58 protein-coding genes (2 of these 58 running past the window's edge) are annotated in these 54,543 nt (G+C 64.8%); 34 read left to right on the top strand and 24 right to left on the bottom strand.

What is annotated here, in order from left to right:
• A protein-coding gene (locus MESS4_RS33745; RefSeq protein ID WP_157385665.1) for a hypothetical protein crosses the window boundary here: on the bottom strand, positions 1-73 show its start. Its footprint begins 143 nt before the window's first position; only the first 73 of its 216 coding nucleotides appear in the window; the start codon lies at positions 71-73; the stop codon falls past the left edge of the window.
• Positions 74-230: 157 nt separating this feature from the next.
• Here MESS4_RS33745 and MESS4_RS24765 point away from each other — a divergent pair, with 157 nt between their 5' ends.
• From MESS4_RS24765 to MESS4_RS24750, 5 genes are all read left to right on the top strand, one after another.
• Positions 231-1,259, top strand: a complete 1,029-nt coding sequence (locus tag MESS4_RS24765; RefSeq protein ID WP_006336927.1) for an ATP-binding protein — start codon at positions 231-233, stop codon at positions 1,257-1,259.
• 93 nt (positions 1,260-1,352) lie between these two features.
• Complete coding sequence (locus tag MESS4_RS24760; protein WP_006336926.1) at positions 1,353-1,982, top strand: response regulator transcription factor; 630 nt, start codon at positions 1,353-1,355, stop codon at positions 1,980-1,982.
• Between the two features lie 334 nt (positions 1,983-2,316).
• Complete coding sequence (locus MESS4_RS33740; RefSeq protein WP_157385664.1) at positions 2,317-2,547, top strand: hypothetical protein; 231 nt, start codon at positions 2,317-2,319, stop codon at positions 2,545-2,547.
• Positions 2,548-2,622: 75 nt separating this feature from the next.
• Positions 2,623-4,374 (top strand): ABC transporter permease subunit, encoded by a 1,752-nt coding sequence (locus MESS4_RS24755; protein ID WP_006336921.1) that lies wholly within the window; start codon positions 2,623-2,625, stop codon positions 4,372-4,374.
• 40 nt (positions 4,375-4,414) lie between these two features.
• A complete protein-coding gene (locus MESS4_RS24750; RefSeq protein ID WP_006336919.1) occupies positions 4,415-5,728 on the top strand; it encodes a nitrate/sulfonate/bicarbonate ABC transporter ATP-binding protein in 1,314 nt (437 codons plus the stop codon).
• A gap of 16 nt (positions 5,729-5,744) precedes the next feature.
• On the opposite strand, the gene MESS4_RS24745 is transcribed toward MESS4_RS24750, so the two are convergent.
• A complete protein-coding gene (locus tag MESS4_RS24745) occupies positions 5,745-6,173 on the bottom strand; it encodes a VOC family protein (protein WP_006336916.1) in 429 nt (142 codons plus the stop codon).
• A gap of 214 nt (positions 6,174-6,387) precedes the next feature.
• Here MESS4_RS24745 and MESS4_RS24740 point away from each other — a divergent pair, with 214 nt between their 5' ends.
• From MESS4_RS24740 to MESS4_RS24725, 4 genes are all read left to right on the top strand, one after another.
• Entirely contained in the window at positions 6,388-7,590 is a 1,203-nt protein-coding gene (locus MESS4_RS24740; RefSeq protein ID WP_006336913.1) for an MFS transporter, read from the top strand.
• A gap of 233 nt (positions 7,591-7,823) precedes the next feature.
• On the top strand, positions 7,824-8,012 hold the full coding sequence (locus tag MESS4_RS24735) for a hypothetical protein (protein ID WP_036242064.1): 189 nt from the start codon (positions 7,824-7,826) through the stop codon (positions 8,010-8,012).
• Between the two features lie 180 nt (positions 8,013-8,192).
• On the top strand, positions 8,193-9,002 hold the full coding sequence (locus MESS4_RS24730) for a class I SAM-dependent methyltransferase (RefSeq protein WP_036242062.1): 810 nt from the start codon (positions 8,193-8,195) through the stop codon (positions 9,000-9,002).
• Between the two features lie 132 nt (positions 9,003-9,134).
• Positions 9,135-9,440, top strand: a complete 306-nt coding sequence (locus MESS4_RS24725) for a hypothetical protein (RefSeq protein ID WP_006336907.1) — start codon at positions 9,135-9,137, stop codon at positions 9,438-9,440.
• 55 nt (positions 9,441-9,495) lie between these two features.
• Here the strand turns inward: MESS4_RS24725 and MESS4_RS24720 are convergent, their stop codons facing one another.
• Together MESS4_RS24720 and MESS4_RS24715 are read right to left on the bottom strand one after the other, a co-directional pair.
• Positions 9,496-10,128 carry a PQQ-binding-like beta-propeller repeat protein gene (locus MESS4_RS24720; RefSeq protein WP_036242061.1) on the bottom strand — a complete coding sequence of 211 codons (633 nt, stop codon included), beginning with the start codon at positions 10,126-10,128 and terminating at the stop codon, positions 9,496-9,498.
• 37 nt (positions 10,129-10,165) lie between these two features.
• A complete protein-coding gene (locus MESS4_RS24715) occupies positions 10,166-11,386 on the bottom strand; it encodes a hypothetical protein (RefSeq protein WP_006336904.1) in 1,221 nt (406 codons plus the stop codon).
• Between the two features lie 127 nt (positions 11,387-11,513).
• Here MESS4_RS24715 and MESS4_RS24710 point away from each other — a divergent pair, with 127 nt between their 5' ends.
• The 3 genes from MESS4_RS24710 (at position 11,514) to MESS4_RS24700 (ending at position 13,183) form a co-directional block, all read left to right on the top strand.
• On the top strand, positions 11,514-12,260 hold the full coding sequence (locus tag MESS4_RS24710) for a DUF899 family protein (protein ID WP_006336903.1): 747 nt from the start codon (positions 11,514-11,516) through the stop codon (positions 12,258-12,260).
• Between the two features lie 109 nt (positions 12,261-12,369).
• Positions 12,370-12,672, top strand: coding sequence for a hypothetical protein (locus MESS4_RS24705; protein WP_006336902.1), 303 nt, complete (start codon positions 12,370-12,372; stop codon positions 12,670-12,672).
• 142 nt (positions 12,673-12,814) lie between these two features.
• Complete coding sequence (locus MESS4_RS24700; protein WP_081609846.1) at positions 12,815-13,183, top strand: DUF559 domain-containing protein; 369 nt, start codon at positions 12,815-12,817, stop codon at positions 13,181-13,183.
• Positions 13,184-13,279: 96 nt separating this feature from the next.
• Here MESS4_RS24700 and MESS4_RS24695 read toward each other — a convergent pair whose 3' ends face one another.
• Positions 13,280-14,134, bottom strand: a complete 855-nt coding sequence (locus tag MESS4_RS24695) for an aldo/keto reductase (RefSeq protein WP_006336900.1) — start codon at positions 14,132-14,134, stop codon at positions 13,280-13,282.
• A 237-nt stretch (positions 14,135-14,371) separates the two neighbouring features.
• On the opposite strand from MESS4_RS24695, the gene MESS4_RS24690 reads away from it, so the two are divergent.
• Positions 14,372-14,995 carry an ankyrin repeat domain-containing protein gene (locus tag MESS4_RS24690; RefSeq protein ID WP_244441210.1) on the top strand — a complete coding sequence of 208 codons (624 nt, stop codon included), beginning with the start codon at positions 14,372-14,374 and terminating at the stop codon, positions 14,993-14,995.
• 86 nt (positions 14,996-15,081) lie between these two features.
• Here MESS4_RS24690 and MESS4_RS31290 read toward each other — a convergent pair whose 3' ends face one another.
• Both MESS4_RS31290 and MESS4_RS31285 read right to left on the bottom strand, forming a co-directional pair.
• Positions 15,082-16,050, bottom strand: coding sequence for an autotransporter outer membrane beta-barrel domain-containing protein (locus MESS4_RS31290; protein ID WP_006336898.1), 969 nt, complete (start codon positions 16,048-16,050; stop codon positions 15,082-15,084).
• A gap of 14 nt (positions 16,051-16,064) precedes the next feature.
• Positions 16,065-18,236: a cadherin-like beta sandwich domain-containing protein gene (locus MESS4_RS31285; RefSeq protein ID WP_198292797.1), complete on the bottom strand. Its 2,172-nt coding sequence runs from the start codon at positions 18,234-18,236 to the stop codon at positions 16,065-16,067.
• A 610-nt stretch (positions 18,237-18,846) separates the two neighbouring features.
• On the opposite strand from MESS4_RS31285, the gene MESS4_RS24675 reads away from it, so the two are divergent.
• The gene (locus MESS4_RS24675) at positions 18,847-20,307 is read left to right on the top strand and encodes a hypothetical protein (protein WP_006336896.1); all 1,461 of its coding nucleotides are present in this window, start codon (positions 18,847-18,849) and stop codon (positions 20,305-20,307) included.
• Positions 20,308-20,323: 16 nt separating this feature from the next.
• On the opposite strand, the gene MESS4_RS24670 is transcribed toward MESS4_RS24675, so the two are convergent.
• Positions 20,324-21,874: a winged helix-turn-helix domain-containing protein gene (locus MESS4_RS24670; protein ID WP_006336895.1), complete on the bottom strand. Its 1,551-nt coding sequence runs from the start codon at positions 21,872-21,874 to the stop codon at positions 20,324-20,326.
• 20 nt (positions 21,875-21,894) lie between these two features.
• Between MESS4_RS24670 and MESS4_RS24665 the strand changes: the two genes are divergently transcribed.
• Positions 21,895-22,206 (top strand): hypothetical protein, encoded by a 312-nt coding sequence (locus MESS4_RS24665; RefSeq protein WP_244441209.1) that lies wholly within the window; start codon positions 21,895-21,897, stop codon positions 22,204-22,206.
• Positions 22,207-22,374: 168 nt separating this feature from the next.
• Here MESS4_RS24665 and MESS4_RS24660 read toward each other — a convergent pair whose 3' ends face one another.
• Complete coding sequence (locus MESS4_RS24660) at positions 22,375-22,992, bottom strand: TetR/AcrR family transcriptional regulator (protein WP_006336894.1); 618 nt, start codon at positions 22,990-22,992, stop codon at positions 22,375-22,377.
• A 454-nt stretch (positions 22,993-23,446) separates the two neighbouring features.
• Between MESS4_RS24660 and MESS4_RS24655 the strand changes: the two genes are divergently transcribed.
• From MESS4_RS24655 to MESS4_RS24645, 3 genes are read left to right on the top strand one after another with little or no spacing between them, the layout of a single operon-like run.
• Entirely contained in the window at positions 23,447-23,932 is a 486-nt protein-coding gene (locus MESS4_RS24655; RefSeq protein ID WP_081609845.1) for a (2Fe-2S)-binding protein, read from the top strand.
• Positions 23,929-24,912: a xanthine dehydrogenase family protein subunit M gene (locus tag MESS4_RS24650; RefSeq protein ID WP_006336891.1), complete on the top strand. Its 984-nt coding sequence runs from the start codon at positions 23,929-23,931 to the stop codon at positions 24,910-24,912. Before MESS4_RS24655 ends, MESS4_RS24650 begins: the two co-directional genes overlap by 4 nt.
• The gene (locus MESS4_RS24645; protein ID WP_006336890.1) at positions 24,909-27,200 is read left to right on the top strand and encodes a xanthine dehydrogenase family protein molybdopterin-binding subunit; all 2,292 of its coding nucleotides are present in this window, start codon (positions 24,909-24,911) and stop codon (positions 27,198-27,200) included. Before MESS4_RS24650 ends, MESS4_RS24645 begins: the two co-directional genes overlap by 4 nt.
• A gap of 257 nt (positions 27,201-27,457) precedes the next feature.
• Here the strand turns inward: MESS4_RS24645 and MESS4_RS34765 are convergent, their stop codons facing one another.
• Together MESS4_RS34765 and MESS4_RS24640 are read right to left on the bottom strand one after the other, a co-directional pair.
• A complete protein-coding gene (locus MESS4_RS34765; protein ID WP_006336889.1) occupies positions 27,458-27,646 on the bottom strand; it encodes a DUF4239 domain-containing protein in 189 nt (62 codons plus the stop codon).
• Positions 27,646-28,155 carry a hypothetical protein gene (locus MESS4_RS24640; RefSeq protein WP_244441208.1) on the bottom strand — a complete coding sequence of 170 codons (510 nt, stop codon included), beginning with the start codon at positions 28,153-28,155 and terminating at the stop codon, positions 27,646-27,648. The genes MESS4_RS34765 and MESS4_RS24640 overlap by 1 nt, the downstream gene beginning before the upstream one ends.
• A gap of 220 nt (positions 28,156-28,375) precedes the next feature.
• Between MESS4_RS24640 and MESS4_RS24635 the strand changes: the two genes are divergently transcribed.
• The gene (locus MESS4_RS24635; protein ID WP_006336887.1) at positions 28,376-29,296 is read left to right on the top strand and encodes a DMT family transporter; all 921 of its coding nucleotides are present in this window, start codon (positions 28,376-28,378) and stop codon (positions 29,294-29,296) included.
• 85 nt (positions 29,297-29,381) lie between these two features.
• Positions 29,382-30,125, top strand: a complete 744-nt coding sequence (locus MESS4_RS24630) for a 2OG-Fe(II) oxygenase (RefSeq protein WP_006336886.1) — start codon at positions 29,382-29,384, stop codon at positions 30,123-30,125.
• A gap of 43 nt (positions 30,126-30,168) precedes the next feature.
• Here the strand turns inward: MESS4_RS24630 and MESS4_RS24625 are convergent, their stop codons facing one another.
• A complete protein-coding gene (locus MESS4_RS24625; RefSeq protein WP_006336885.1) occupies positions 30,169-30,873 on the bottom strand; it encodes a pseudouridine synthase in 705 nt (234 codons plus the stop codon).
• 96 nt (positions 30,874-30,969) lie between these two features.
• Positions 30,970-31,656, bottom strand: coding sequence for a GntR family transcriptional regulator (locus MESS4_RS24620; RefSeq protein ID WP_006336884.1), 687 nt, complete (start codon positions 31,654-31,656; stop codon positions 30,970-30,972).
• A gap of 98 nt (positions 31,657-31,754) precedes the next feature.
• Here MESS4_RS24620 and MESS4_RS24615 point away from each other — a divergent pair, with 98 nt between their 5' ends.
• The 3 genes from MESS4_RS24615 (at position 31,755) to MESS4_RS24610 (ending at position 34,575) form a co-directional block, all read left to right on the top strand.
• Entirely contained in the window at positions 31,755-33,002 is a 1,248-nt protein-coding gene (locus MESS4_RS24615; protein ID WP_006336883.1) for an FAD-dependent oxidoreductase, read from the top strand.
• 149 nt (positions 33,003-33,151) lie between these two features.
• A complete protein-coding gene (locus MESS4_RS33735) occupies positions 33,152-33,319 on the top strand; it encodes a hypothetical protein (RefSeq protein WP_006336882.1) in 168 nt (55 codons plus the stop codon).
• Positions 33,320-33,669: 350 nt separating this feature from the next.
• Positions 33,670-34,575, top strand: coding sequence for a LysR family transcriptional regulator (locus tag MESS4_RS24610; RefSeq protein ID WP_036242021.1), 906 nt, complete (start codon positions 33,670-33,672; stop codon positions 34,573-34,575).
• Between the two features lie 20 nt (positions 34,576-34,595).
• On the opposite strand, the gene MESS4_RS24605 is transcribed toward MESS4_RS24610, so the two are convergent.
• A complete protein-coding gene (locus tag MESS4_RS24605; RefSeq protein WP_006336880.1) occupies positions 34,596-34,850 on the bottom strand; it encodes a Txe/YoeB family addiction module toxin in 255 nt (84 codons plus the stop codon).
• A complete protein-coding gene (locus tag MESS4_RS24600) occupies positions 34,847-35,101 on the bottom strand; it encodes a type II toxin-antitoxin system prevent-host-death family antitoxin (RefSeq protein ID WP_006336879.1) in 255 nt (84 codons plus the stop codon). The genes MESS4_RS24605 and MESS4_RS24600 overlap by 4 nt, the downstream gene beginning before the upstream one ends.
• 302 nt (positions 35,102-35,403) lie before the next feature.
• Between MESS4_RS24600 and MESS4_RS31280 the strand changes: the two genes are divergently transcribed.
• The 5 genes from MESS4_RS31280 to MESS4_RS24575 are packed head-to-tail and all read left to right on the top strand — an operon-like array spanning position 35,404 to position 39,891.
• Positions 35,404-36,180, top strand: a complete 777-nt coding sequence (locus tag MESS4_RS31280; RefSeq protein ID WP_006336877.1) for an ECF transporter S component — start codon at positions 35,404-35,406, stop codon at positions 36,178-36,180.
• Positions 36,180-37,985: an energy-coupling factor transporter ATPase gene (locus tag MESS4_RS24590; protein WP_006336875.1), complete on the top strand. Its 1,806-nt coding sequence runs from the start codon at positions 36,180-36,182 to the stop codon at positions 37,983-37,985. The genes MESS4_RS31280 and MESS4_RS24590 overlap by 1 nt, the downstream gene beginning before the upstream one ends.
• Entirely contained in the window at positions 37,986-38,813 is an 828-nt protein-coding gene (locus tag MESS4_RS24585) for an energy-coupling factor transporter transmembrane component T (RefSeq protein ID WP_006336873.1), read from the top strand.
• A 17-nt stretch (positions 38,814-38,830) separates the two neighbouring features.
• Positions 38,831-39,256 (top strand): nuclear transport factor 2 family protein, encoded by a 426-nt coding sequence (locus MESS4_RS24580; RefSeq protein WP_006336871.1) that lies wholly within the window; start codon positions 38,831-38,833, stop codon positions 39,254-39,256.
• Positions 39,253-39,891, top strand: coding sequence for an NAD(P)H-dependent oxidoreductase (locus MESS4_RS24575; protein ID WP_006336870.1), 639 nt, complete (start codon positions 39,253-39,255; stop codon positions 39,889-39,891). Before MESS4_RS24580 ends, MESS4_RS24575 begins: the two co-directional genes overlap by 4 nt.
• A gap of 95 nt (positions 39,892-39,986) precedes the next feature.
• Here the strand turns inward: MESS4_RS24575 and MESS4_RS24570 are convergent, their stop codons facing one another.
• The 5 genes from MESS4_RS24570 to MESS4_RS24550 form a co-directional block, all read right to left on the bottom strand.
• Positions 39,987-40,208, bottom strand: coding sequence for a hypothetical protein (locus MESS4_RS24570; protein WP_006336869.1), 222 nt, complete (start codon positions 40,206-40,208; stop codon positions 39,987-39,989).
• Between the two features lie 173 nt (positions 40,209-40,381).
• The gene (locus MESS4_RS24565; RefSeq protein ID WP_006336868.1) at positions 40,382-41,209 is read right to left on the bottom strand and encodes an ABC transporter permease; all 828 of its coding nucleotides are present in this window, start codon (positions 41,207-41,209) and stop codon (positions 40,382-40,384) included.
• Between the two features lie 11 nt (positions 41,210-41,220).
• Positions 41,221-42,501 (bottom strand): ABC transporter permease, encoded by a 1,281-nt coding sequence (locus tag MESS4_RS24560; protein WP_006336854.1) that lies wholly within the window; start codon positions 42,499-42,501, stop codon positions 41,221-41,223.
• 6 nt (positions 42,502-42,507) lie between these two features.
• Complete coding sequence (locus MESS4_RS24555) at positions 42,508-43,560, bottom strand: ABC transporter substrate-binding protein (RefSeq protein WP_036242019.1); 1,053 nt, start codon at positions 43,558-43,560, stop codon at positions 42,508-42,510.
• A gap of 4 nt (positions 43,561-43,564) precedes the next feature.
• Positions 43,565-44,719 (bottom strand): ABC transporter ATP-binding protein, encoded by a 1,155-nt coding sequence (locus MESS4_RS24550; protein ID WP_051070914.1) that lies wholly within the window; start codon positions 44,717-44,719, stop codon positions 43,565-43,567.
• Positions 44,720-45,034: 315 nt separating this feature from the next.
• Here MESS4_RS24550 and MESS4_RS24545 point away from each other — a divergent pair, with 315 nt between their 5' ends.
• Positions 45,035-46,423: a PLP-dependent aminotransferase family protein gene (locus tag MESS4_RS24545; RefSeq protein WP_006336851.1), complete on the top strand. Its 1,389-nt coding sequence runs from the start codon at positions 45,035-45,037 to the stop codon at positions 46,421-46,423.
• Positions 46,424-46,434: 11 nt separating this feature from the next.
• Entirely contained in the window at positions 46,435-47,685 is a 1,251-nt protein-coding gene (locus MESS4_RS24540) for an FAD-dependent oxidoreductase (protein ID WP_006336850.1), read from the top strand.
• Between the two features lie 31 nt (positions 47,686-47,716).
• Here the strand turns inward: MESS4_RS24540 and MESS4_RS24535 are convergent, their stop codons facing one another.
• Entirely contained in the window at positions 47,717-48,082 is a 366-nt protein-coding gene (locus MESS4_RS24535; protein WP_006336849.1) for a VOC family protein, read from the bottom strand.
• 148 nt (positions 48,083-48,230) lie between these two features.
• Between MESS4_RS24535 and MESS4_RS24530 the strand changes: the two genes are divergently transcribed.
• A complete protein-coding gene (locus MESS4_RS24530; RefSeq protein ID WP_006336848.1) occupies positions 48,231-48,542 on the top strand; it encodes a hypothetical protein in 312 nt (103 codons plus the stop codon).
• Between the two features lie 121 nt (positions 48,543-48,663).
• Entirely contained in the window at positions 48,664-49,470 is an 807-nt protein-coding gene (locus MESS4_RS24525) for a sigma factor (RefSeq protein ID WP_006336847.1), read from the top strand.
• 229 nt (positions 49,471-49,699) lie between these two features.
• Here MESS4_RS24525 and MESS4_RS24520 read toward each other — a convergent pair whose 3' ends face one another.
• The gene (locus MESS4_RS24520; protein ID WP_006336846.1) at positions 49,700-50,854 is read right to left on the bottom strand and encodes a sulfite oxidase; all 1,155 of its coding nucleotides are present in this window, start codon (positions 50,852-50,854) and stop codon (positions 49,700-49,702) included.
• Positions 50,855-51,197: 343 nt separating this feature from the next.
• On the opposite strand from MESS4_RS24520, the gene MESS4_RS24515 reads away from it, so the two are divergent.
• Positions 51,198-51,830 carry a DUF1326 domain-containing protein gene (locus MESS4_RS24515; RefSeq protein WP_006336845.1) on the top strand — a complete coding sequence of 211 codons (633 nt, stop codon included), beginning with the start codon at positions 51,198-51,200 and terminating at the stop codon, positions 51,828-51,830.
• An 8-nt stretch (positions 51,831-51,838) separates the two neighbouring features.
• Positions 51,839-52,747 (top strand): DUF2182 domain-containing protein, encoded by a 909-nt coding sequence (locus MESS4_RS24510; RefSeq protein ID WP_006336843.1) that lies wholly within the window; start codon positions 51,839-51,841, stop codon positions 52,745-52,747.
• 140 nt (positions 52,748-52,887) lie between these two features.
• On the opposite strand, the gene MESS4_RS24505 is transcribed toward MESS4_RS24510, so the two are convergent.
• Both MESS4_RS24505 and dinB read right to left on the bottom strand, forming a co-directional pair.
• Positions 52,888-53,781 (bottom strand): dihydrodipicolinate synthase family protein, encoded by an 894-nt coding sequence (locus tag MESS4_RS24505; RefSeq protein WP_006336842.1) that lies wholly within the window; start codon positions 53,779-53,781, stop codon positions 52,888-52,890.
• Between the two features lie 115 nt (positions 53,782-53,896).
• A protein-coding gene (dinB, locus tag MESS4_RS24500; RefSeq protein WP_006336841.1) for a DNA polymerase IV crosses the window boundary here: on the bottom strand, positions 53,897-54,543 show its 3' portion. The gene runs 595 nt beyond the window's last position; the window shows 647 of its 1,242 coding nt (coding positions 596-1,242); the start codon falls outside the window, past its right edge — the gene reads right to left on this strand; its stop codon occupies positions 53,897-53,899.

The raw sequence follows: 54,543 nt of genomic DNA, 5'->3' as shown, positions 1-54,543 counted from the left end.
GACCGGCGGGCGGTACCTCGCCGTGGCTTAGCGTGATCAGCCGGGGTTGCCACCAACGAATAAGGTCGGCCATCGGTCGGCCGTATCTCTAGATCACGCCGACGCGCATCCAGCGTCCTGGTGTCCGGCGCGATCTTGCCAGGCGGAGATTGCACGCCGTGCGATCGGTGGCATCTTGCTGGTCGGCAGTTTCGATTTCACGACAAGCGGTCAGCGGCAAGGGACCCCCAATGACACGATCGACGGCGTTACCCCTGGCGGCGATCGCCGTCATGGCGGTGATTTTCATCTTCGACACGGTGACCGACATGGAGATCGCCGTTGCGGTTTTCTATGTCGCGGTCGTGCTGTTCTCGGTCGGCTTCCTGCACAGGCGCGGCATCATGCTCCTGGCGTCCGCCTGCATCGCGCTGACGGTGCTGAGCTACTTCCTGACCCAGTCTGGCTCGCCACGGGCCGGTCTCATCAATTGCGTCATCAGCATCGCGGCGTTCGGGCTGACGACCTATCTGTGCCTGAGGACTGCTGCCGCGGAGGCCGCGGCGCGCAACGCCCAGGCGCAGCTTGCCCATGTCACGCGCGTCACCACGCTGGGCGAACTGACGGCATCGATCGCTCACGAGGTCAACCAGCCGCTTGCCGCGATCGTTACCAATGGCAATGCCTGCCAGCGCTGGCTGGCGGCGGAGCCGCCGAATCTCGGGCAGGCGACAAGCACGCTCGAGCGCATCGTCGAGGACGCCATGCGGGCAAGCGAAGTGGTCGCCCGCATCCGGGCGCTGGTCAAGCGGGCGCCCTTCGTGAAGACGCCGCTCGATCTCAACGAAACGGTGCTGGAAGCCATCGCCCTGGCACGAAACGAAATCGAGCAGAACGATGTTTCGGTGCGCATGGCGCTGGCCGATGGTCTGCCGCCGGTGCCGGCCGACAAGATCCAGTTGCAGCAGGTGATCCTCAATCTTGTCGCCAACGCCGTCGATGCGGTTCGCTCAACCGACGCAGGGCCGCGGGAGCTGAAGATCGAGACTAGGCTGCATGACGGCGACGGCGTGCTTGTCGGCGTGCACGATTCCGGCGCCGGGTTCGGCCGGCAAGACCCCGAGCGGCTGTTCGATCCCTTCCACACCACCAAGCCCGGAGGCATGGGAATGGGACTGGCGATCAGCCGCTCGATCGTCGAGGCGCATGGCGGGCGCATCTGGGCCGCGGCCGGCACCTCGCGCGGCACGGTCCTGCGCTTCACCTTGCCGCAAAGCTGACTGGAGCGCCTTGCAAACCGGCCGCTCCGTGCCCATACCGGAAGACAGCCGGAAGCTTTTCGTCCGGAGGAGCCACAGCCGCCGGATCCGCAGGTGAACGAAGCGCGACCCATCGTCTATGTCGTCGATGACGACGCCTCCGTCCGGCAGGCGCTCGGCAACCTTCTCGATTCGGTCGGGATCGATGTGCGCTCCTTTGGATCGGCGGGCGAGTTCGCGGCGGCTGAAAAATCCGACGCGCCCGCGTGCCTCGTGCTCGACATCAGGATGCCGGGCCAGAGCGGGCTCGATTTCCAGGGCGAACTGGTCAGGTCGGGCGAGGGGATGCCGATCGTCTTCATCACCGGCCATGGCGACGTGCCGATGGCGGTCAGGGCGATGAAGGCCGGCGCGATCGAATTCCTGACCAAGCCGTTTCGCGACCAGGATCTGCTTGACGCCATCCAGGCCGGCATCGAAAAGGACCGCAAGCGGCGACAGGAACTGGCGACGCTGACGCAGTTGCGGGAGCGCCTGGCCACTTTGAGCGCCGGCGAACGCGAGGTTCTGGCGCTGGTCGTCAAGGGCCGGCTGAACAAGCAGGCCGCCGGCGAGCTCGGCGTCAGCGAGATCACGGTCAAGGTTCGCCGGGGCCATGTCATGCGCAAGATGCAGGCCCGCTCGCTGGCGGAACTGATCAGGATGGCCGACATGATCGGCATTTTCACACGCGACCTGACGTAGCCTTGCATCGGATGGGGCCGCCCTTCGGCAACGGTATAGCCGGACTATACGTTGGTATCGTTGCGCTCCGCTTGGCGGCGCCGCGGTTGACAAGTCCCGGCGCCGGGCATAGCTGCGGCCACAGCGGACACTTCGGCGTTCGCCCAAAACCGATAGAGAGAACAATGGACGGCTACCCTAGTAGCGTTCCGGCGGCCGAAATGCGGTCCGCCGGGGCAGCGAAACCCAAAATCTGGATTGCGACCGGCAGAACCTGCCGGGTGAACGCCGTTCGGGCCTAGGCCTGTCCACGTCCACCTCCGGTTCGGTCGGCAGCGATCGAAGGAGGTGAATGATGACCAACACCCTCATCCTTCCCGGCATCCGTGTCAGCGGCATTGCCTTGCGCGGGCGACCGACTGTCGGCCGCCCCATAGCCGCAAGCGTCCGGCCGACCCCGGCACTCGTCGCGTGCTGGTCGAGGAACGCTTCGACCGGCCGCCTCGAATGCCGCTGGGCGCGGGAGCGGCAGGCTGCCCCGGAAGAAGGCGCCAGTCGTGGCACGCCCTTGCGTCTCGTCGCCTGATCGACGCCCGCCGTCCCGCCTGGGCGCGGCGGGCGCCGGCAAGCCAGCGTTCAAACCCTCGTCCGGACAGATGCCATGATCTTCCTGCCACACGACCGTACCTCGCAGCGCGAAGCCGCCCAGCTTGTGCGCAACCGCATCATGCCCAACAGCTACGATCTCGTCGCGCTGGCGATCCTGGCGGCGCTGATCGTGCTGCTGGCGCATGGCGCCAGCGCCATGCGGGCGCCGGCTGCGGTGCTCTCCGCCGCGCCGGTGACGCTCGACATCGCCAACCTGCCGGAATATGCGTTGCGCACGACGCTGCGCATGTTCGCGGCGATCATCGCATCGCTGCTGTTCACCTTCACGGTCGCGACGCTCGCCGCCAAGAGCCGCCGCGCCGAGATGGTCATCATTCCGGCGCTCGACATCCTTCAGTCGGTGCCGGTGCTGGGTTTCCTGACCTTCACCGTGACCTTCTTCGTGGGTCTGTTTCCCGGAAGTCAACTTGGTGCCGAATGCGCGTCGATCTTCGCCATCTTCACCGCCCAGGCCTGGAACATGGCCTTCTCGTTCTACCAGTCGCTGCGCACCGTGCCGCGCGACCTCGACGAGGTCAGCCGCGGCTTCGGCCTCTCGGCCTGGCAGCGCTTCTGGCGGCTGGAAGCGCCTTTCGCCGCGCCCGGCCTGGTCTGGAACACGATGATGTCGATGTCGGGCGGCTGGTTCTTCGTCGTCGCCTCGGAGGCGATCACCGTCGGCAACACCACGGTCCAGCTTCCCGGCATCGGTTCGTGGCTGGCGCTGGCCATCGACAAGCAGGATTTCCGCGCCGTCGGCTGGGCCGTGCTGGCGATGGGAATTCTCATCCTGCTCTACGATCAGCTGCTGTTCCGGCCGATCGTCGCCTGGGCCGACAAGTTCCGCTTCGAGCAGACCGCCAGCCAGCAAAAGCCGCGCTCCTGGGCATATGACGTGCTGCGCGGCGCGCGCCTCGTCAAAATCCTTGTCGCGCCCTTCGCCTGGGTGTGGCAGCGCCTGATGCTCGTCCGGCTGGGCCGCCGCCGGGCCGCGCCCGCTGCCGCCAATCCGACTGTATCGCGGCTCATCGACCGTTTGTGGCTGGGTTTCGTGCTGGTGATTGCCCTTTGGGGCGCCTGGACGGCCGTCTCCTACATGCACCGCACGCTCGGCTGGAGCGACGTCACGGAGGCTTTCGGCGGCGGCCTGGTGACGCTCGTGCGCGTCGTCGTGCTGATTGCCATCGCCAGCCTGATCTGGGTGCCGATCGGCGTCTGGATCGGATTGCGGCCGGCCGTCGCCGAGCGGGTCCAGCCACTGGCGCAGTTCCTGGCCGCCTTTCCGGCCAATGTGCTGTTTCCCTTCGCCGTCCTCGCCATCGTCGCCACCGGGGCGAACCCGTCGATCTGGCTGTCGCCGCTGATGGTGCTCGGTACGCAATGGTACATCCTGTTCAACGTGATCGCGGGCGCCAGCGCATTTCCCGCCGATCTCAAGGAGGCCGCCGCCGTCTTCAAGCTGCGCTCGTGGTCGTGGTGGCGCTATGTCATCCTGCCCGGCATCTTTCCCTATTACGTCACCGGCGCGCTCACCGCCTCGGGCGGCTCGTGGAACGCTTCCATCGTCGCCGAACTGGCAAGCTGGGGCAACACGAAGCTGGAGGCCTTCGGACTCGGCTCCTACATCGCCAGGGCGACCGAAGTCGGCGATTTTCCGCGCGTCGTGTTTGGCATCGCCGTCATGTCGTTCTTCGTCACCCTGTTCAACCGCACGCTGTGGCGTCCGCTCTACGTCTTTGCCGAACGGCGCATGCGCCTCGACTGAGCGACCATCCAACATCGCAACCCAAATGGGGAGACCGATCATGAACGAATTCGTCACCGCCAAGGTCCCGCTCGTCGACGTAAGCGGCGTCTGCCAGACCTATGACAAGGGCAATGCCGGCAAGCTGGTCGTTCTCGACGACGTCGCGCTGACCCTTCACACGGCCGAGATCGTCGGTCTGCTCGGCCGTTCCGGCTCGGGCAAGTCGACGCTGCTGCGCTCGATCGCCGGGCTGATCGCGCCGAGCAAGGGCAAGGTCACCTTCGAGGGCGCGCCCGTCACCGGAACGCCCGACGGTATCGCCATGGTGTTCCAGAGCTTTGCACTGTTTCCGTGGCTCACCGTCCTGCAGAATGTCGAACTCGGGCTCGAGGCGCGGGGCGTCGACGCCGCCGAACGGCGCAAGCGGGCGCTTGGCGCGATCGACCTCATCGGCCTCGACGGCTTCGAAAGCGCCTATCCGAAGGAGCTTTCCGGCGGCATGCGCCAGCGTGTCGGCCTTGCGCGCGCGCTTGTCGTGCATCCCAAGGTGCTGCTGATGGACGAGCCGTTCTCGGCGCTCGACGTGCTGACGGCCGAGACGCTGCGCACCGATCTGCTCGACCTCTGGTGCGAGGGACGCATGCCGATCGAGGCAATCCTGATGGTCACCCACAACATCGAGGAAGCGGTGCTGATGTGCGACCGGGTGCTGATCTTCTCTTCCAATCCAGGACGGGTGATCGCCGAAATCAAGATTAATCTGCCGCAGCCGCGCAATCGCCTCGATCCCGCCTTCCGGGCGTTGGTCGAGGACATCTACGCGCGCATGACCGCCAGGAAAGCCGACGGCGCGCCGGCACGCGACGGCATTTTCCCCGGTTCGGGCATCGCCATGACGTTGCCGCGCGTCTCGACCAACCTGATGGCCGGGTTGATCGAGGCGGTCGCCAACGCACCCTACAACGGCCAGGCCGACCTGCCGCCGCTGGCCGCCAGCCTGCAACTGGAGATCGACGATCTGTTTCCGATCGCCGAGACGCTGCAGCTCCTGCGTTTCGCCGAACTGGCCGAGGGCGACATCCGCCTGACGCCGGCCGGCAAGCGCTTTGCCGAAAGCGACGTCGACGAACGCAAGCGGCTGTTCGCCCAGCAACTCGCCACCTATGTGCCGCTGGCCGCCCATATCCGCCGCGTGCTCGACGAACGCGCCGGCCACAAGGCGCCGGCCCGGCGCTTCCGCGACGAGCTGGAAGATCACATGTCGGGCGAGTACGCCAACCAGACGGTCCGCGCGGTGACGAGCTGGGCGCGCTATGCCGAGCTGTTCGCCTATGACGAGCAGGCCGACCTGTTCACGCTGGAAGATCCGTGAGATCAGCAGACACAGGTTAAAACGTGATCTTCACCGAAGCGACGCTGCGCGTGGCCGGCCCGTGATAAACGGCCTCGATGTTGTTGCCGTCGGGGTCGAGCAGGAAGGCGGCGTAATAGCCGGGGTGATAGGGCCGCTCGCCCGGCGCGCCATTGTCCGTGCCGCCGCCGTCGAGCCCGGCTCTGTAGAAGGCGTCGACCACGGCGCGATCCCCGGCCTGGAAGGCAAGGTGATGGCGTCCGGTCAGCTTTCCCTGGGCCGCCCGGCTGTCCGCGCTCGAGACGAACAGCTCGTCGGCCCAGAAATAATCCTCGGCGCTGCCGCCGATCGGAATATCCAGCACCTTGAAAACCGCCCCGTAGAAGCGGCGGCTGGCCGGCAGATCCCTGACCACCAGATGGAGGTGGTCGATGAGCCGGCCGCGATGAAGTTCCTGGGTTGCCACGCCTGATACCTCCTAATCCCAATGGGTTGGAATCTAGCTCCCGACCGTGCACGGTCAATGCAATGGGAGCGATCGAGGACGTGTCCTCGCCAACTGGATAAAAAATGCAACCGGATTGTCGGATTTCCCGCAGCGGCATCGTCCTTCGGACGCAAACGGCGTGACGAAGCTCGAAAGAGGTCGCGCCGTGTCCAAACGATCTCGGGAGAAAAGCATGAGCCTTTCCTATCGTTGGGTCATCGTCGCGGCGGGCGCGCTGATGACCTGTGTCGCGCTCGGCGCGATGTTCTCGCTGGCGATCTTCCTCGAACCGATGGCGCTCGATACAGGCTGGTCGCGCGCCGGCATATCGAGCGCGATGACGCTGAACTTCCTGGTGATGGGTCTCGGCGGCTTCGCCTGGGGCGCCATCTATGACCGCCTCGGCGCCCGCCCCGTCGTGCTGGCCGGCGCGGTGCTGCTCGGCTTGGCCCTGGTGGTGGCGAGCCGCGCCGGCTCGCTTCTCGTCTTCCAGCTGAGCTACGGCGTGATCGTCGGGCTGGCGGCAAGCGCCTTCTTCACGCCAATGATCGCGCTGACCACCGCCTGGTTCGACACCAACCGCAGCTTGGCCGTTTCCCTGGTCTCGGCCGGCATGGGCGTGGCGCCGATGACGATCTCGCCCTTCGCGCAATGGCTGATCACGGCCTATGACTGGCGCACCGCCATGTTCGACATCGGCGTGATGGCGTGGGTGCTGCTTTTGCCGGCGGTTCTTCTGGTGCGCCAGCCGCCAGTGCCTGCCGCTGATACTGACGCCTCGGGGCCGGTCGCCGAGGGCGCCGGCATGTCGGTGCGCCAGGCGCTGCTGTCGCCACAATTCATCGTTCTGGGGCTGACCTTCCTTGCCTGCTGCGCGGCGCATTCAGGGCCGATCTTCCACATGGTGAGCTATGCCATGCTGTGCGGCGTGGCACCGATGGCCGCGGTCTCGATCTACAGCGTCGAGGGCTTGGCCGGCCTGGGCGGCAGGCTGTTGTACGGCGTGCTTGCCGACAGGCTGGGCGTCAAGCCGGTGCTGATCGCGGGGCTGGCGATCCAGGTCGTGGTGATCGCGGCCTATCTCGCGGTCAGCCAGCTTGGGCAATTCTACACGCTCGCCGTCATCTTCGGCGCCACCTATGGCGGCGTTATGCCGCTCTATGCGGTACTGGCACGCGAATATTTCGGCCAGCGCATCCTCGGTACTGTGTTTGGTGCCGCAACCATGCTGTCCAGCATCGGCATGGCCTTCGGGCCCCTGGCAGGCGGCATGGTGTTCGACGCCTACGCCAACTATTCCTGGCTCTTCATCGGTTCGGCCCTTGTCGGGCTGGGTGCCGCGGGAATCGCGATCGCCTTCCCGCCATTGCCACGCAAGGAGCTGCGGCCGGCGTAGACGGTGCGGATGACGCCCTGACGTGCCCGTTCGCGCAAGACCCGCCCCGGTTTTCCGGAGCGGGTCTGTTGCCTGAGGCGGAACTCGACACATGGCCGCGACAACGATGGTCGCCGCGGCCTGGTGAAGATCGGGTTAACCGACAATTTGATTCAAGTCCGGCTGTGGATATTTGCTTTCGGGTAAGGCCCACCAGCCATCCTTGCCGGACGGTGGGCAATAAGGAGAAGCTCATGAAAAGCGACTTTGCCGCCGCGCACCTCCATCTTGAACGAGCCTGTCATTACCTGCGCGGTGACGACGAGACGAGCAGCGAGGTTCGTGCTGCTTTGGATCTTCTGATCGAGGCAATTGTCGCAGCCCAGTATACGCGGCCGGTCGCGGACGTGGTCGAGTTTCCCAGATCGGCAAGGCTGCGATAGGCCGTGATCGACCCGCTGCGGCGGCACGAAGCCAGCCGATCAGTCATACGTTTCGTCGCAGCCCCTGACATCCAACGCCACCCGGCTCCCGCTTTCCTGGCCCTCTGGTCCAGGGAGGTGGCTGAGCGTATCCTTGCCGCGAGCCAATGGTTTGAGATTGTCTCGGGAAGGGAGATGGCGATGGCTGAGGCTGCGCGTCACGACGCCTGGCAGGCCGGGGACAGCTATGACCTCTATATGGGGCGATGGAGCCGTCGGATCGCTCCATTGTTCCTGGATTGGCTCAATCCGGCGGAGGGTCTGGACTGGCTGGAGGTGGGTTGCGGAACCGGGGCGCTTTCGGCAGCCATCCTGGCGCGTTGCAACCCCGGGAGCCTGGTGTCGCTCGACCCATCGGAAGGCTTTCTCGCCAAGGCGCGTGCCAACGTGCCGGATGAACGTGTCGTATTTCTTGCAGGCGATGCGCAGGCCCTGTCCGTCGAATCCGCCAGCAAGGACATGGTCGTGTCGGCGCTGGTCCTCAACTTCATCCCGGACAAGGAGAAGGCGCTCGCTGAAATGCGGCGGGTCGCCCGCGGCGGAGCAACGGTCGGATTCTATGTATGGGACTATCCCGGCGGCGGCGTGGAATTCATGCGCGCCTTCTGGACCGCCGCGAAGGCCCTTGACCCCGCTGCCGCCGACCTCACCGAGGACAGGCGCTTTCCATTCTGCACGCCCGACGGGTTGACCGATCTGGCAGCCAAGGCCGGTCTCGTTGCCATCGACTGCACCAGGATCGAGATGCCGGCCGTGTTCAGGGATTTCGAGGACTATTGGCACCCCTTCACCCTGGGCGCGGGGCCGGCGCCCGGCTACTGCATGAGCCTTGCACCGGAAGCGCGCCAGAGATTGATGGAGAGGCTCCGCGACAGCCTGCCGCGCGGCGAGGACGGGTCCATTCCCATGAAGACGAGGGCCTGGGCGGTCAGGGCCAGGATTCCTCGGTGACCGCTAGATCTCGTCGTGCCACAACGGGGGCCGGCAACGATATGGCGCTCCGTGCAAAGTTCGGGTTGACCGCTCCCGGGCGCAAAGCGACACTCCGCCTTGGTCGACGTGCAGGATGCAGGAGAAAATGCGATGGACGAGCCCGATCGTTGGCGTCACATGACGAGCGCGCCAAGGGATGGCAGCCGGATCCTGGTCACGGTCAGGCCGTCCGAACAGGGGCCGGCGGAAGTCGACCTGGCTTACTGGTCGCGGGCCGACCAGTTCGGCACCGAGGGCTGGCGCGCCTCCGACTCTTCGCCGGGACGCGTGGTCGAATATGCCGAGCCGGAGCTGAAATGCTGGATGCCGCTGCCGTCAGCCAATCTGAGCAGAGGGTCGATGCCTTCACCCTGGGAAGGCGAGGACGTGCCGCTGCTCGACGGCTCCGGGATTTGAGGCGCACCCGAACGGGCAGCGCGCGATAGGCACTGGTCAAGCGAGCCACCGCAGCTTATTTCGGCCGACGCACCGATCTCACCATGCCGCCGGGTCCGCTGCCGCAGAAGAAACGGTCGCCGCCATCGGATTCGAGCCCGGACACGCCGGTGCCGGCCGGCATGTCCAGCCGCTGCAGAACCTCGCCGGTCCGCGGGTCGACCCGCCGCACGTCGCTCTGGTCGCCCTCCCAGGTGCCATGCCACAGCTCGCCGTCTACCCATGTCACCCCGGTGACGAAGCGGTTGGATTCGATGGTGCGCAGAATTGTTCCTGTCTCGGGGTCGATCTGGTGGATCTTGCGGTCGCGGTTCTGACCCACCCAGAGCGTGCCTTCGGCCCAGGTGAGCCCGGAATCGCCACCGCCGCCTGGCGCCGGGATGGTGGCCAGCACCTGGCCGGTGTCGGGGTCGATCTTCTGGATCCGGTCCTTGGCGAGCTGGAACAGGTGCCGACCGTCATAGGCGGTGCCGGCGTGCGCCGCGACATCGATCGAGCGCAGCGTCTCACCGCTCGCCGGGTCGAAGGCGGTCAGCTTGTCGCCCGAGGCAAACCAGACCTTGTTCCCGTCAAAGCTCACCCCATGCACTCTCTCCACCCCCGGAAAGGGTCCGTATTCGCGCAGGATTTCGGCCGCTGAATGTTTCATGTCTTTGTCCTCACCAAGATGATCGGTCATGCCTTCCTTAACCAGTCGGCAGCGGCGCCGGGAGTAACAAGGTGGTCGTGAATCCCGCCACCGGCGGCGTCATCCAGCGGCGCGCCCGCCCGTCGCCGAACGACTGCACCTTGCCGGCCTCGGCGAGCTGCTCAAGCGCCCGCTGCACGCTGCGCTGGCCGGCGCCAAGCGCCAGCGCCCGCGCCGAGCTCGCCCAGGATTCACCATCGGCAAGGAAGGCGAGCACCGTCGCGTGCCGCTCTTCGATCGGCCGCGCCAGCACCACCACCTCGCCGGCATGGCGCGGCGCCAGCGCAAAGCCTCGCTTCGTCGCACCGATGTCGGCCAGCGTCCGCAATTCGGCGCGCAGCCGGCCGATCTCGACCCGCAGCCGCGCGCGATGCGATTCATCGGCATGCTTGCCGCCGAAGGCCCGCGCGATGAGCGTCGCCCTCGGCACATCCCCAGGCCACGCCTCGGCCAGCGCGCGCGCCAGCGCGAACAGCACCGGGCGCGTGGCCAGCGAGACCGTGGTTTCCTGCTTGCGCGCGGCATAGCGGAAGGTATCGACGACCAGCGCCGGCGACGCCTGCAACGCCTCGACCTCCTCAAGCAGCAGCGGACGTTCCTCACCCTGTGCGATCAGCCGCGCAGCGGGTGTCTCCAGCGCCAGGAACGCGCTGTCGACCTCCGCCATAAGGCCCGGGATGCCTGCCTGGCGCGCGGCATGGCGTGCCCACTCCAACGCTGTGCGCGCTTTTCTCGTCTTGAGGCGCCGCATGGCGATACCGGCGACAGCCAGTTCGTGCGCGGCCCTCGAAGCCGGCGGAAGCGGGCCGGGGTCGAGTCCCGCCAGCACGAACTCGGCCTCGTCAAGGCGGCCAATCAGCAGCAGGCGCCGCACTTCGAGGTGGCCGGCATGCGCGGCGTTCAGCCGGTCGCCATGCTTTTCCAGCGTCGCCCGCGCCGCGTCGAGCGCCTTGGCCGGCCAGCCGAGGTCACGCGAGACCAGCGCGATCTCGGCCTCGGCGACGATGCATCTGGCGCGCGCCACGGCCTCTTTCGGGCCGAAGCCGCGCACGGCCCGCCGCAACAGCAGCTTGGCGCGATCGAGGTCGCCGAGCTGCGCCATGGCGATGCCGCGCAAGGCGAGGGCCGGCGCGTCCTCGCGCAGGGCGATGCGGTCGAGCGCGCCGAGCGGATCACCCGCCGCCAGCGCCAATGCCGCGGCCGTGATCAGCGAGTCCATTCAAATCCCGTCACACCAAATCCCGTCACACTTGTAACTCCCACCTTCCCGCGCAGCGGCGGTACTTTACCTCACGATCAGCAGGCAACAACACGCCGCAACGACAGACTGGCAAAGGAGAAGACCAATGACCAAACACACCGCAATGAAGACACCACCTGTTGTTTCGCAGCAAGCATGGGAGGCCGCGCGCGAAGAGCTGCTGGTGAAGGAAAAGGCCACGCTCCGCGCCAAGGACGCGCTGGCCGCCGAGCGTCGGCGCATGCCGTGGATGGCGGTGGAGAAGGCGTATACGTTCGAGGGGCCCGACGGAAAGGCGAGCCTGCTCGATCTGTTCGAAGGCCGCCGTCAGCTTATCGTCTACCGCGCTTTCTTCGAGCCGGGAGTGTTCGGCTGGCCCGATCACGCCTGCCGCGGCTGTTCGCTGGGGGCCGATCAGGTCGGCAATCTCGCCCACCTGAACGCCCGCGACACCACGCTCGTCTACGCCTCGCGCGCGCCGCAGGCCGACATTGCGCGGCTGAAGAAGCGGATGGGCTGGGAGATGCCCTGGTACACCATCATCGACAGCTTCGACGCCGACTTCGGCGTCGACGAATGGCACGGCCACAATGTGTTCATCCGCGACGGGAAAAGCATCTTCCGCACCTATCTCATCAACAGCCGCGGCGATGAGGCGATGGGAACGGTCTGGAGCTATCTCGACGCGACGCCGCTCGGCCGCCAGGAGGTTTGGGAGGACTCCCCCGAAGGCTACCCCCAGACCCCGACCTACAAATGGTGGAACTGGAACGACAATTATGACGCCGCGCCCGACAAGAAATGGGCCGAGGTGTCCGATGCCGGTGAGGCGGCGTTCCGAAAGGACGACTAGGGTAGTGGATTTGGCACGAGCGCCCGGCGCCGTTCACCAGGGCGCCGGAGCTCTGCTCCCGTTGGCTCGCGCCAGTGGCGCAGCCGGGCTCTGTTGCAGGAGACAGATCATGAGCACGACCCATACAGACGCCGGCGGCGCGATCCCTGGTAAAAACGCAAATGCGGCCATCCTCAGCGTGGCCAGACCTGGCATTGCCGATTGGCTGTGCCTTGCCGCGGCACCGACCTTCGCCCTGATGGCGCTGCTCACCTGTATCCTCAGCGGCGATGCGGCGATGCTGTGCATGGGCGCGAATGCCTCGCCGCTCGCCGGCTTGCCTCTAACCGGAATGCCGGCGATGTATCTCCTGATGAGCGCCTTCCATCTGGCGCCCTGGCTAAGGGTGATTTCCCGCCGGCAGGCCCAATAGGGGCTGCCGACCCTCGCCTAGGCGCTGCAGGCGACGCTGCCAATCTCCCCCCGTGTGGGGGAGATGTCCGGCAGGACAGAGGGGGGCGCCGTAGGGTATCAACATCAATTGACATAGAGCCCCATTCACAACCGGCCCGACCATGCCTCACACACCCTTGCCCCCGCGAAACCGCGCAAACGCCAAGTCGATGCGCAAGGCGATGACCGACGCCGAATTTAAACTCTGGAACGAGCTTCGCGCGCATCGATTGATGGGACTCGGGTTTCGCAGGCAGTTTCCGATCGCCGGCTATATTGTCGACTTTGCGTGTCCGGAGAAGAAACTCGTTGTGGAAGTCGACGGCTCGCAGCACGGCGATGCAAGTCTGGCGGCAGCCGATCAGGCCAGGAAGAAGCGACTGGCGCAGGATGGCTGGATCATCCTCCGCTTTTGGAATGACGACATCCTCGACATCGACAATGTCTGCCAGCATATCGTGATCGAGGCAGGGCTTGCCGGTCCGACCTGATACGCTGGCGGGACAGCGCCCCCCTCTGTCCTGCCGGACATCTCCCCCACTTTGGGGGAGATCGGCAGCTTCTCCGTCGGCTCTTCGAGCTTGACCTCAGAACAAAAACGCGGCCGTGGCCGGGTTCGGCCCGGTGCGGCCGTCGGGCGAATCCATGCCTCGGATGACTTCGAGGTCGTTTGGTCCCAGCTCGAAATCGAAGACATTGAAATTGGCGGCGATCCGCTCCTGATGGATCGACTTCGGAATGACGATCAGCCCTTCCTGGAGATGCCAGCGGATGATGATCTGGGCCACCGACTTGCCATGCTTCCTGGCGATGCCTGCAAGGGTCGGGTCGCTCAGCAGCCGGCCGCTGCCCAGCGGGCTCCAGCTTTCGATGCGGATGTCGTGCCTTGTGTGGTAATCCCTGATGTCGCGCTGCTGAAACCGGGGATGCAGTTCGATCTGGTTGACCGTGGGCGTCACGCCGGTCTCGCCGATGATCCGCTCCAGATGGTCCTGGTTGAAATTCGAGACGCCGATCGACTTGATGCGGCCGGCTTGCCTGAGGTCGATCAATGTCTTCCATGCCTCGACATATTTATCCTGGCTGGGCACCGGCCAGTGGATCAGGAACAGGTCGATCCGGTCTATCCCGAGCTTGCTCATCGTCTCGTCGAAGGCGCGCAGGGCGGCGTCACGCTGGTGCGCGCCGTTGCGCAGCTTCGAGGTGATGAACAACTCGCGTCTCGGCACGCCGGCCGCGCGGATTGCCTGTCCGACCCCTTCCTCGTTCTGGTAGCCCTCGGCGGTGTCGATCAATCTGTAGCCGGCCTCGATTCCCCAGCCCACGACTTGCGCCGTAATGGCGGGATCGACCTGCCACACGCCAAGGCCAATCTGGGGAATGACGGAGCCGTCGTTCAAGGCAATCTGTTCGGGTCTGTTCAGGATAATCTGTTCAGGCATGTTCAGGTCCTTCTGTATCGTTCCGCCCGGCGCGCCAATCTTATCTAGTCCCGGCAATCGCCAAAGCCAGCCGATATCAGGAGAATGTGACGAAACGGACATGAGGCGCCGATCTCGCCGGCCGCTTCGGGTTGACATCGCTCAAGGCCACAATGGATTTCGGGGGTTCTCCCTATTGTCGCGGATTGTATGATATTCTGCGGGAATTTCCTGGAGAAGGCTGCATTGACCAAAAGCGTGGAAGCCGAAGAGGCAAGGGGTTGGTCGAACCTTCTGGTCGCGGCGGAAAAAGGCGATGCGGAGGCCGTTCGATCGGAGTTGGCGGCCGGCGCCGATATCAACGAAATGGACGAAGGCGGCTGGTCGGCCCTGCATCTTGCAGCCCTCAATGCCCGCACCGCGGCGGTCGAAGCGTTGATCGAAAATCCGGCAATCGATGTTAATTCCAGGAACAAATGGAAGAGCACGCCTTTGAGCCTGGCTTCGGCCAAGGGCCACTTTGCCGCTGTTTCGGCCCTCGTCAAACATGCTGGAATTGAGATCAATGCGCGAGCTGACTACTATGGCAGAACGGCGCTGATTGAAGCAGCAAAGAACGGCCATCTGGATGTCGTCAAGTTGCTTCTGGAGAATGGCGCCGACGTAAATCTGACGGACAAGACAGGACGAAACAACGCGCTCATCGAGGCCATCAAGGGGCGGCATTACGGGATCGCGGAATATTTGCTGGAGTCCGGGAAAGTGAACTTTCTCAACAAGGAGATGAGGCTGAACGCCCTGATCTGGGCCGGCAGCAGCCGTAATCATCATCTCATCGAAAAGCTGGAAGCCGCGATCCATAGGTTCTTCGAGGGCAAATAGCCGCTTCGCTTCCGTGCACTATGTGCCGTCGGCACTCTGGCTTTCCGATGGACGCGTGAGCCGGATCCATGGAGATCATCAAAGCCTCAGAACATCGCTCCGACCCTGGCTGCAAACGTCTGGTCCCGGCTGTCGCCGCCACTGCCGTAGGCCGTGCGGTAATCGAATCCGAGAGTCCAGCTCTCGCCGATCCGTGCATCGAAGCCGAGGCCGACCGTCAGGTATTCGCTCGAAGTCGGCTCGATATCGAGCGCATAGGGCAATGTGCCGATGTCACTGTAGCCCAGGCTGGCTCGGCTCGATCCCTCGAAATCGTGCGTATATTCGAACCGGGCTCGAGGCTTCAACACGCCCCAGTCCATGGCAATGGCGTATTCCAGCCGAAGCCCGAGCACGCCCGAGAGCGTATCCATGGTCTGGTCGCCATAGGTCAGGTCCCAGATGCCGCCGCCGCTCTCGGCGAAGCCGTCGAGGTTCGACCGCGAGGCTTCAAGCCGCCCGTAGGGCGATACCAGCCAGCGCTCCCGTCGGTATTCGTACCCGGCAGAGAGCGAGCCGAAGACCTGCCGTCCGTCCCGCGAACCGGTGGCGATGTCTCCGGTCGTCGTCACGAAACGGCGGCTGTCGAAATCCATGAAGCCGTATCCGATCACGCCGTCGATGAAGATCCCGGGTAACGGCTTGTAGCTGCCATAGGCGGCCATCGACAACGCCCGGGCCCGGCTCTCGGTGCCATTGTCGCCGACATCGGTTTTGTCGCGGCCGTAGCCGAAGCCGAGACCCGCCGCGAAGGACGGCGAGAAGCGGTAGTCGATGCCGCCGCTCAGGCCGACAAGCGTGCTGTCGAGGTCGATGCCGCCATTGTCGCTTTCGGCGAAATTGACATAGCCGCCCGACCAGATCGCGAAGTTGCCGAGAGGATTGTAGGCTTCGCTGCCGGAAGCGGGCCTCCTGGCGTCCTTGCTGCCGGCATCCATTCGTTCGAAAGCGTCGGCGACGGGATCGTTTTCCTTCTGCCCGGCATAGGCTGTCCGACTGGAATCAGGCTCGGCCATGCCGACGTTGACGCTTATGGAATTTTGACGGCGGTCGCCTTCGCATGCAACTGTTCGAGACGCGTGTTGAAATTGTCCGTCTGTGTTTCGGCGAAACGTCTGGCGGCATCTACCTGTGCCTGCAGCAGGCCGATCACCTCGGAATCCCTGGACGGGTCGGGGCGGGCGATCACGGCGAAAGTAATCGTCGCCGCAGGTGACGTTCCAAAGGCGTTCGACAGTGTGAATGCGACCTGAGCCGATCCGGAAAATGTCGGGCTGGCGTCGAAGACCAGGCTTTGCGCTTCGAGACGCAGATTTCCGGCATCGGGATCAGAAACGGACGTGATCGCCGCTGCCGTGAACGGCCCGCCACTCGCGCCTTCCGTCAGGTCGATATTGGCGGTCGTACCCGCCTGCACCTCAACGGTACGCGAGACCGCCACCGGAGCTGGCTTCTGTCGCACAGCATTGACGGTGTAGGTCTGCGTGGTTACGCCATCCTGGGCGGTCACCACGACGGAGATTTCGGTTGTCCCTTCGACAAGGGACAGCGCTGTGCTTGCCGATCCCGGCGTGACAGCCGCGCCGTTGACGGTGATGGTTGCATCGGTCGCAGTCGGGGTCAGGGTAATGCTTGTCACCGCATTGGCGACGTCCAGCTTGTAGACCAGGGTATCCGGGCCGAATGCCGGGTCGAGACTGCCGACGCTGGGGACCAATCCGGTGAGTTCGGCTTTCGGGGAAGCGGCGCGGGATATATCGACCCTGTAGGATTTGACAGTCGTCCCATCTTGAGCGGTGACGACGACATCGACCTGCCTGGAACCGACGGACAGCGCAATGGCAGTGCTAGCGCTTCCGGAAGCGACGGTATTGCCGTCGATGGTGATGCTTGACGCTGCATCGGCCGCGGTCGGTGTCAGGGTAACGGTTGTCACCCCATTGGCGACGTCCAGCCTGTAGGCCAAGGTATCCGGGCTGAATGCCGGGTCGAGACCGCCGACGCTGGGGACCAGACCCACGAGATCGGCGATCGCGCCAGCGCCACGCGTCACAGTGACCTTGTAGGCCTTCATTGTCGTTCCGTTCTGGGCGGTAACGTCAATTGCGATCTCAGTGGCGCCGACGGACAAGGGAATGGCGGCGCTGGCGCTTCCGGAAGCGACCGCCGAGCCATTGACCTTGATTGTCGCGTTAGGATCGGCCGCGGTCGGTGTCAGGGTAACGGTTGTCACCCCATTGGCGACGTCCAGCCTGTAGGCCAAGGTATCAGGGCTGAATGCCGGGTCGAGACCGCCGACGCTGGGGACCAGACCCACGAGATCGGCGATCGCGGCAGCGCCACGCGTCACAGTGACCTTGTAGGCCTTCACTGTCGTTCCGTTCTGGGCGGTAACGTCAATTGCGATCTCAGTGGCGCCGACGGATAAGGGAATGGCGGCGCTGGCGCTTCCGGAAGCGACCGCCAAGCCATTGACCTTGATTGTCGCGTTAGGACCGGCAACCGAAAGGGTCAACGCGACCTCGGTCACGTCGTTCGCGACGGAAACCGCATATCCCAGGACATCCGGATCGAAAGCCGGTGTGAGCGTTCCCTTGCTTGGCTGCAGCTGCGCGAGGTCCGCGTTGGACGAAGCCCGGGTCCACGGCGTGCCGCTCGCATAAGCGGGGTTGCCCTCGCCGCCAATGTTTACGGCGGCATTTGCTCTCACGTCGACGCGCAATGGTCCAAACCCGGCAACAGCGGCATTGACCGTGTATCGAATGTTGTCCGTTGTCTGAAGGGTCGACAGCGTCCCGGACGCGGAATCACCGCCGACCAAAGTGAAATCCTCCAATCTCACACCGGTGACCGGCTCCGAAAACACGATTTCGAAAGTCACGTCGTCGGCATCGGATGGCGGGGTGCCGACAATACCGGTGGAAAGAACGATTGGGGCAATAGCGTAAACGAAGACGCCACTTGTGGAGGCGACATTGTTAAGGGCAAGGTCGGCGGATACTGTTCCGTCGAAATTCCCGATGGTGCCGCCGTTGGCCTGGATCGCCGCGCCGACCTGGATGCCGTCGAGATCGATCTCTCCCGCTTGAACGGTATAGCCGAAGGAAAGCTCCGTCGTTCCCGAGCCGCTCGCATAGTTTGCGAAGCGTGTCGTGCCGCCGATCGTCAGCGCTATTCGCGGCGTTCCGCCAGCAGTGCTCACGGTGACGGCTTCGCTGAAGTTGACGTGAAAGCTCAGGACATCGCCCGCCCTGTAAGATCCGTTTGCGGGAACCGAGACGGACGAGACGGCAAGAGCGGAGGATTGAGCGTGAGAGTTCGTTGCGTTAAAGATGCAACCGAAGACGAAGAGCAGCAGCGCAAGAGTGGCAGTTCCAATCGTCTCGAAGGAAGCGCCGCCGAAAGCGCACTTCTCCTGGCCACAGCGCATGTTGTCCCCGCCATCTGAATCGGCCCAGACATTATGGCCAGATCATATCTGGTGGGCTAACCGCGCCTTTTTGGCAAGCCCTTCGCCTCGGAATGTTGTTCCGGCTTGAAGACACAACGGCCGGCCATCCATGGAGAGCCGGCTTGAAGAGCGGCGCGGGGCGAGGGTGCGAACAGTTCAAGGTGTGGGGGTGCGGTCGAACGCGGTTTGTGTCATTCGAACAGACGAGGACAGTAGCCAAGCCTCTGCCTAGCGTTAACTTGGCCCTATGCGCTCACGATCGGGAGAGAGGTTGAGTCCGTATCCGGCCTGAATGGGAGGCGAGGATCAAAACCCTGAAAACTCCCTTCCTAGTGGTGTTGTACGAGAGGGAGATCCGGTCATGAAGTTCAAAGCTCTGATAAAGCGTGCCGAGATTGTGGATGGAGCGTTCGAGCAGCTCGAATCCGATCTGGCGGATGCGTTCGATGAATGTATCAACCTGGACGATGAGTGGCCGCCGGAGGACGCGATCGATATCCCGGACGAGAATCTCGCGGCAAGGAATGACAACACGCTGCTTGAGTACAATCCGCTGTCCGAGGACGACGCGCTGCCAGAGGACAATTCGGGCGAAACCGCGCGGCGGCTGACTTCCCACGCTCAAACCCGACTGGCTGCATTGAATGCCGTCGATGAGCTCTTCCACGATGCGCAGGAGTATATGGGGGAGATCAATGCGAAACTGTCGGAGATCGCGACCTCGCATCACCTGACAGGCGAATATTTGAAGCTTCTTCACGGCGACATTCTTCGCGCCAACGAATTGGAACTGGCAAATGCCGGCCTGACCACGCAGCAAAGAGCGCTGTCGGACCAGCTTCACGACGCGACCAAGAGGCAGCGCGAGCGCGACAGTGTCATCGAGGCCCTGGAGCAGCGTGAAACAAGCCTGGTCGAGGACAAGGAGGCGCTTCGCGGTGCGCTGGCCGCGGCAAGGCTGGAACTGGTCGTGGCAGGCAATGCGAGCGCAAAACGCGAAGCGGAGTTCGGCGACCTCGTCAAAACGCTTTCGGCCAGGACGGTCGAGGTCGACAGGCGCTCGCGCGAGAACGAGATGCTGCGGGAAAAGCATGTCAGCCTGTCGATCGACCTCGACAAGGCGCTGAAGCGGGAAGCCGAGGCGCGGCACAGGCTGGATGAACTGTCGACGATCCACGCCAATGAGGCGGCGCGGCTTGCGGAGCTGCTGGCAGCGCTCGGCAAAAGCGAAAAAGAGGAGATACGCCTGCAGAAATCGCTCGATATCGCGCAAACCAAGCTGTCGGAGATGACCGAAGCGGCGCGTATCAGGGACGGCGACAGGGAAGCCGAGCTGCAACGCAGTCTCACGGAGATGAGCGGCCTGCGGTCGGAAATTCAGGGCCTGCAATCGCGATTGGAGCTTGCCTCGCACGAGAACAGCGAAGCCGCCAGCGAGATCGCCAGGCTCAAGGTTCAATGGAGCGATGCCGTTGCCGAAAAGCAGATCGCGGAGCAGAAATTGTCCGCGCTCATCAAGGAGAATGAGCACGACAAGATGAGCCTTTCGACGGTGAACGCGAACTTTTCGCAGCTTTCCCTGCAGCAGGCATCCGAACAGATCCAGCTCGATGTCCAGAGGCAGGAATGCGAGGATCTGCGCGCCGAAGTGGCGGTGCTCAATGCTCGGGTCAAAGAGCTGTTGCCCTATGAGCGGCTCCATAAGGTGACAAACGCCAGGTCGCGCGAAGACACCGTGGTCGAGATCACCGGCGCGGTGGCGGAGAAGGCCCGCGCCACCAGCAGGCGGCGCGTCCGTCCAAGCCTGCGCGCCGCGTCATAGCAAGGCGCGACCCTAATCAGCCGGCGCCAGGACCCGGTGGCGCCGGTCTGGTTCCGGCCTCATACGCTGCAAGTGCCTTGGCGACGCCGGCAACGAGGTGTTCAACATCGCTCGCATGTTCGAAGGCGAGCCGGGTTTGTGCAAACTCCAGTGGCGAATAGTCCGGCGCTATCCGCTTGACCTCTGCCATGATGCGCTGAGCTTCCTCCAGGTCGCCGAGTTGCGCGTGGCACCCCGCAAGCCTTGTAAGTCGCCAGGGGGTCTTCGAGGGGACCTTGGACATGCTGACAAGCGCGGCCTTGTAATCTCCAGCCGAGTATTGCGCGATGGCGCGATCATAGTGGTACCAGTCTGGATGGATCGGGTTGATCCGTATCGCACTGTCAACCGCCGCGAGCGCTTCAAGAGGCCTGCCTCTCATCGTCAGCAAGAACCCCATTTGCGCAATCGTATCGGCGTCATATGGATTGAGGTCGAGCGCGCGTTGAAGGTGATGTTCAGCCGCATCGAACCGACGGGCAGAGATTAAAGCCTGGGCGAGTACGCGATGGCAGCGTGGCTCTTCCGGCGCCAAGGTCACCGCACACTCCGCGCGGTCGATCAGTGAATCAAGCAATGCCGGGGATGCCTCGGCATAGCCACCGACAATGAGATCGGCGAGCGCGATGTAGGAATGCGCCAGTGCATAGGCCGGGTCCTTTTCGACCGCAGCCTGGAAAAGACCGCGCGCGGCCTTGTTGTCATCATCACTATAACCGCGCAGACGGGCCAGTCCGCGCAGCAGAAGCTCGTACGCAGCCAAACTGTCAGGAGGCTTTGGAGATGCCTGCTTGACACCTGCGTCGTCGAGCCGAGCGACCAGCCGGTTCACCACACGGCGGGCGATTTCTTCCTGCATGTCGAAGATCTGGCCGCCAGACGCAGAAAAGGTATCGCTCCACAGAACGCCACCCGTCGAAGCGGCAATGAGACTGACGGTGACCCGCATGCCGTCCGCGCGAGTCGTCGCCCTGCCGCGGACCAGATAGGTGGCGCCGAGGCTGTCGCCAACGGAACGCCAGTCGGAAGCCGCATCCGAGACGAATGCAAAGCCGGAATTGCGCGCCAGCACGACGACCGTTCCGAAGCGAGCCAACGCGTTGACGATGTCCTCGGCAAAGCCGTCCACCAGAGGGGTGTCTTCCGGCGCACCTTCATTAGTGAAACGCAGCACCGCAACGCTCGGCTGTCCAGCGCGCTCTTGCTTTGGCGCTTCGAGAAGAGAGAGGATGTAGCCGCGTTTGGCGACCGTGCGGATAATGGTTTGGCCTTCGTCATGGAGCGCCTTTCGCAACTCCCTGACCGCCTGCGTCAGTGAGTCCTCGGTCACGAAGACATCAGGCCACACCGCCGACATCAGTTCCGACTTGGTCGCGACACGCCCGACATTCCTGCTGAGATAGGCCAACAGATCAAACGCCTTGGAGCGCAGAGCAACAGGTTTCCCGTCGCACAGCAGCAAGCCGCGGGCAAGATCAAGCTCGCAACTGCCAAGTGCCAGTACGTGCCCCGGTTTTTCTTGCGACATCGAATGCCGATCTGACCAGCTTGACCAAACGCTGCCCGATTGGGGTCTTAATCGGCGCGGACGTCAAGGGATCAGGAGAATTTGGTTCGCCTTTACTTTGGCTGGAAGTCATGCGCCTCTCCATGGCCATGATCTCCAGCATTTCGAACATTGTTCCAGGCATGGGCGCACAAGGCGACGCAGCCATCACGGTGGATGCAAATTCCAGAAGTTCCTGCCGGGCGGCTTGGCGCGTGTTCTCATTCGGTGACATGTTCGACCTCCCGTTCGTTCTTGAGAACAATGAAGCAGAAGATTGCGCGCGTACCGGAAGATTTCTGAAATTCTGCTGAATCTTGCGGCGTCGATCCGCGCCCAAAATGAGCGGCGCCGCCTGTCGGCCGACGCCGCTTCGCGGTCAAGTCATCGCGTGAACGTCTCGACGATGATGCGTGCCACGTCCGCATGCACGGTCTCGCGTTCTGGTTTCCTGGACGCGAGGGAAGGGAACGCCACCGTAATCACCTCGCCTTGGCCCCGAACCTCAGCCCATCCATCAGCAGCTTGACCAGCCGGCGCGAGCGGTCGCGCCAGTCCTTGGTGTCGGGCGCCGAATAGATGCCGCCGAGCGCATGCAGGACATCGGAGGCGTCGACATCGCCGCGGATCGCACCTGCCGCCACCGCCGCCTCGACCAGCCGTCGCAGCGCCTGCGTCACCCGGCCCGAAATGTCCGAAAACAGCGTCGAGTTGGTGGACATCAGGATGCGAAGGCTCGTCGTCAGGCCGCGCTTGGTGGCGATGTAGTCGACGAAGCGCTGCATCCATTGTTCCAGCGCGACATCGGGCGCTTCAGTGCGGGATAGCTCGTCGGCCGCCTGGCACAACCCTTCCACCTCGCGGCGATAAACCACCTCGACCAGATGCTCGCGCGTCGGAAAATGCCGGTAGAGCGTTCCGATGCCGACGCCGGCCTGGCGGGCAATCTCCTCCAGCGAGGCATCGACGCCATGCGCGGCAAAGGCCGCCGCCGCGACCTCGATCAGCCGGTCGCGATTGCGCTGCGCATCGGCGCGCAGTTTTTTTGTCGCTGTGGCGTCGGGTTTGTCTTCAACTGTCGCGGGCGGCTGCGAAGCCAATTTTTTCTCCACTCTCGAAATATGGGGCTTGAACCCATGCGGGTCAGCCCCCACGTAATAAACGGAGGTGCCTCCGTTTTAGTGGAGCACCCTTATCATATAATCAGGGGACCCGGTATGTCACGTGTTGAAAGCCTGCAAGCCGATGAGAGCGTGATCTCCCCCCTCGTGGGGGAGATGGCCGGCAGGCCAGAGGGGGGCGCTGTCCCGCCAGCCTATCAACCGATCGCAGTCACTCTCTCAGACCGGTTTCCATTTCGAAGAGAGCCAGCTGGCAAAGTTCGCATTCCTTCGCGCCCCCCTCTGCCCTGCCGGGCATCTCCCCCACGAGGGGGGAGATCGGCCTTCATCAGCGCTTTCGCCTTCTAGACCTAGCCATCTGGTGACCTTGCCGCCTCCCGGCCGGGCGCCACATCATCCCCCTCCGCGTCAAGCAACTGGAGCCAGACGCCCCATGACAAGCAAAACCCTGATCCCCATCCAACTTCAAATCAATGGACACCAACACGAATTGGAGGTCGAGCCGCGCGTCACGCTGCTTGATGCCTTGCGCGACCATCTCGGCCTGACCGGAACCAAGAAGGGCTGCGACCACGGCCAGTGCGGCGCCTGCACGGTGCATATCGACGGCCAGCGCGTGCTGGCCTGCCTGACGCTTGCCGCCCAGGCCGAGGGCAGGGTGGTCACCACCATAGAAGGGCTGGCGCAAGCGAATGGCACGCTGCACGCGGTGCAGGCCGCCTTCCTCGAACAGGACGCCTTCCAGTGCGGCTACTGCACGCCGGGACAGATCATGTCGGCCGTCGCCTGCATCCGCGAGGGCCATGCCGGCTCGGATGACGAGATCCGCGAATACATGGCCGGGAATCTGTGCCGCTGCGGCGCCTATCCGCACATCGTCGCCGCCGTGCGCCAGGCAGCTACGGAGGTCGCGTCATGAGGGACTTTTCCTATCTGCGCGCCAGTTCGGTCGATGCGGCACGGCAGGCCTCGGCGCTGCCCGGCGCCATGCTGCTCGCCGGCGGCACCACGCTCATCGATCTCGCCAAATGCGGCGTCGCCGAACCCGATACGATCGTCGACATCACCCATCTCAAGGGGCTCGATGCGATCACGGTCGATGACCAAGGCGCCACCATCGGCGCGCTGGCGAAGATGAGCAGCATTGCCGACCATGCCGACATCAAGAGCCGGTTCCCAGCCGTCTCGGAAGCGCTGTGGCAGGCCGCCTCGGCGCAGATCCGCAACATGGCGACCATCGGCGGCAATCTGATGCAGCGCACGCGCTGCCCCTATTTCCGCGATGGCGAAAACTTCCCCGCCTGCAACAAGCGCACGCCCGGCAGCGGCTGTTCGGCGATCGGCGGTGTGACCCGCGGCCATGCCGTGCTCGGCACCAGCGAAACCTGCATCGCCACCTATCCCGGCGATCTCGCCGTGGCACTGGTCGCCTTCGATGCATTGGTGCATCTCGGCGACCGGCAGGTCGCGGTCGACGACTTTTTCCTGCCGCCTGGCGCCACGCCGGAGCGGGAGCATGCGATCCAGCCGGGCGAGGTGATCACCGCGATCAGCATTCCGGCATCCGCCGCTGCCCGGCGCTCGACTTATCTCAAAGTCCGCGACCGGCAGTCCTACGAATTTGCCGCTGCAAGTGCCGCCGTCGGTATCGAGTTCGAGGCGGACGGCCGCACGATCCGCGACCTGCGCGTGGCGCTCGGCGGCGTCGCCACCAAACCATGGCGGGCGCGCGGCGTGGAAGCGGCGCTGAGGGGCAAGGTGCTGGAGGCCGATACCGTCAGGCGCGCCAGCCTGCTTGCCGTCGAGGGCGCCATCGACCACGGCGCCAACCATTACAAGATTGAACTGGCGCCGCGCGTCGTCGCCCGCGCCATCCTCGAATTGGGAGAAACGGCATGACCGTTCACATGAAAAGACATGGCGATGCTTCCGACGGCGCGGAGGCTGTCGGCGGGCGGCTGTCGCGCGTCGACGGCCCGGCCAAGATCACCGGTGCCGCCAAATACGCGGTCGAGCAGCAACTCGACGGCCTCGCCTATGCCGTGCTCGTCGAAAGCACGATTGCCGCCGGCAAGGTGCGTTCGATCGACACGGAAGCCGCGAAAGCCGCACCGGGCGTGCTCAAGGTGCTGACGCCGGACAATATCCCGCCGCTGAAGACCGCGTCGGACTGGTTCGGCACGCCGCCGCCGGACGCACCCTACTGCCCGCTGGCGCGCGACATCACCTTCTCAGGCCAGCATGTCGCGGCGGTGGTGGCCGAGAGCTTCGAGCAGGCCGTCGCGGCGGCAGCGCTGGTCAAGGTCAGCTATGACGAGGCCCCGGCCATCGTCGACCTCAGCGACGCCAAGGCCGGCGACGGCATCCCGATCGACGCGATGACGAAGGAATGGGGTGACGCGGCGACGGCGTTTGCCGCGGCCCCGGTCAGGATCTGCGCCGCCTACAACACGCCGCGCGAATACCAGGCGCCGATGGAGCCGCATGGGCTGATCGCGCGCTGGCAGGGCGACCAGCTGACGGTGTGGGAGCCGAGCCAATGGCTCGACGGCATGGCGCGTACCTATGCCGAATGGTTCGGCGTGCCGTTCGAGAATGTGCGGCTGGTCTCGCCCTATATTGGCGGCGGCTTCGGCTCCAAGGCGCTGGCGCTCGGCCATGGCGCGGTGGCGGCGATTGCCGCAAGGATGCTGGAACGGCCGGTGAGACTGGTGATGACGCGGCCGCAGACCTTCACCGGCTATGGCGGGCGCGCCGCGACACGGCAGACGGTGACGATCGGCGCCGACGCCGAGGGAAAAATCCAGTCGATCGTGCATCGCGGCGTCAATGAGACGTCGATTGATGGCATGTGGGTCGAGCCGCTCGGTTCGGTCACCTCGATCATGTATCAGACGCCCAATTTCTCCTCGCGGCAGAATGTCGTGCGGGTGAATTCGGTGGTGCCAGGCGCGATGCGCGCGCCGGGCGAGAATCCGAGCGCCTTCGGCATTGAAAGCGCCATCGACGAGCTTGCCTATGAGGTCGGCATCGATCCGCTGGCAATCCGGCTCAGGAACTATGCCGAGCAGGACCCGCACGCGAAGAAGGCCTGGTCGACCCGGCAGTTGCGCGAGGCCTATGCTGCCGGCGCCGAACGCTTCGGCTGGTCGAGGCGCAGCCCTCAGCCGCGCTCGATGCGCGACGGCAACCAGCTGATCGGCTGGGGCGTCGCCGCCGGCACCTATCCGGTGCGGCGCGCCTATGGCGAGGCCATGGTGCGCATCCTTGCCGATGGCTCGGTCGAGGTCGAGAGCTCCTCGATCGACATGGGGCAGGGCACCTACACGATCCTGGTGCAGACCGCCGCCGAAACGCTCGGCGTGCCGGCGGACAATGTCGTGGTCAAGCTCGGCGACTCGCGCTTTGCCCGCGCCGGCGTCGCCGGCGGCTCGCGGCTGGCCGGCGTGATGACCGGGGCGGTGCACAAGGCGGCGAATGCCGCGCTCGACGAGCTGGTCGGGCTGGCGATCTCCGACCCGCGCTCGCCGTTCCATGCGCTGCAGGCCAACACGCTGGTCGTCGCCAATGGCCGCATCAGCTCGCCGCGCGGCGAAGGCCCGGAAATTTCGATTGCCGAGCTGCTCGCCAGCGTCGGGCGAGACCGGATCGAGGCCAAGGGCGACACCATGCCGGCGAATTCGACGGCCGAGGAGCGCTACAAGAACTACACCACCATCGCCATGGCGCTGCCGCACACCGAGGGCGATTATTCCAGGTACAGCTGGTGCGCGCATTTCATCGAGGTGCGCGTCGACGAGGATTTCGGCACGGTCAGGGTGTCGCGCGTGGTGTCGGCGCTGGATTCGGGCCGGCTTTACAATCCCAAGCTCGCCGAAAGCCAGTGGAAGGGCGGCATCATCATGGGCATCGGCCAGGCGCTGCTGGAAGAAGGCATCGTCGATCGCCGCCATGGCCGCATCGTCAACAACAACCTCGCCGACTATCTCGTGCCGACCAATGCCGATATTCCCGACATCGAGGTGATCTCGGTCGGCATTCCCGACCCGCATTCCTCGGTGCTCGGCGGCAAGGGCGTGGGGGAACTGGCCATCGTCGGCGTCGCTCCGGCGATCGCCAACGCCGTGTTCCACGCCACCGGCAAGCGGATCAGGGATCTGCCGATCACGCTGGAGAAGCTGATCTAGGGTGACGGGACGAGTTGGAAAGTTGGCGATCCTTCCCACCCCCCTCTGGCCTGCCGGCCATCTCCCCCGCAAGGGGGGAGATCGGTAGTTGCACCGACGGCTCTTTTTATTCAGCCTTTGTGATTGGCGAAAGCCGAGATGACATCCAATCTCCCCCCGGGGGAGATGTCCGGCAGGACAGAGGGGGGTGCTGTCCCTCCGACCTGTCAAACAATCGGAGCCACGCCGCTACCCGTCGCCGAAGCTCTGAAGCAGACTCATTGCTTCATCTCCGCCAGCGCCCGTTGCAGCGGCGCTGGCGAGATCTGGATCGGTCCTGAAAAAGGCACGTTCATGTCCAGGATCAGGTAAAGCGAACAGGCAATGAGGGCTGCCGCCAGCACGAAAGAGCCTATCACGATGGGATTGCGTGGCGCCCTGAAGCCAAAGCTGCCGAAGATCAGCATCAGCCACCCACCAGCATGACGATCAACGGCCTGGGTATCTGCCCTTCCGATTGCTCGACCAGCACCCAGCGCATCTCCAGCACTTTCTCCAGGCGCTCGCGGACATCCTGCAGCAAGGACGCGCGCGCGGCGTCCGCCGGGACGATCGCGCTCAACCTGGTGCCGATTTCGGTCAAGAGAAGCTCGGACAGCCGATTGGCGACGATCGGCGTTGGCTGGCTGGGCGAGGTGGCGTCGACGACCCGTTGCACATAGGCGACGAGCGGCTGACGGACCGCCTCCGTCTCGGGGCCGTACTGCCTGAGCACCCTGTCCAGAAGGATCAGCTCCGTCGCATAGGCGTGTACGTTGTGGTCGATGGATTCGAAGGTGTTCTTGGCCGAGTTGATCATCAGGCCAAGCACCAGCGAGGTCATCACCACGAACAGGTTGGCGATCAGCCGGACAACGTCGTTGGTGTCGTCCCGGCGATGGTGGGACGGCAATTTGTCATAGATCGTCAGGCTCACCAGCGAGGCCCCGGCTAGGCAGATAAAAACGACCACTCCGATAAGAGCCTCGCGCATGGCCGTCATTGTGCACGAGAAAGATGAATTGCCAACAGCCGCGGCGAGCCGCTTCGCACCGACGCCCACCCGCAAGTGGCGCCGATCGCTTCTGGTCGGACGTAGGCGATCCGTAAGCTGGCATCCGTCACCTTCCGCAACGTCAAAAGCGCGGGGGAGAACGATGTCGAAGCTGCATGCCAATCTCCTTCTTCTGTTTGCCGCCGCTTTGTGGGGCTTCGGCAATGTTCCGCAGAAGACCATCCTGGACCATCTCGATCCGTTGAGCGCGGTCGGCTTGCGCTGCCTGATCGGCGGGCTTCTGGTGCTGCCGCTGATCGCCATCGAGCCCCAACTTCCGGCGAGTGGCCGCTATCGCGCGAGCCTGGCAAGGGTCAGCGCGCTGTTTGCGATTGCCATCGTGCTGCAGCAGATCGGCTATCTCGGCACGTCGGTGACCAACGCCAGCTTTCTGATCAGCACGGCGACGGTGATGACGCCATTCGCGGCGTGGCTGCTGATCGGCGAGCGGCTGACGGTTTCCGTCGGGCTCGCCGCCAGCCTGACGCTGGTCGGCGCGCTGCTCCTGTCCGGCGGCATCGCCAGCTTCAGCCAGGGCGATGTGACGGTCTTGCTGGCGGCCGCCTGCTATGCTCTCTGGATGGTCGAACTCGGCCGCCATGCGCAAGCCTATGGACGTCCGTTCTCCGCCCTGGCGGCGCAGTTTCTTGGCGCGGCCCTGGTGAGCCTGCCGCTTGCCTTCTTCCACGGAAATTTGTCGCCTGCGAGCGCAATCGATGCCTGGCCAGAACTGCTTGTGCTGGGCGTGTTCTCGACCGCCGTCTGCTTCGGCATCCAGACGATTGCCCAGCGCTTCACCTCGGCCAGCCACGCGGCGGTGATCGTCAGCGCAGAAAGCGTGTTCGGCGCGCTGGGTGCGGCACTTTTCCTGGATGAGCGGATATCGTCCGTCGGCATGCTCGGCGCCACGATCATGCTTGGCGCGATCCTCTACCTCGCCCTCTCCGGTGGCGGAACGGCCAAGACGGCGCCCGAAAACGGCACCACCGGTGCTTGCGTTCGCGAGCCGCGACACCTCATCTAGCGCGGCCGGTTGGCAGGAAACGGGTGGTCCGCGCACGTTGTTTCTCCCATCTCTGGTGGCATAGGAAGCCATTGGAGGCAAAGCCATGACCATCCATTCGATAGGTTCGAAAGCCGCGGTCCGGTCGGCGGAAGCGCGGGTCGCCGGATATGATTGGGAAATGCTGGCCGGCGAACTGGGCAACTATGGCTGCGCGATGATGGAAAAATTGCTGACGCCGGATGAATGCCGGCAGATCGCGGGACTCTATCCGGAGGAGGGCCATTTCCGCAGTCATGTCCACATGGCGCGGCATGGTTTTGGCAAGGGCGAGTATCGCTATTTCCGCTATCCCTTGCCCGATTTGATCGGCGGCTTGCGCAGCGCGCTCTATCCGCGCCTTGCCGCGGTCGCCAACGCCTGGAACGAGCGCATGGGCATCGCCCAGCGCTACCCGGCCGAGCATGGCGCGTTCCTAGATCTGTGCCGCGAGCAGGGCCAGACCCGGCCGACGCCGCTGCTTCTGCAATATGTCCCCGGCGACTTCAACTGCCTGCACCAGGATCTCTACGGCGATCTTGCCTTTCCGCTGCAGGTGGCGATCCTGCTTTCGCAGCCGGGGCAGGATTTCACCGGCGGCGAGTTCGTGCTGACCGAACAGCGTCCGCGCATGCAGAGCCGCGCGGAGGTGGTGCCACTCAGCCAAGGCGACGCGGTGGCCTTCGCGGTCCACAACCGCCCGGTCCGGGGCACCAAGGGCAACTACCGGGTCAATCTACGTCACGGCGTCAGCCGGTTGCGCTCCGGCATGCGCCACACCGTCGGTATCATCTTCCACGACGCGAAATAAGGCCTGCCGTCGAATTTGGGTGCGGCGCAGGCGCGTTGGCTGTTTAGGCAGCAAGCATCGCCCGTTCTTCCGCGGTGAGGTGGCGTGCCTTGCCCTTGGCGAGGTCGCCGAGCTGCAATTGGCCGATTGCCACCCGCACCAGGCGGAGCACCTCGATGTCACAGGCGTGCAGCATGCGGCGAATATGGCGGTTGCGGCCCTCGTCGAGGGTGATTTCCAGCCAGGCGGTGCTGGTGCCGCCGCGCAGGATATCGATCGAGCGCGCCGTCAGCTGCTCGCCATCGACCGTCACGCCGGCGCGCAACCGCGCCAGCAGGGCCGCGTCGGGCAGGGCGGCGACCTGCACGTGATAGATCTTGGCGACGTGCGAGGCGGGGTCGAGCAGGCGCTGGGCAAAGCGCGTGTCGTTGGTCATCAGGAGCAGGCCTTCGCTGGCCTTGTCGAGGCGGCCGACCGGCGAGACGAAAGGCAGGTCGAGCCCGGCCAGACAGTCATAGACGGTGCCGCGATCCTGCGGGTCGTCGCGGGTGGTGACCAGGCCGCGCGGCTTGTTCAGCATCAGATAGACCTTGCGCTCGGCGACGACGCGGCGGTCGTCGACCTCGATGCGGTCGCGGCCGGGATCGACGCGCATCGAGCCATTGCGCACGATTTTGCCCGCGACCTTGACGCGTCCTTCGGCGACCAGAACCTCCGCCTGCTTGCGCGAGCACAGGCCGAGCTTCGACAGCGCCCGGCAAAGGCTCACTCCCGGGGGACTTGCGCCCTGAGAGGCGGCTCCGCTGCGCGGCCGGCCGCTGTTTACTCGCGGCGTCATGGGCTTGCGTGATCGTTCCGGCAAGGATCAGGGCTTTCTCGCCGACCCGGCCTGGGCGAGCGTTTCCATGCCGTCGCCGAGATGCTTGCGCAGGACGCGGACGGCCGCCCCGGCATCGCGATGCCGGCAGGTCGTCAACAGGTCGCGGTGTTCCTCCTGCGATTGGCTGCGATAGTTGAGGTTCGACAGGAGAACGCGCACGTAGCGGTCGGCCGCATTGTGATGGGCTTCGATCAGGCCGAGCAGGCGGGCGTTGCCGCAGGCACTGTAGAGCGCCAGATGAAAGATGCGGTTCAGCGTGCCCCAGCGGCCGACATTCGGCTCGGCGTCGATCTGGTTGAGCACATGGCCGGCCTCGTCGAGTTTCTCCCGGGTGAGGTTCGGGACCGAGAGCCGCAGCGCTTCGCTCTCTAGCAATTCGCGGACCGCGAATATCTCCCTGATCTCGGTAGCGTCCATCCTGGCGACATGCGCGCCCTTGGTCGGATGGATCGAAACGATGCCTTCGGCTTCGAGCTGGCGAAGCGCGTCGCGGACGGGCATGCGGCTGAAGCCGAAACGCTCGGCAAGATCGTCCTGGCGCAACGGCGTGCCCGCCGCCAGGCTGCCGTCGGCGATCGATTCGCGCAGCACATTCGCCACCTGCTCCGCCACCGTCAGCGGTTTCTGCAGCAAGCCTTCGCCAAGTCCACGCAAATCGAGCCTCCACGTCATAGCGGCATCTGCCTAGCAGAAAGTCGCTTGTGCGGATATGTGGATTCTCGTATACGAGTATACAAGAGTTGGGTGCTGTATCCGCAAAGGGGACCTCCATGGCGCTCACATCGGGTCATCGCTCCGGCACAGCACCGGGCGCCGGCAAAAAGCCGGTCGATGCGGTCGTTATCGGCGGCGGCATTGCCGGCTGCACGCTGGCCTACGAACTGGCGTCGCGGGGCGTCAAAACGATCATTCTCGAACAGGGCGTGGTCGCCGCCGAATCGTCGGGGCGCAACACCGGCACCTTGCTCAGCGGCCCGCAGAGCGAAGTCGTCGAAATGCTCGATGCCTGCGCGGCGATCTACGCGGAGCTTGCCGAGGGGCCGGTGCCTTTCGAATTCGGCAGAATTGGCCACCTTCTCATCTCGGAGGACGAGGCCAGCTTCGAGGCGGCCGGCGCTGTCGCCGATCGCTACCGGGCCGCCGGCATCGCCATGGAAAAGCTCACCGGCGCGCAGCTCGCGCGCGACCATCCTCGCATCGGCTTCAAGGTGGCGGGCGCATACAGCGTCGGCCGCGCCTGGACGCTGGAGCCCATGGGGGCGACGCATGCCTTCGCCCATGCCGCCCGCGAGGCGGGTGCAGTAATCCGAACAGGGATTCGCGTCGCCCAGATCTTCTCCAAGGGCGGCAAGGTGCAGGGCGTGCTGACGGATCAGGGCATCATATCGGCCGATCTCGTCTTCATCGCCAACGGGCTGTGGATGAGCGACCTGCTCAGGCGCACCGTCGGCGACGGGCCGCTGCCTGGCTTGCCGTTCACCGCCGGCCGCGGCTGGCTGATCCAGCTCGGCAAGCTCGACTTCGAGCTGCCATGGATCGTCGAGGAACTGACCTGGCCGGATCAGGAGGAACTGGGACGGCGGATGAGCCTCGAAGGCCTTGCCGATGTCGCCGCGCGGCGCGACGACCAGCCGGCCGTCGAAGCCATCTGCCTCAATCCGATGCGCGGCGGCGATGCGCGGCTCGGCGCGTCGGTGCAGCCGGCGTTCCGCGACCTCGTCCGCAACACCGACATGGCGAGCCGGATCGCCGGCCGCACGCTGCGCATGCTGCCCGGGCTCGGTTCGCCACGGGTGAGCAACGTCTATCCCGGCAACCGGCCGATGCTCTCGGACGGTCTTCCGGTCGCCGGCAGGACCACCGTCGAGGGCCTGTTCGTGCATGGCGGCATGGGGTCCATCGGCATGCACGCGGCACCGGCCACGGCGCGCTGGCTGGTGGAAGCCGTGCTTTCCGGAGACGGCAACCCAACGCAGGATTGGCTGCGCCCGGACCGTTTTCCCGGCTGGGGGAAATGAGCTTTGCCGCGGCTCCGTCGGTGCGGCAGTGCGATGGAATGCCTCTCCCAAAGATTCACGTCTGGCTTACATCCTCTTGAGAAGGCCTTGTTTCTAAAGCGCGTCGCATTTGAACGGATTCATGCGACGCGCTTTAAGGTCTTGTTTTCATGCATGTCGTTATCGTAAAGCCGCTGCGCACTTTTGCGCGATATGCATTAGGCGAGCTGCTGTCGCCGGCCGGCGCGGGCGGTGCCGCGGTCGTATTGGGAGCAATCACCTTGCTGTCGCCGTCGACCGACAAATCCGAAATCGGCAAGCTGGCGGTGGCAGACTGAGAAACCATCCGGCGACTTCCAGCCTGCGCGCCTTCATCGATTTCCTGCGGCGGGCGAGGGGGGACTGAAGAACCGCAAGGCTTGCGGGACAGCGCCCCTCTCTGTCCTGCCGGACATCTCCCCCACTTGGGGGAGATTGGCAGCTTCGCCGACAGCGCTCCTTTTGCAAGGTTGGTGGTTGGCGAAATCAGTGGTGACGGCCGATCTCCCCCCTTGTGGGGGAGATGTCCGGCAGGACAGAGGGGGGCGTCGTAGAGCATCAGCCTCAGCGAGCAGGCCTTGACGCGACTGACGGTGTTCCGTCTTGATGCACTGCGCCGCAAGCAGCGCAACGCCAGCCGGGAGATCGCTTGATACACTCTCGTTTGCTTCGCTATCTCGACGAAGTGGCCCGCTGCGGCTCGATCCGCAAGGCGGCGGTGACGCTCAACGTCGCGGCGTCGGCGATCAACCGGCAGATCATCGCGCTGGAGCAGCAACTGGGGACGCCGCTTTTCGAACGTCTGCCCGGCCACATGCGGCCGACCGCGGCCGGCGAGGTGCTGATCACCCACGCCAGGGAGACGCTGAAGCATCACCGAAAAGCGATCGAACGGATCGAGACGCTGAAGGACGGCCGTTTCGCCAGCGCCTCGATCGCCACGGTGGGCGGGCTCTCCAACGACATGCTGTCCTATGCGCTGGCCGAGTATCGTCGCGAACGGCCCTTCACGCGGTTTTCCGTCAGCGTGCTGGCGGCCGACGACATCGCGGTGCAGGTCGCCGCCGGCGAGATCGATCTGGGGTTTGCCTTCGATCTTCCCGAAACCCCCAATTTGACGGTGGCCGCCTCGATGCTGAGCCCTTGCGGCGCCGTCGTGCTGCCCGACCATGAGCTTGCCTCGAAAGCCGTACTGCGGCTTGGCGACCTCAGGCGATTTCCGCTGATCATGCCGCAGGTCGGCGTTACGCTGCGCGATCATTTCGACCACGCCTGCGCCGCTGCCGGCCTGTCGCTGGAGCCGGTGCTGGAATCCAACAGTTTCGAGCTGCTCAAGCATTTCGCGCTGCTCGACCAGGGGGTCGCCATCCTCAACCGGATCGACGTGCTGCACAGCCATCTGTCGGGGGCGGTCAGCTTTATCCCGATCGCCGAGCTTTCCCGCTTCACCCAGCGGCTCAGTGTCGTGCATCGCGCCCGCGGCCGGCTGGCGCCGCTGCCCAGCCATCTGCTCGAACGGCTGAGCAGCCTTATCGCCAGCCAGAGCAATTCGTGAAGGCTTCCGCTGCGATGGTGTCAATAGTGGAAGCGGCACTGTGCGATCAGCAGGCCGTCCTCGGTCGGCCGGTACACCAGCCGGTGTTCCTGAGTGAGGCGCCGCGACCACCAGCCTGATAGCGGCCCGCGCAATGGCTCCGGCTTGCCGGTGCCGGTGAAGGGCGTGCGCAGGCATTCCTTGATGAGCCCGTTGAGGCGCACCAGCAGCTTCGGGTCGGTCGCCTGCCAGTGCAGGTAATCCTCCCAGGCCCGCTCGTGAAAGACGAGCTTCACTCCGAAAGCTCGCGCTCGGCTCCCTTGCCCGCGTCGAGATCGGCGATCGCGCCAAGCAGCCGCTCGGCGTTCGCCGGGCTGCGCAGCAGGTAGCACGTCTCCTCATAGGACGCGAAATCCTCCAGCGACATCAGCACCGCCGCAGGCTTGCCCTTGTCGCGCGTGATGAGCACGGGGGCATGATCCGCCGTCACGCTGTCGAGCATGGCGGCAAGATTCTTCCGTAGATCGCTGTAAGAGGTGGTACGCATGGCCTTAATGTACGTATTTGAGTACAATATGCAAGGCAGGATCGCCAGACGCCGCCCGCGTCGAAGGGCAGGGCCGCCCCCCCCCCACCCGGTCCCCGTTGCCTGAAAGGCATCGGGGTGCGCGTTCTTTGATGCTTTGAGGCACGCATGTTTTCGGTCACATTCCCCATGGGAACACAAAGCATGTCGCCCAAAAGTGCGCAGCGGTTTTGGGGCAACGACATGCATAAAAAAGAGAGCAACGCCGCGAAGGCGACGCGTTGCGACCAGCGAAAACGCTGCTCGAACAAAGGGGAACAACAATGACAGCCGATGCTCCGCAACCTCGCAGTCTGGTAACGACCGGGGGCGTCTCGATCGGAGGCGCGCCCGTATCCTACACCGCCATCCTGGCGGCGCTCGTCGCAGTGCTCGCCTTCATACCGGCCTCGATCGTGGTCGGCGGCATGGGGGGAGGGTGGCCGCTGCACGACGTCATCCATCCGCTGCTCGGCCTGCTGCTCGGCCCGATCGCCGGGCCGATCGCCTCGGTCATCGGCATCGTCGTCGGCAATGTCATCGCGCCCTACACCAATCTCGGACCCTGGAGTCCGCTGATGGGCGCCATGAGCGCCTTTGCCGTCGGCATGGTCATGTATCCAAACCGCTCGCTCTGGTATGTGCCCTGGGTCATCACGCTGGCCGCCAACCTGATCTACCTCTGGCAGTCGCTGTCCTTCGGCATCGGCTTCTGGCTGTGGCTGAGCAATGTCTTCACGGTCGACGTGGCGCTGATCCTCATCGCCATTCCGCGGATCAGGAACTGGGCGATCGACCAGATCCGCAATGGCGCGGCGAGCCTGTCTCTCTATGCCGCCTATTTCGTCGTGTTCTTCTTTGGCTCGACGGCGGGCATCCAGCTCAACTGGGTGCCGTCCTTCGCCACCAATCCGTGGCCGGCCGAAGTGTGGCCGCCGCTGATCTTCATCATCTTCCTGGAGCGCGTCGTCTTTACCGCCGTCGGTGCCCTGGTCGCCTTCGCGCTCATCGCCGCCATTCGCCGGTCTCCCATCGCAAAGGCGAAGCTGGCGGGTTACTGATGCCGCAGGCCAACACAGCGCCGGGCGAGGATGGGCATTTGCCCATCCGGGATGGGCGGCCGGAAGGACCGCTCATCCGCTTCGACAATGTCAGCTACCGCTATCCCGGCGCCGATCGACCGGCGCTGGACAAGATCGGCCTGACGATCGGCCGCGGCGAGATCGTCGGCGTGATCGGCCCGACCGGCGCCGGCAAGACGACATTCTGCCTGGCGCTGAACGGGATCGTGCCGCAATTCTTCGGCGGCGAATTCCATGGCAGCGTCCATATCGCCGGCCTCGACGCCATCGAGACGCCGACCAGCCGGTTGGCGCAACTGGTTGGCATGGTGTTCGAGGACCCCGAAACGCAGATCACCGCGACCACGGTGGAAGGCGAGGTGGCCTTCGCGCTGGAAAACCTCAAGGTCCCGACGCCCGAAATCGCCCGGCGCGTCGGCGAGGCGCTGAGAGCGGTGGGCCTCGCCGGACAGGAAACCAGGCACCCGGCCAATTTGTCGGGCGGCCAGAAGCAGCGGCTGTCGATTGCCGCCGCGCTCGCGCTGTCGTCCGATATCATCGTGCTCGACGAGCCGACCTCGCAGCTCGACCCGGTCGCGTCGGCGGAAGTTTTCGCCATCCTGCTGAAATTGAACCGCGAGAACGGCCTGACGGTCGTCATGGCCAGCCACGCCAGCGAGGAGCTCGCCGAAATCGCCGACCGCGTCCTGCTCATTTCCGACGGCAAGGTGGCGGCCGAGGGGCCGCCCGAAACGGTCTTCGCAGCGACGGAGATGCTGGCGGAGCATCGCGTGCGGCCGCCCGACATCGTGCGCAGCTTCGAAGTGCTCGTTCGTGATGGCTCGAGCGCACCTGGCCGTCGCAAACCGTCCGCCCTGCCGGTGACGCTCGAAGCGGCGGAATCGGCCATTGGGGCATATCCGCTTGCCGTCTCGTTGTCGGCCGCCGCCCCGGTGGATACGCGGCGCGATGTCTCCAAGGCCGGTGTCGCGCTGGCGGTCGATGGGCTGATCCACATCTATCCCGATGGCACCGAGGCGCTGCGCGGCGTCGATTTGACGGTCGCCAATGGCGAATTCCTCGGCATTGTCGGCCGCAACGGCAGCGGCAAATCCACGCTGGTGCGGCATTTCCTGCATCTGCTTTCGCCGTCCTCAGGCACGGTTCGCGTCGCCGGCGACGACATCTCGGAATTCAAGGTCAGCGATCTTGCGCGGCGCATCGGCTATGTCTCGCAGAATGCGCATGCCCAGGTCTTCTGCGATACGGTGGCCAAGGAAGTCGGCTTCGCGTTGTCGATGATGAAGCGGCCGAAAGCCGATATCGATGCCGCCGTCAGCCGCTCGCTTGCGGCGATGGACCTAGCCCAGGCCGCCGACCAGCATCCGATGTCGCTCAGTCGCGGCGACCGGCTGCGTGTCGTCATCGCCGCCGTGCTGGCGCTCGAACCGCAAATCCTGATCTTCGACGAACCGACCACCGGCCAGGACTGGCGCGGATCGCTGGCCATACTCGACATGCTGCGGGCTCTGAACCGGATGGGCAAGACGGTGGTGCTCATCACCCATCATCTCTATCTGCTGCCGGGCTACGTCGACCGCCTCGTCGTCATGGATGGCGGCAGGATCGTCGGTGACGGCGCGCTGCGGGACGTCTTCTACGACAATTCGGCGATGGCCGCCGCCGGTCTGGTGCCGCCGCAGACCGTGCGCTTTGCCGAGCATGTGCCTGCCCTTGGCGTCGCCCGCCCGCTTGGGCCGGACGATCTGGCGGCAATGCTCGGCCTCCGGCTGGAGGTCGCCTAGATGGTCAGCTATGCCATCCAGCTTTTGCCGGCCGAGACCATTTTCGCCCGAGCCGACATGCGGGTGAAGTTCGCGCTGCTTCTGCTCGCAAGCTCGCTGATCTTCATCTGGAACAGCATCCTGCCGCAGGCGGCGTTCCTCGCTGTCATCGTCGGGCTGATGTTTTCCGCCGGCGTGACCGCCGCCACCATCCGTAAGCTCACTCTGATCGTGCTGCCGGCGCTGGTGCTGATCACGGTGATCCAGGGCCTGTGGAGCCCGTTCGGCAAGACGCCGGTCTTCACCGTGCCGCCCGGCGTGCCGCTCTTCGGCTCGCTCAACATCTTCTACGTCGAAGGCTTGCTGTTCGGTCTGGTGGTGTGCTGCCGCGTGCTGATTCCGATGCTGGCGTTTCAGCTCGTGTTCATGACCAGCCAGCCCAACGACATCGTGCTCGGGCTGGTGCGGATCGGCGTGCCCTACCGCATCGCCTTCCTGTTTTCGACGACGTTCCGTTTCGTGCCGCTGCTGTTCCAGGAATTGGAAGGGATCAAGGAGGCACAGCGCCTGCGCGGCATCGACATCGACGGCATCGGCATGCCGCGCAAGCTGATCGCGCTCGGCCGCATGCTGGTGCCGCTGATCATGATCTCGCTGACCAAGGCCCAGCTGATGGAAATCGCGCTGCAGGCGAAGGCGTTCAGCGGCTCGGCCGACCGCACCAGCCTACACCCGTCGCGTGAAAGATTGTCGGCCGGTGAAATCCTGGCGATCGGCGCCTGCTTTGCCGTCTTTGCCGGAGCGCTGGCCGGCCGGCTGTTGTTCGGATTTGGAGGTTCGGTGCTGTGAGCATAGTGGCGGCGACTATGACGGCCCCCGATGCCAGGATCGATTGCGATGCCGCCACGCTTGCCATGCTCGAGCGGCAGGCGGATGCGTGGAAGTCCGGCGACTTCTCCGCCGCCGCCGCCGACTGGCATCCTGACGGGGTGCTGACGGCGCCGGGTAACCGGATTCCCTACCATGGGCTGGCGCGCACCATCGCCGATTTTTATCGCGACTATGGCGATCTCAGCGTCACCATCACCACCGCCTTTGCCTCGGCCGATGGCAGGCGGATCGCGCTGGAATGGCTGTGGGAGGTGACGCGGCGGCGCGACGGCGCCCGCAGCGCGACCGAGGACGCCATACTCATCGATTTCGACAGCGACGGGCGCATCCTGTCGTGGCGCGAATATTTCGACACGGCGAGCGCCGTGGAAGATCACCACAGTCCCCAGAGCGCAGCATGAAAGTCCTTGTCGTCTATTGCCACCCTTGCACCGACAGCTTCAACGGCACGGTGCGCGACACGGTGCTGGAGGCGCTTGCCGAACGGGGCCACACGGTTCACCTTCTCGACCTCTACGCGACCGGCTTCGATCCGGTCATGCGCGCCGACGAGTGGCGCGGCTATGGCGACAAGGCAGGCAACCTCGAACCGGTCATCGACCGGGCGCGGGAATTGCTGTGGGCGGAGACGGTGATCTTCATCTACCCGACCTGGTGGTACGGGCTGCCGGCCATGCTCAAGGGCTGGCTGGAGCGGGTGCTGGTGCCGGGCTTCGCCTTCGACATGCCGACGGCGCAGCGCGGCCCACGGCCGAAATTGCGGCACATTCGCCGGGTGCTGGTGATGACCACCTGTGGCGCGACGCCGCTGACGAGCTGGATCATGGGGCAGCCCGGCCGGCGAACCCTGCTGCGCGGCTTCCGCTCCGTCTGCCACCCGTTGTGCTCGACCAAATTCCTGGCGCTCTACCGGATGGACACCGTCTCGGCGGCCGAGCGCCAGGCGCATCTGCAGCGCGTCAGGAAAGCGGTCGCCAGTCTTGGGCACGCAGCTTCCGTGGCTTCGGACGCGGTGCAGAAGGCGCATCGCGTCTGAAGAGATTTCAGGTGCGCCTTACGTTTGCGCATGGCGTTGTCCCGACCGCGGCGCCGACATGCGGCGGCTGATCGGCGGGACAAGCGCGACAGAAGTCAATTCGACCTGGGGTCACTCAGCGTCTCGATCAGGAAAGACGCGGCGATCAGGTCGTCGGCATCGAGCCGCAGCGAGCCTTCACCTCCTCCCATGATGGCGGCGACCTTCTGAAAGGTCTTCATCTCGTGTCTGGAGATATCCGCGTCTTGCATCTTGGCTTTGAGATTGGCGACGCGCAGGCTCAGCGTGTGGGACGTTCCAATTTCACGGTTCGACATAGTGACATGCTCCTCCCCAACCCATGCTTGCTTGCCCGCCCGCCAGTATTCGGTCAGCCTTTTTTCTGCCTAAATATGAGGCATTGCGAATACAGCGCCCCGAACGCCTGGTGCGAAGGAGGTTCCGGTCCGACATGGTCACGAAATAATACGGGACGGGCCGGACGGTCTGTTTAGGCAGCGGTGCGTGGTCGCCGCTGGCCGCGCCGGGCCAGCAAATTCGCGACGACCAGCAGCACGATCGACAGCACCATCATCAGCGTCGCGGCGGCGGTGATCGCCGGCGAGAGTTTTTCGCGCAGGCCGATGAACATTTCGAGCGGCATGGTGCGCTGGTTGGCGCTGGCCAGGAACTGCACCACCACCACCTCGTCGAACGAGGTGACGAAGGCGAAGGCAGCGCCCGAGAGCACGCCGGGCAGGATCAGCGGCAGCATCACCCTGGAGAATGCCGTCACCGGTTTTGCTCCGGAGATGGCGGCGGCGCGCATCAGATTGCGGTCGAAGCCGGTCAGGCTCGCCGCCACCGTAACCACCACGAACGGGCTGGCAAGTGCTGTATGCGCCAGGATGATGCCGGCATAGGTGCTGGCAAGGCCGACGCGGGCATAGAACAGATAGGAGCCGACGGCGGTGATGACGACGGGCACGATCAGCGGCGACAGCAACAGCGGCATGACGATGCGCCGTCCCGGGAATTTCTCGTCGGCGAGCGCGATCGCCGTCATGGTGCCGAGCGTCGTGGCGATCAGCGTCGTGCCGAGCGCAATCAACAGGCTGTTGCCGATCGCCGACTGCCAGCGCTGGGTGCCGAGCACGACCTCGTACCAGCGCGTCGAAATCCCTTCGAGCGGGAAGATGAAGAAGGAACCGCTGTTGAACGACAGCGGCACGGGAATGAGGATCGGCACCAGCAGGAACAGGATCACCAGCCCGCACCACAGCCACAACAGCCCGATGCGGATGCGCTCGCCTGATGTCGGATAGGGAGACAGCATCATGGCCCGGGCTCCTAGACGAGTTTCAGCCGGTCGAGGCCGAGGATGCGGGCGAAGATGCCGAACAGCGCCAGCGTGAAGACAAGCAGGATGAAGCTCAATGCGGCGGCCATCTCCCAGTTCAATTCGACATTGACGTAGTTGGCGATGAAATTGCTGATCAACTGGTCGCTGGCGCCGCCGATCAGCGCCGGCGTGATGTAGTAGCCGAGGCAGAGGATGAAGGTGAGCAGGCACCCGGCCATGACGCCGGGAAAGACCTGCGGAAGATAGACGCGCAGGAAGGCGGTGAACGGTTTTGCGCCGAGCGAATAGGCGGCCTTCATCTGCGAGGGCGGGATGGTGCGCATGACGCTGTAGATCGGCAGCAGCGTGAACGGCAGCTGGATATGCGTCATGGCGATGATCAGGCCGATGCGGCTGTACATCAGGTCGAGCCGGTCGTCGACGAAGCCGAGCCATAGCAAGAGGTCGTTGACCAGGCCGAATTTCTGCAAAAGCACCGTCCAGGCCGCGGTGCGCACCAGGATCGACGTCCAGAACGGCAGCAGCACCGCGACGATGAGGATGGCGGCCAGACCCTTCGGCGCGCTGGCGATGAGGTAGGCCAGCGGAAAGCCGAGGATCAGCGTCGCCAGCGTCACCGCCGCCGCGACGAGGAAGGTGCGCAGGAACACCTGCAGGAAGATCGCCTGGCTCGGCGGCACGCGTTCGATCGAGCCTTCGGCGTTCCAGCGCAGGTCGAGCGCGCTCAAGAGATAGAACGAGGTCACGCTGTGGGTGCCGCTGGCGATCGCCGTCCAGGTGCCGGGCTGCGACCAGAACGGCACGGATTTCACCACCTCCAGCGGCGGCTTGCCGCCGGCGCCTTCGAGCTGGCGCACCGTCTTCAGCACCTGGCTGCGCGCGCCGGGCAGCCGCGCATTGAGGCTCTTGGCAAGTTCGTAAGCCGTGCCTCTGGCCTGGTTGTCCCTGAGGTCGGCGGCCAGCGCCAGGAACGCTGCATCGTCGGGCAGGCCGCTGCCGCTCCAGCCACTGAGCGCCTGGGAAGTCTGCGGCAAGGCATGGGCAATCGTCGGATCGTAGACGGCGCGCGACAGCAACAGGACGATCGGGATGCCGAAGCTCAGCGCCAGCAGCACCAGCAGCGGCGCGGCCAGCGCCAGCGAGCGCAGCCGGTCGCCGAACTCGGCGCGCCGGATCGCCGCCGACACCGACCTCAGGTCGGCGTCGGCGGCCGACCGGCCGCGGGCCAGCGCGGGCCGGTCGAGTTCGCTGGGCTCGAGCGCCGACATCGCTTGCTACTGCGCCAGCCAGGCGTTGAAACGCTTGACCAGGTCCTCGCCATAGTCGCCCCAGAATTCGGTGTCGGCGACGAGGTAAGCGCCTTTCAGATGGTCGGGCGCGTTTGGCAGTTTCGGCAAGGCGTCGGCGGCGACGAAGGCCGCCGCATCGGTGCGCACCGGCCCGTATGTGATGTAGCTGGCGAGCTTGGCATTGTTCTCGGGTTGGCTGATGTAGGCGAGGTATTTGTAGGCGAGATCCGGGCTCTTGGCGCCCTTCGGAATGGCGATCATGTCGTATTCCAGGATCTGGTTGTTCCAGACGATCTTGAACGGCGCGCCGTCCTTGTCGATGGCGTTCTGGATGCGGCCGTTCCAGGCGGTGGTCATCACCACTTCCTTGGAGGCCAACAGCTGCGGTGGCTGCGCGCCGGCATCCCACCAGACGATGTCCTTCTTGATCGTGTCGAGCTTCTTGAAGGCGCGGTCGACGCCTTCCGGCGTGCCCAGCACCTTGTAGACGTCGGCGGGCGCGACGCCATCGGCCATCAGCGCCCATTCGAGGTTCTGCGCCGGGAACTTGCGCATGGCGCGCTTGCCGGGGAATTTGGTGGTGTCGAAGAGGTCGAGAACCGAGGTCGGCGCTTCCTTCAGCACGTTGGGGTCATAGGCCAGCACGTCGCCATAGGCGTCGAGACCGACGCCGCAGTCGAGCGCCGAGCCTTCGATGAATTTTTCGCGCGGCGCGATCCTGGAATAGTCGAGCCGCTCGAGAATGCCGGCGTCGCAGCCCTGCAGCACGGTCGCGGTTTCGACCGTCACCAGGTCGATCGGCACGTTGCCGGTGTCGACCATGGCTTTGACCTTGCCGAGATCGCCGAGATATTCCTGCTCGACGATCTTGGTTCCGGTCTCCTTGGTGAACGGCTCGAACCACGCCTTGCGCTGCGCGTCCTGCCAGGCGCCGCCGCTGGCCATGATCGACAGCTCGTCGGCGACGGCGGCATGGCCGATCGTCATCCAGGCAGAGGCCGCCGCAAGCGCGAGCAGCCGGGTCTTGGTGATTTTCATGTTTTTACTCCCCTGTTGTTTTTGACATCGATCCGCCCGTTCCGGCATCGGCCGGAAAGGCGCGGCAATCACCGGACGCGCAGGAAACCATCACCGGCTCCCCATTCGCCATGGTCGCTTCGGGGCCGACCTTGACGGTCAGCACCTGTCCGTTTTCGAGCCTGGCCAGCAGGCGCTGGTGGTCGCCGAGATAGATGCGGCCATCGACCGTCGCCGCCAGCCTGTTGCCGGCCTGGGCACCAGCCGCCAGGCCGAGCCGCTCCGGGCGGATGGCGACATGGCAGGCGGCACCCTCGGCGACGCCGACGGCGTGCGCGGTGATGGCGCCGCCGCCATCCAGCGCGACGCGGCATTCCTTGCCGATCACGCGCTCGACCTTGCCGGCCAGCGTGTTGTTCTCGCCGATGAAGCTCGCCACGAACGAGCTTTGCGGCGTGTTGTAGAGATCGTCGGGCGAGCCGAGCTGGGCGATGCCGCCATTGTTGAAGACGGCGACGCGGTCCGACATCGTCAGCGCCTCGCTCTGGTCGTGCGTGACATAGACGATGGTGACGCCGAGCATCACATGCAGCTGCTTGATCTCGAGCTGCATATGCTCGCGCAGCTTCTTGTCGAGCGCGCCCAGCGGTTCGTCCATCAGCACCAGGCTCGGCTTGAACACCAGCGCGCGGGCCAGCGCCACGCGCTGCTGCTGGCCGCCGGAAAGCTGCGTCGGGCGCCGGTCGCCGAACTGCCTGAGCCGCACCATGTCGAGCACGCGCGCCACGCGGGCGGCGATGTCGGCCTTGTCGATCTTGCGCACGGAAAGCGGGAAGGCGACGTTTTCTTCCACCGTCATGTGCGGAAACAGCGCGTAGTTCTGGAACACCATGCCGATATTGCGCTCATAGGGCGGCAGCCGGTCGACCGAGCGGCCCTCCAGCGTGATGACGCCATGGGTCGGCCGCTCGAACCCGGCGAGCATGTTGAGCGTCGTCGTCTTGCCCGAGCCGGACGGGCCGAGCAAAGTGAGGAACTCGCCGCGCGCCACACTGAGGTTCAGCCGCGTCACCGCGAAGGCGCGGCCGTCATAGGATTTCTCGACATCGGTGAATTCGACGAAGCCGGCGGCATCGGCTGCTGGCGCCGGAGCGGCGCTGCCGGCCGGCCGTGTTGCCATTGCGGCGCTCACCGGTGGAACTCCGCGGCGCGGCCGGCAAGGCCGTTGTTCGAAACGAAATGGTGCTTGCGCTGCATGTCTCGGTCTCGCGGGACGCTGGCCGCGCAGGGCGGCGAACCAAACTTGTATGCTCACACAATCGATGACTAAGGAACCATAGATGCAGACAAGTTTGCCCGTCAAGCGGCATTTTTCGCAATTGTGTGGGATTATTTCGATCGGATTTTGATTTTTGTGTCAGACAACAGCTATTGTCCGATGCGTTGTCTTATGCTAGATGCCAGTCGTCCCAACACGCCGAAACCGCCAATCCGCATGCTTCAAGACCTGCAACTCGCCTCGGATGAAGGTCCGGTCTATCGCCGCCTTGCCGACGCAATTGCCGAACGGATCGCTGCCGGTACGCTTGCCGTGGGCGACCGGCTGCCGCCGCAGCGCGAGATCGCGCGGGCGCTCGGCATCAACGTCACCACGGTGACGCGGGCACTGTCGACGCTGCAGCAGCGCGGCCTGCTTGAAGCGCGCCCTGGGCGCGGCACCACGGTCGCCGCCCGCGATGCCGGCGAAAGGCCGGGCTTCGTCTCGGCGCCGAGCGACGACAGCGGTGTCGTCGACCTTTCGGTCAACCGGCCGGCAACCTCGGCCTATCTCGACGCGCTGGCGCAGCTTCTGCCGCGCCTGTCCAAGGACCGGCACTACGCCACATTGCAGGATTACCATCCGCCGGAAGGGCCGCTCTGGGCGAGGGCGGCGATCGCCGACTGGATGCGGCCGGTGGCCGGCGATGGCGATCCCGGCCGTGTCGTGCTGGCGGCGGGCGCCCAGCATGGGCTGGACTGCGTGCTCGGCGCGGTGACCAGGCAAGGCGAGGTCGTGCTCGCCGATGAAGTGACCTACCAAGGCATCAACGCGCTCTGCCGGGTGCACGGGCTCGATCTCAGGGGCGTCGCCATGGATCGCGGCGGCATGCTGCCGGATGCTTTCGAAGCCGCCTGCGCGCAGCTTCGCCCGCGCGCGGTGTTTCTGGTGCCGACGCTGCACAATCCGACCACCATTACGCTCAGCGAAGAGCGCCGCCACGAACTGGTCACTGTTGCCCGGCGCCACAATGTGCTGATCATCGAGGATGACGTCTACCGGCCGCTGGCCGACAATCCGCCGCCGTCGCTGGCCAGCCTCGAACCCGAACTGACCGTGCATATAGGCGGGCTGTCCAAGTGTATCGCTCCCGGCCTGAGGCTGGGCTTCGTCGTCGCGCCACGCGCCATCGCCGGCCAGGTGGCGGCGGCGCTGCGCATCAATTGCTGGAGCATCAGCCCGATGGCGGCGCTGATCGGTACGCAGTTGCTGGAGGATGGGACGGCAACGCGCATCATCGAGGCGCAGAAGCAGGAGTTGCGCCTGCGCCAGGCGGTGCTTGGCGACATCCTCGGCGGTTTCGACGTGCAGACCCATCCGACCTCGACCCACGCCTGGCTGCGGCTTCCCGAACCTTGGCGCGGCGCCGGCTTTGCCCGCACCTGCCTGCAGCGCGGCGTTGCCGTGCTGCCCGGCGATGCCTTCGCGGTCGGGCGCGAGCCGGTGCAGCACGGCGTGCGCATCAATGTCGGCGCCGCCCGCTCGCTCGATGATCTGCGCATGGCGCTGAGCACGATGGCCGAGCTGCTCGCGGCCGGCCATTTGCAGCTGCCCGGTTTTGTCTAGGACGCATTCAGGTGGCAGCTTCCAGCGACGTCGAAATCGCCATAGTCGGCGCCGGTGTGGTCGGGCTGGCGACGGCGCTGCGGCTTGCTGGCGAGGGGCACGAGATCCTGCTCATCGATCCCAACGAGCCGGGCTCCGGTGCCTCCTTCGGCAATGCCGGGACGATTGCCGAATATGCCTGCATGCCGGTCGGCAATCCGGCGGTGTTGCGCGCCTTGCCGAAACTGCTGCTCGATGCCGACAGCCCGTTTGCGCTGCGCTGGCCGGCCTTGTTCCAACTGGCGCCATGGCTGGTCCGCTTTGTCAGGCAGTCGCTGCCCGAGGCCACCCGCGCCAATGCGCTGGCGCTCGCAGGGCTGCTGTCCCACGCCTTGCTGGCCTGGGAGGAGATGGTGCAAGAGGCCGGCCTGCGAGATCTGTTGCGCCGCAATGGCTGCCTCTATCTCTATCGCCGCGAGAGCGACTTTGCCGCTGCCGCCGGCGGCCGCACCTTGCGCGCCGAACTTGGCGTCCATCAGGAGGTGCTGACGCAGCAGGAAGTGGCCGTGCTGGAGCCTCGCCTGCAGGAGGTAGAAGGACGCGGCCTGTATTTCCCTGACTCAATGAATGTCACCGACCCGAGCACGGTGATGCGCCGGCTGTTCGATGCGGCGGTCGCCCGCGGCGCGACGCTGGCCAGGGCCGAGGTGACCGGCCTGCGCACCGGTGCCGGCAGTGTCGAGCTCAGCGGTGCGGATTTCCGGGTCAGGGCGAAAACAGTGGTCATTGCCGCCGGCGCACGCTCGCGTGCCCTGGCTGCACAGGCCGGCGACAGCATCCCGCTCGAGACCGAGCGCGGCTACCACCTCGAGTTCTCGACCGAAGCGCCGCTGCTCAACCGGCCAGTCTGTCCCGTCGATCTCGGCTTCTACATGACGCCGATGACTGGACGCTTGCGTGTCGCCGGCACCGTCGAGCTTGGCGGGTTTGCAGCACCGCCAAATCCGCGCCGGCTGGCGCTGCTCGACCGCGGCGTCAGGCAGTTCTTTCCAAATCTTGGCCGGCATTCATCCGAATGGCTCGGCTTCCGTCCGTCACTGCCCGATTCCCGGCCGGTCATCGGCCGTTCCCGCAACAGCCCGCAGGTCATCCATGCCTTCGGCCACGGCCATCTCGGCCTGACGCTGGCGCCGATCAAGGCCCGCCTCGTCGCCGGCCTGATCGGTGGCAGCGGCGATGCCGCCAGCCTCGCAGCGTTTTCGGCGGACCGCTTCGGCGCTTAAACGCGCCGTGATGCCCTTCGGCCGGCCAGTCTCACCTGCTGGCAACCACCATGCGGTTGCCTTCGCTGTCGCGAAACTCGGCCACCGTGCGGCCTGGGTCCCACGGTGCCTCCTGCGGTTCGGTGATGATCTCGACGCCTTTGGACTTCAAAGCCGCGATCGTCGCTTCGACATTTTCGTCGACCAGCACCAGCACCGGCTCGGCGCCCGGCGTATCGTCGGCGCGCCTGACCAAATGCAGGTTCGTCACCGCGCCGGGAAAGGTCAGCTCGATCCAGCGCCAGCCACTATCGCCCATTGGCTGGTCTGCCGCGACCTGGCAGCCGAGATGCCTTGTGTAAAACGCCTTGGCGCGGTCCTGGTCGAACACCGGCAGTTCGGCAAACTGGATATGCATGGTCGTCTCTCCTCTCCTTGATGGCTGCCGCGCAGCCGCCCACAGGTGAAAGACGATGCTGGTGGCCAAAAAGATTCAGCCCATGCCGAGAATCTTTTCGGCAACTCCGGTCGTCTTCTGCTCAGGTCAACCATTCAGGAGATGAACCATGGGCTACAAAATCATCCGCTACAGCGTGAAGGACACCGAGCTGGAAGCGAACCGCGCGCTGGTGGCAAAGGTGTTCGAGGCGCTGGACGAGACAGCACCGCGGAGCGTGCGCTACCTCGTGCTCGAACTCGACGGTGGCGAGTTCATCCATATGGTCGGCGAGGGCAACGATACGTCGGCGCTGACCGGGCTTGCCGCCTTCGAGGCGTTCACGCAGAACCATGCGGAGCGGCGCTCGACCCCAGTCCAGCGATCGCCCGTCAGGATCATCGGCAACTACCATGTCCTCGAGGACTGGAAAGCCGGATAGAATGGATGCCATGAACACTGGTGCCATATAGAATGGATGCCATGAACACAGGAAAATTCGACCGCCCGGCGCTGGAGGGGATGCCGGCCTGCGCCCGAAGCTGCACCGCTACTGCGCCCGCATGGCCGGCTCGGTGATCGACGGCGAGGACATCGTGCAGGAGACGCTGCTGAAGGCGGTGCAGGCGGTCGACGGCAGCGCGGTGGTGGAGCGGCCGGAGCAATGGCTGTTTCGCATCGCCCACAATGCCGCGCAGGACCATCTGCGCCGGCGCCGGCGGGAGAGGTCGCGCATCACCGAGGTCGACATGACTATGATCGAGGATCCCTCCGGCAGCGCCGATGCACGGCTGGCCGCCGCCACCGGCCTGCGCAGCTTCATGCGGCTTTCGCTGGCGCAGCGCAGCGCCGTGATCCTGGTCGACGTGCTTGGCCTTTCGCTGCACGAGACCTGCGAGGTGACCGGCGCGACGCTGGCCGCGACCAAGGCGGCGCTGCATCGCGGACGGGCGCAACTGCGCCTGCTGGCAGCGGCGCCGGAACATGTCGCAACACCCAGGCTCGACGCCGAGGACGAGCGGCGCCTGCGCCGCTATGTCGACCTGTTCAACGCGCGCGACTTCGACGCCGTCAGGGCGCTGATCGCCGAGGATATAAAGCTCGAAGTCGTCAACCGTACCCGCATGCGCGGCAAGGCCGAGGTGTCGACCTATTTCGGCAATTACGACCGCGCGAGCGACTGGACGCTGTCGATCGGCTTCGTCGACGGCCGGCCGGCGATCCTCATACGCAATCCCGGGGAAGCGGACGGCGCAGTGCGCGGCTTCATGCTGGTCGAATGGCGGGACGAGCGGGTCGTCCAGATCCGCGATTTTCGCTACGCGCCCTGGTGCCTGCCGGACGCGGAGATCAGCACCGTGGACGGGTGAGGGGGCTGGGATGGCAGCAAGTTCTTAGAGCGGTTCCGGTTCTCTTGGAACCGGCAACTCGCTCTAACTATCTGTTTTGCCGCATTTGTGCGGACGCCAAATGATTCCATTTGGCTGCAAAATGCTCTAAAGCGCGTCGCGTGTGACAGGGTTCACGCGCCGCGCTTTAGGTCTTTGATTTTATGCATGTCGTTCCCCAAAACCGCTGCACACTTTTGGGCGACATGCATTAGACACGCACGCGGCGCGTCACCTGGCCATTGCTTTCCCAGTATGTGTGTTTCTTGGCAATCAAAGGATCGTCCATTGCCGGTTGAATTTGTCCCGTGGTGCTGACCGCGCGCGAGGTCACCATGTGTTCTCCAGGAGAGGGATTTGCCCAATCCAGGGACCAGATCTTCCAGGCGTGTTCGGCCTCCTCACTGTGGTCGATGGTCGCCGGTGCCCAAGGCCCTTGATCGACCTGCACTTCGACCCGGTCGATCGGCGCCCCCCAGGCTGCTCCAATGATGGTGTAATCCGAGTCTTTCCGGGTAACCTTCGCAGGCGCGGACTTTATCAGCGCTCGCCCGACCGAGGTCTCGGTCCATACGGTCTCGCCGTTGTGGTCTTCCTCCCGGATGGTGACATAGTCACGGGCCATCAGAAGGCTCATGAAGCGGGTGTCGCGAACCTCGATGCGCTTCAGCCACTTGACGTTGGCGATCCCGTACCAGCCTGGAGCAATGAGCCGCACCGGAAAACCATTGGCCGCCGGCAAAGCGGTTCCGTTCATTTCATAGCAGAGGAGATTGTCGGGGTTCATCGCGTCGGCGAGCGACATGCTGCGAGCGAAGTTCTGCTGCATCTTGACGTCGCGTATCGGGACCTCGCCTGTGTCAGTACCGAAAAAGACGACCTCGATGCCCTTCTCCAGAACGCCGGCTTCCTCGAGGATCGGGGCGAGCGGCGTTCCTGCCCAGCGGGCATTGCCGATGCCGCCGGTGAAGAAGGGAAACCCGTGGTTGCCCGAGCATTCCACCGTGAAAACGACCTCCTGCCGCGGTCGTGCCCTGATGTCGGCGAGTGTCAACTTCAGGGGTTTCTTGACCAGGCCTCCGATCTCCATGGACCATGTCTTCTCGTCGATCGTTGGTCGGTTGAAATGCGAGATGCTGAAGAACTTGTCGTTTGGAGTTATCCAGCTATCCAGATCCTCCCAGACAAGCTGCTTCTGGATACCGACCGGATCGGGGTTTTCGGTCGGCTGATCCAGCCACGGAATAACTTCCTCGCCCACCTGCTTTGGAAAAGCGTAGGCCCGACGCGAGGCATAGAGAACAGCAATTGCGGCAAGAGCCGCGCTTCCTTGAACGAGAAGTTCCCTGCGCTGTAAATCAGGCATGTTGTTTACCTCCCAGTTGATCCGGAACGGGCTGTAACCTGCCTTAGGCCGTAGCCTGATCACGGATAAGCGACACAATGTGAGGTCTGCCCAGCCGGAAGTATCCGGACAGGTCAGGCAATCACCGACGCAAGTCAAGCATGTGAAGCATTGGACGAAACACTAGCTCGCGTTTCGCACGCTAAGAGTGCGCCTTTGAGAAGGAAGTGTCCACAACCTGGACGGGACATGATGATGATTGCAGCATTCGAGACCAATTTCCGGTCTTGCCAAGATCGTATGGCGGTGCCGCCGGCGCGGGTGTATGATGGTCTTCTAATATTTCGGGATCAGGGAGGTCGTCATGACGTCTTGGGAGATTAGAGGACGCGAACTCGTCAATTGCACCTGCGAATATGGCTGCAACTGCCAATTCAATGCGCTGCCCGACAAGGGCTACTGCCATGCGGTGGCCGGTATCCAGATCGATGAAGGTCATCATGGCGAAACCGCTCTCGATGGCCTTCGGATCGCGGCGATCTTCAAATGGCCCGGCGCGATCCACGAAGGCAATGGCGAAGCCATCGCTTTTGTCGACGAGAATGCAACCGACCGGCAACGCGAAGCGCTGCTGCGCATCATGACCGGCCAGGACACCGATCCGTTCGCGACGATGTTCGCCGTCTACGCCTCAACCGTGACAAAAATGAATGCGCCGGTTTTCACGAAGATCGATCTCGACCTCGATATCGACGGCCGCAAGGGCCGCATCTTCGTCAAGGACTATATCGAAACGGTCGGCGAGCCGATCCGCAACAAGGTGACGGGCGCGGACTCGCGCGCTCAGATCGTGTTGCCGGACGGCTTCGAATACGCGGTCGCCGAGATCGGCAGTGCTTCGAGCACGACCAGCGGGCCGGTTCAGGTGGACATGAAGGACAGTTACGGCCAGTTCGCGCGGCTGCATCTCAACAATCACGGGGTCGTGCGAGCCTGACGCGCCGCATGGACGGCGCGTCGCCACTGGAACGCCTGCTCAGGCGCGACCGCGTCCTCACGATTGCGGGCGTGGTGACGCTGTGCCTGCTGGCCTGGCTTTATATCGTCGCCGGTGCAGGGCTCGGCATGAATGCGTGGGAGATGTCGAGGCTCGCGCTGTTCCCCCATCAGCAAACTGCCGACACGACCTCCGACATGCCCGGCATGGACATGGGCGGCATGGACATGAGCGGCATGGACATGCCCGGTATGGATATGGGCGGTATGGCCATGGCGACGGACCCGCGGGTCTGGGGAGCCGCGATCTGGGCGCTGATGATCGCCATGTGGTGGGTCATGATGGTCGCCATGATGTCGCCGAGCGCCGCGCCGACGATCCTGCTCTATGCGCGCGTGCATCGCCATGCGCTCGCGCAGGGTCAGATCCAGGACAAGCTCGCGCCCACCGGCGTGTTCATGGCAGGCTACCTCCTGGTCTGGCTGGGATTCTCCGTCGCGGCAGCCGTGTTGCACTGGCTGCTCGAACGCGGGGCATTCGTTTCCGCGACGATGATGAGTTCGCAGAGCCGCTGGCTTTCAGGCATCGTCCTGATCGCCTCGGGCCTGTATCAGCTCTCGCCGCTCAAGAACGCCTGCCTGTCGCATTGCCGGACACCGACGGCGTTCCTTTCCCGCCACTGGCGTCCCCACGCACTTGGCGCGCTGCGTTTGGGCGCACTGCACGGGGCCTTCTGTGTCGGATGCTGCTGGATGCTGATGGCGTTGCTGTTCGTGGGTGGCATAATGAATCTGGTGTGGGTTGCCGCGCTCGCCGTTCTGGTGCTGGTTGAAAAGGTGTTTCCCGCCGGCCAGTGGGTCGGCCGGGCAGCCGGCATCGCCCTGATCGCCTGGGGCAGCGCAACACTTTTGGTCTGACGACCAGCTGGCCGAGGCGAACAGCTAGTTTCCACCCCTCGATCCTTCCGGGCACGGCAGCAGGGCGGGCCCCGACGACTGGGCGATTGCCTAGGATTTTGTCCGGCCTGATCGCTGGGGAGCCAGTCGGATTCCGCGCATCAGAAGCCGAGGCTTCCGCCGAGAATGCCCTCGAGATCGTGCTTGAGCTTTTCGCTCTCGGCGGCAGGCAGCGCCGTCAGCGGCGGCAGCAGCAAGGCATAGGATGGGTCGGCCATCATTTCGGCAACCACGGCCTTGATGCCGGGAATCAGCGGCCCCGAGGCCACGCGCTTTCTGATTGCGGACGCCGTCGCGAGCGCGCCGGCATCGCCGTCGCGCCAGGCGGCGGCGCACAGCCTGCTGGAGAGATTGGCGGTGGCGGAGATGCAGCCGGCGAAGGTGCCGCTCCTGGCCTCCATCAGCGATCCCTCGTCACTCGGGAAGACATCGAAATCCGCGGCCGCGACCGTGCGCGAATAGGCGAGGTCTCCCGATGAATCCTTGAGGCCGCTGAGCCGCGGTCCGATCCGCTCCCGCAACGCCGCCACCAGCGCTGGGTGGAAGGGAACCCCAGACAAAGCCGGGAAATGATAGAGGTAGAGCGGCGTCGCCTGCGCCGCGGTCATTTGCGCGACGGCGCTGAAATAGGCGATCACCCCGTCATCGCCGACGTTCTTGTAGTAGAAGGGCGGCAGCAGCAACGCGCCGGCGAGGCCGAGTTCGCCGGCATGGCGGGTGAGCTCGATCGCGTCAGTGACGGACGCGGCCCCGGTGCCGACCATCAGCCGGTCGCGCGGCAGGGCCTTGGCGGCGGCCGACATCAGCGCCTTGCGCTGGGCAAGACTCATCGAGGTCGCCTCGCCGGTGGTGCCGCACATATTGAGCGCGTCGCAGCCTTCGTCCAGCAACCTGCCGGCCAGGCTGACGAAACGGTCGATGTCGGGTTCGAGGGTCTTGGTGAACGGGGTTGGAATGGCGGCGATGACGCCGCGCAGCCTGTTCTTGCCTGTCATTGCGGATCCCTGGTTCGAGCCCGGCCTGGCAAAAGCAGCCTGGCCCGGGCGCGGCGGATCATTCACAGGCGGATGCGGTTCGTCAACCGGGCGGACAGGGATCGCCCGCGCAGACTCAGAGCTCCTTTTCAGCCAGTTCGCGAAACGCGTCGGGAACGGATCGCGACGGCCCGAGCGCCACCGAGGCATAGCCGACCGCCTCCCAGCCGAAACGGTCGCGGATCTTGTCGATGGCGCGGTCGGCCGTCCAGCGTGCCGCGCCCCTGCGGGTCCCGGGACGGCGGCGGTCGTCGTCGAGGCCGAGCGGCAGTTCCAGTTGCAGTCCCGCCTGGTGCTCCAGATGCGAGACGGCGATCGCCAGCAGCGAGATGGTCTTTTCATGCGGATGATCGACAAGCACCTTGCGCACCAGCGCCTCGGCGATCTCGGCCAGCATGGCGGTTGCCGAAATCGGCTGGTCTAGCGTGACCGAGCGCGTCACCGAGCGCAGATCGGCGAAGCGAACGCGCACCGTCACCGTGCGGCCGGGCCGCGATTTCGCCCGCAGCCTGGTGGCGACCCGGTCGGCCAGATGCAGCAGCGCCGGCACGAAGACGTTCTCCGCGGCGGGTTTGCGGCCAAGCGCCGATTGCGCGCCGGCCGAGCGCGCCCGGCGCTGCGTCTCGAGCTTGCGCGGATCGCGGTTCCACGCCAGCGCATTGAGCTTTTCGCCCGCCGCCGGACCGAGCAGTCGCTCCAGCGACCAGCCCGGCGTCTTCGCCA

The organism is Mesorhizobium sp. STM 4661 (genome assembly GCF_000359125.1).
GTDB lineage: Bacteria > Pseudomonadota > Alphaproteobacteria > Rhizobiales > Rhizobiaceae > Mesorhizobium.
This window is presented reverse-complemented; position numbering and strand designations above follow the sequence as displayed.

Excerpts from the sequence above, each read along its gene's own strand:
- MESS4_RS24765 (WP_006336927.1), top strand. The coding sequence starts at position 231 with ATGACACGATCGACGGCGTTACCCCTGGCGGCGATCGCCGTCATGGCG.
- MESS4_RS33740 (WP_157385664.1), top strand. The coding sequence starts at position 2,317 with ATGACCAACACCCTCATCCTTCCCGGCATCCGTGTCAGCGGCATTGCC.
- MESS4_RS24755 (WP_006336921.1), top strand. The coding sequence starts at position 2,623 with ATGATCTTCCTGCCACACGACCGTACCTCGCAGCGCGAAGCCGCCCAG.
- MESS4_RS24750 (WP_006336919.1), top strand. The coding sequence starts at position 4,415 with ATGAACGAATTCGTCACCGCCAAGGTCCCGCTCGTCGACGTAAGCGGC.
- MESS4_RS24740 (WP_006336913.1), top strand. The coding sequence starts at position 6,388 with ATGAGCCTTTCCTATCGTTGGGTCATCGTCGCGGCGGGCGCGCTGATG.
- MESS4_RS24735 (WP_036242064.1), top strand. The coding sequence starts at position 7,824 with ATGAAAAGCGACTTTGCCGCCGCGCACCTCCATCTTGAACGAGCCTGT.
- MESS4_RS24730 (WP_036242062.1), top strand. The coding sequence starts at position 8,193 with ATGGCTGAGGCTGCGCGTCACGACGCCTGGCAGGCCGGGGACAGCTAT.
- MESS4_RS24725 (WP_006336907.1), top strand. The coding sequence starts at position 9,135 with ATGGACGAGCCCGATCGTTGGCGTCACATGACGAGCGCGCCAAGGGAT.
- MESS4_RS24720 (WP_036242061.1), bottom strand. The coding sequence starts at position 10,128 with ATGAAACATTCAGCGGCCGAAATCCTGCGCGAATACGGACCCTTTCCG.
- MESS4_RS24715 (WP_006336904.1), bottom strand. The coding sequence starts at position 11,386 with ATGGACTCGCTGATCACGGCCGCGGCATTGGCGCTGGCGGCGGGTGAT.
- MESS4_RS24710 (WP_006336903.1), top strand. The coding sequence starts at position 11,514 with ATGACCAAACACACCGCAATGAAGACACCACCTGTTGTTTCGCAGCAA.
- MESS4_RS24705 (WP_006336902.1), top strand. The coding sequence starts at position 12,370 with ATGAGCACGACCCATACAGACGCCGGCGGCGCGATCCCTGGTAAAAAC.
- MESS4_RS24700 (WP_081609846.1), top strand. The coding sequence starts at position 12,815 with ATGCCTCACACACCCTTGCCCCCGCGAAACCGCGCAAACGCCAAGTCG.
- MESS4_RS24695 (WP_006336900.1), bottom strand. The coding sequence starts at position 14,134 with ATGCCTGAACAGATTATCCTGAACAGACCCGAACAGATTGCCTTGAAC.
- MESS4_RS31290 (WP_006336898.1), bottom strand. The coding sequence starts at position 16,050 with ATGGCCGAGCCTGATTCCAGTCGGACAGCCTATGCCGGGCAGAAGGAA.
- MESS4_RS24675 (WP_006336896.1), top strand. The coding sequence starts at position 18,847 with ATGAAGTTCAAAGCTCTGATAAAGCGTGCCGAGATTGTGGATGGAGCG.
- MESS4_RS24670 (WP_006336895.1), bottom strand. The coding sequence starts at position 21,874 with ATGTCGCAAGAAAAACCGGGGCACGTACTGGCACTTGGCAGTTGCGAG.
- MESS4_RS24655 (WP_081609845.1), top strand. The coding sequence starts at position 23,447 with ATGACAAGCAAAACCCTGATCCCCATCCAACTTCAAATCAATGGACAC.
- MESS4_RS24650 (WP_006336891.1), top strand. The coding sequence starts at position 23,929 with ATGAGGGACTTTTCCTATCTGCGCGCCAGTTCGGTCGATGCGGCACGG.
- MESS4_RS24645 (WP_006336890.1), top strand. The coding sequence starts at position 24,909 with ATGACCGTTCACATGAAAAGACATGGCGATGCTTCCGACGGCGCGGAG.
- MESS4_RS34765 (WP_006336889.1), bottom strand. The coding sequence starts at position 27,646 with ATGCTGATCTTCGGCAGCTTTGGCTTCAGGGCGCCACGCAATCCCATC.
- MESS4_RS24635 (WP_006336887.1), top strand. The coding sequence starts at position 28,376 with ATGTCGAAGCTGCATGCCAATCTCCTTCTTCTGTTTGCCGCCGCTTTG.
- MESS4_RS24630 (WP_006336886.1), top strand. The coding sequence starts at position 29,382 with ATGACCATCCATTCGATAGGTTCGAAAGCCGCGGTCCGGTCGGCGGAA.
- MESS4_RS24620 (WP_006336884.1), bottom strand. The coding sequence starts at position 31,656 with ATGACGTGGAGGCTCGATTTGCGTGGACTTGGCGAAGGCTTGCTGCAG.
- MESS4_RS24615 (WP_006336883.1), top strand. The coding sequence starts at position 31,755 with ATGGCGCTCACATCGGGTCATCGCTCCGGCACAGCACCGGGCGCCGGC.
- MESS4_RS33735 (WP_006336882.1), top strand. The coding sequence starts at position 33,152 with ATGCATGTCGTTATCGTAAAGCCGCTGCGCACTTTTGCGCGATATGCA.
- MESS4_RS24600 (WP_006336879.1), bottom strand. The coding sequence starts at position 35,101 with ATGCGTACCACCTCTTACAGCGATCTACGGAAGAATCTTGCCGCCATG.
- MESS4_RS31280 (WP_006336877.1), top strand. The coding sequence starts at position 35,404 with ATGACAGCCGATGCTCCGCAACCTCGCAGTCTGGTAACGACCGGGGGC.
- MESS4_RS24590 (WP_006336875.1), top strand. The coding sequence starts at position 36,180 with ATGCCGCAGGCCAACACAGCGCCGGGCGAGGATGGGCATTTGCCCATC.
- MESS4_RS24585 (WP_006336873.1), top strand. The coding sequence starts at position 37,986 with ATGGTCAGCTATGCCATCCAGCTTTTGCCGGCCGAGACCATTTTCGCC.
- MESS4_RS24580 (WP_006336871.1), top strand. The coding sequence starts at position 38,831 with ATGACGGCCCCCGATGCCAGGATCGATTGCGATGCCGCCACGCTTGCC.
- MESS4_RS24575 (WP_006336870.1), top strand. The coding sequence starts at position 39,253 with ATGAAAGTCCTTGTCGTCTATTGCCACCCTTGCACCGACAGCTTCAAC.
- MESS4_RS24570 (WP_006336869.1), bottom strand. The coding sequence starts at position 40,208 with ATGTCGAACCGTGAAATTGGAACGTCCCACACGCTGAGCCTGCGCGTC.
- MESS4_RS24565 (WP_006336868.1), bottom strand. The coding sequence starts at position 41,209 with ATGATGCTGTCTCCCTATCCGACATCAGGCGAGCGCATCCGCATCGGG.
- MESS4_RS24560 (WP_006336854.1), bottom strand. The coding sequence starts at position 42,501 with ATGTCGGCGCTCGAGCCCAGCGAACTCGACCGGCCCGCGCTGGCCCGC.
- MESS4_RS24555 (WP_036242019.1), bottom strand. The coding sequence starts at position 43,560 with ATGAAAATCACCAAGACCCGGCTGCTCGCGCTTGCGGCGGCCTCTGCC.
- MESS4_RS24550 (WP_051070914.1), bottom strand. The coding sequence starts at position 44,719 with ATGGCAACACGGCCGGCCGGCAGCGCCGCTCCGGCGCCAGCAGCCGAT.
- MESS4_RS24545 (WP_006336851.1), top strand. The coding sequence starts at position 45,035 with ATGCTTCAAGACCTGCAACTCGCCTCGGATGAAGGTCCGGTCTATCGC.
- MESS4_RS24535 (WP_006336849.1), bottom strand. The coding sequence starts at position 48,082 with ATGCATATCCAGTTTGCCGAACTGCCGGTGTTCGACCAGGACCGCGCC.
- MESS4_RS24530 (WP_006336848.1), top strand. The coding sequence starts at position 48,231 with ATGGGCTACAAAATCATCCGCTACAGCGTGAAGGACACCGAGCTGGAA.
- MESS4_RS24525 (WP_006336847.1), top strand. The coding sequence starts at position 48,664 with ATGGCCGGCTCGGTGATCGACGGCGAGGACATCGTGCAGGAGACGCTG.
- MESS4_RS24520 (WP_006336846.1), bottom strand. The coding sequence starts at position 50,854 with ATGCCTGATTTACAGCGCAGGGAACTTCTCGTTCAAGGAAGCGCGGCT.
- MESS4_RS24515 (WP_006336845.1), top strand. The coding sequence starts at position 51,198 with ATGACGTCTTGGGAGATTAGAGGACGCGAACTCGTCAATTGCACCTGC.
- MESS4_RS24510 (WP_006336843.1), top strand. The coding sequence starts at position 51,839 with ATGGACGGCGCGTCGCCACTGGAACGCCTGCTCAGGCGCGACCGCGTC.
- MESS4_RS24505 (WP_006336842.1), bottom strand. The coding sequence starts at position 53,781 with ATGACAGGCAAGAACAGGCTGCGCGGCGTCATCGCCGCCATTCCAACC.